The following is a 57671-nucleotide window of genomic DNA, read 5'->3' as shown; positions in this document are numbered from 1 at the left end:
TATACCCATCGTTCTTTTCTTCGCTCAGCTTCACTTTTATCATCAAGAATACGTTTAAGTTCATTAATTTCTTCTTGTGAAAGCTTTTCTTCCTTTAAAAAATTTACAAGCAATGGTTTCAATGCTGCACCATAAAAACGTTTAAGAAATGACTTTGTTTCTACTTGCAAATAATGATTTTGAGAAACTAAAGGAGTATATGTATACATTTTTCCGATTTCTTGATGGGCCAATATCGCTTCTTTTTGCACCAACCTGTTAATTAACGTTCGGATTGTTTTTGGACTCCAGTCCATTTTCCCTTCAAGATCTTTAATAATTTCATTTGCTGTTTGAGGCGCTTTTGACCAAAGAACTTTCATTATTTCCAACTCAGCTTCAGATATTTTAGGAATTTCTTTCATATTTATGCTTTCTCCTTTCCGATATTACAAATGTAGTCTAATAAAGATATTACATTCGTAGTCTTATATTGTCAACCATATTTTGGGCATGAAAACAAGTGCAATTTTCATCTTAAAATTGCACTTGTTTAACATAAATAAAGCTTTTTCAACAACGAAAAAATAATTAATTATAATTAACTACGTTTTTGCCTCTTATTTGATGAAGGAACTTTAGCGGAACCTGTTTCGCTCGTAGTCGTTCCTTGACCTTCAACTTGAGAAGAGCCAAGACCTGCTCTTGAAGGATCCTGTTTAATTTTTCGACCCATTTTGCTCACCTCCAACGTTACTTTTTGCTTTGAGACGTGAAACTATACAGGGCAAAGGAAAAGATCCCCCTTTTCTCTTAATAAACCGCTTTTTCATAGTTTCTAACAGGAAAGTCATAAACGTTGGTTGTATATTTAAAGTAAGCTATTTCTTTATAATTTGAATTCAACTGAAACTGGAGGAATTTTTAATGAAGCATTCTGTCTTACAAACTTATAATTATCACGTTTGGGCTAACAAAAGGCTTTTTGAACACTTAAAGACATTACCAGGTGACGTTTGGTCTACAAAAATACAAAGTGTATTCCCTACTATTTCACAAACGTTTATACATATGTATATTGCTGATACAATCTGGCTAGGTACTTTATTAGGAAAACCTTTTGATGAGATGAAGACATCTGCCGTACAGCTTACAGAAAAAATAAAAGATACAACTCTTCAAGAAATGGAACAATTATTTTTTACTTTATCCGAAGATTATCAAGGTTTTTTCGCCCGTGAAGAAAACTTTGAGAAAGTCATTTCACCTGAACATCCTCACTTTGGACGATTAGACACGAATGCCTTTGAATTGATTCAACATGTTGTGAATCATGGGACATATCATCGCGGGAATATAACGGCTATGTTAAGACAGCTAGGTTATACAGGAACTTCGACTGATTATATTTTTTATTTGTATGCAATGAATGGAGAAAATAAATAATTTTTATTTTTTATAAACAAAAATATATAATAAGCAATTGTAACTGAATATCTAAACATTTATATTTATTAGAGGAAGTATGAATTCTAAATACAGACAAAATAAGGCAGATAATCATTCATCTATTTTGAATGATTATCTGCCTTATTTTGTTGAAGTAAAAATTTTTAGTACTCTAGTTAAATACAATCTTCCTAAAGAAGTTGTATATCTTCACTGAAAGTATATGTAAATCCTTCTAACAAGAACGTTCAATACTTGGTTGCTTTCCAACAGGTTCAGTCAATTTGTTTGTGTAGTATGCAATTAACCAATATAAGCTCACAATCACACAAAGCAAACCAAATAATAGCCCGACACATTGAGGACTAATGTAGCTTAGCAAAATACCAGTGAAAAAAGTAGACAGTTGCATAAAAGAGGAATACGTAACAGTATGAAAAGTAAAAACCCGCCCTAACATTTCATTAGGTGTATATTTTTGAAGTAGTGTACTATCTATAGGAGAGATTAATCCTCCAGCTGCTCGCATAATAAATAATAAAATTACACCTAACCATAATTGGCTCGAAATGATAAAAAATACGAAAAATAACCCTTGAATGAGATAGGCCCATCCAAACACTTTTTTCATTTTGTTTGTATTTGTACTATAATATTTAGCAACAATCCAACTCCCAACTAATGTACCTAACCCTTGAGTTGAATAAAGTATCCCAATACCAATATCTTCTGCATGAAAAATTTTAGTAGCATATATGATGATTAGTACTTGATAGGCCCCTGCTACAATTCCCCAAGACATACCAACAAACACTAAAGCTGATACAATCTTATTTTGTAAAATAAATCTAAATCCTTCTACTATACTTTGCATGTAAGTCGTCTGCTGTGATTGAGTGCTGTTTTTTATTAAAGGAATTGCAGTAAATGATACGATTAAAGCACAAAGAAAAAAGGATAAAGAATCAATTAAAAAAGCAAATTTATAAGAAATCAATGCCGTTAATGCCCCGCCTAATGAAGCACCCAAAATTCCCATGGCTCCATAAATCACATTAGAAAGAGAATTAGCTATAGCAAGATCATTCTTATGGACTATGGCAGGTATAATTGTTTGCCTTGCTGGGGTGAAAAATATACTTATTACTGAGTTCAAAATAGTCAGTATAAACAAAGCTGGTAGATAATTTGAAAAAGGAATCGCCAATATAATTAAGCATCCCCTAAAAAGATCTGTTATTATCATTATTTTTTTCTTATTAAAGCGGTCAATAAAGACTCCTACAAAAGGGCTGAACAAAAGCCTCGGCAAGGCTCCTGCTAACAATATCATGCTAACTACTTGAGGTGAATTAGTAGTTATATATATGAATCCTATAAGGGCTACAGAGTAAAACCAATCACCCAATGTACTGATAGATAATGCAAAAAATAAATTTCTAAATGGAATGTTATTTTTTAATAAATCTTTATATGTTAAAGGAGAATTTTTCGTCATTCTTTACACCTTCTTATTCATTAACACCAATCATTATTCAACCAGTGAATTTAGCAAACCCTAGGACAAGTAAGGGATTTTCCATTATCATTTGATGTAATGCTAAGCATATACGGAACAGCAACATGTGACCAAGCCTCGGCAGTTGGAGAACTTGATACATACTCTGGTGCACATGATTGTAGCATCGAAGTATGAATGCCTCCACCTGGATCTAGTGCAACTACTGCCAGTTCTTTCGGCAATTCTAGTGCCATTGATTGAGTTAAACCCTCTATAGCAAACTTGGAAGCGCAATACGGTGCAAGTTCTGCCTCACCGAAACGTCCCCAACTTGAACTAATATTTATTATGATCCCTCGTTTATTATGAATCATAGCTGGTACAAATGCCCGTATCACATTGACTACACCATTCACATTGATGTTCATAACATTTGCAAATTCTTCCGAAGAAATAGTCCAAAGCGTTGCATTTTTATTTACAATAGAGGCATTATTAATAAGTAAATTTGGTGCACCGTATCGCTGAAGAATATATTCTCCCCAAGCTTTAACAGCCTTATCGTCTGAAACATCAATGGATTGAAAATCATGTTTGTTGTCAAATTGTCTCTTGATTTGTTCTATCTTACTTTTGGAACGCCCACATCCAACAATCAACCAACCTAGTTCATAAAAACGGTCAATTAATGCCCGACCTAATCCTTGCGTTATCCCAGTGATTACCACAAGTTTTTTATTATTTTCTCTATCCAATTGTTTTCTCTCTCCCTTCCAACATTTTGATTCTTAAATTTATTTTACATTTTTTCAATTAATAATACTTGCTACATATTGACTAGATTTTTTACAACTTTAGTAGTGGGTTACATATTTTCATAAACATGATAATTCTTTTAAAACTCGACACCTTTAAGATAACCAAAAGAAGGTCTCTCAAAATTCCCTTTTAAAAAAGAACACCCACAAAGAAAATACATTTCTCTGTGGGTGTTCTTTTTTTGTATATTTTTTTCTTGAAACAAGCGGTTTTTTTCCACTTGTTTCAAGAAGGTATAAACGATAACTATCAGTTCGAGCTCAATTTTCGTTGAATGTGCATACAAATAATTTACTTTACTCCCATATGTCACATCCCTTTTTTGCTTAAAGTTATTAGTTCAAATAACTATTTTTAATAATTAGGCTGAATATATCCTAATTTTATTCCCTTTGTTACAGCTTCTAACGAAGATGAAACATCCAGCTTATCAAATATGTGTTGAATATGGTTTGAAATGGTGCGTTCACTAGCATATAAGATAGAAGCAATTTCTTTACGCTTACATCCATCACATAGTAATTGTAAAATTTGTTTTTCACTATCGGTTAATTCCTCAACATGATCCGTAGACATTGGAAAATAATAAGTACCTTTATTAACCTCAATTAAAATTTGCAACAACTTATCTGGCATAATGTTTTTATTAATAAAACCACTTACACCGATTTTTTGAGCTTCATACCGATAAACAGGTAAATCATAGCCTGTTAATATAACTATTTTCGTGTCACATTTGCTATCTAAAATATTTTTTGCTACGCCTAAACCATCTTCATTACTAATATTACTTAAATTAATATCGATTAATGTAATATCTGGCTTACACTCATTGATGAATGCAGTAACCTGTTCAATACTTTGTAATGAGTAAAAATGATCTATTTCAGGATAATCTTCCAAGGCTATCTCTAAACTTTTTGCAAATAAAGCGTGATCATCTATTAATAAAATATTCATAGGAATCATCTCCTTTCATTGGGATAAGAATCGTAATGCACAAACCAGAAGGATTACATTCTGAAATGGTCATTTTACCGTTTAATAAAAACAGTTGTTCTTTAATAGAATTCAATCCTCTGTGATCATTACGAACGTACTTTTCATTAACCATTAAGCCTATACCATTATCTTTTACTATAAGTTCTATTTCGTCATTTTCTTGTTTTAAACTCACAACTAGCTTTGAACATTTAGAATGCTTGAATGCATTTGTTACCAATTCCTTTAAAATTCTGTATATAACAAGCTGATAGGGTTCAACTAAAAATAAATTTTCACTACAATTAAAAGATATATCAATATTTTTCATTCCATATTTTTGCTGTATCATTTCAAGCAAACTACTATAATTTTCTTGAAATGTAAGTGTTTTTAATAGTGTTGGATAGTACTCTTCCATTTGTACTCGTATAGACAAATTTAAGTGATCCAACGTTTTTACTATGATTTCATGAATCTCCTCTTTGTTAGATTTATTCATCATATTTTTAACAGCTAAAATATCTTGCAAAATTTCATCATGCAAATAATTAGAAAAATCACGTTTCAACTTTTCCTCTTTCGCTATCTCTACGAGATTATAAGCATAAGAGCTGTCTGACATAATTTTTGGTTCTTCTGTATCTGAATTAACAATCGTTTTTTTTATGTCTTTATATAATAACGTGAAATGAAGCAAAACAAACCAAAAAAGCGTATGTATAATGATGAAATAGGCAATCATATTAAACCTAAACAATATCCCAAGGGAAATCATACAAACAAGAATAAAGAAAAGTATCAGTCCCCTTTTACCTTCCTTTAAAAGAAAATACTTCTTCATAAATATATGGTTTTTAAAAGCAACAGCATGAATACTAAATAAAGGGAAAAGAATCATGATATACCACCCTAGATTGCTTAAATATTCGGGGTTTTCTGCAAAGAAGGCAGCATATCCAATAAAGAAAAAAATAAGAACAGCAACAGATCTAAGTAGATGCTTTTTTTCACTTTTTAAGATAAACATGATTCGTCTTCGATGTTTCAAAAATAAGAAAACAATACAAATAAAACTTAAAACGAATTGACATAAAAATAGAATGGCAAACATTTTATCGTTTATCAATTTCGCAACCAATGTTAATAAACATATAATCTGTAAAATCCAGTCTTTTTCTTTTTTATACATATAAGTAGAATCTTGAAAAAAGAAAAAGAGAAAAAACTGTGCTGTCTGATATAAAATCACTACACTAAGCAGCGTACTTAATGTATAAAAAATTTGTATTTCACTAAGTGTGAATAAAAACTGCCATGAAGCAAGCATTAGCAAATTAGAAAACTTCCATAAAGTAATATTTTCTTTCATGTTTACAAAACCAATGTAGGCTCCGTAAATAACCATAATCGTTATAATTGCTAATGGAAGCAACTTTGCTGTTCCTACAATATTATGTTGCAAAAATTCATAGCAAAAAAAAATAATCATACAAAGTTGGTTAATTAAAAGGATAATTTGTTTTTGCTCATAGTACTTTTTCATAAACTCACTTACCTTTACTAGCTTAAATACATATAAAGCTAATGCTTGTTTACTATCATTAGCCTTATATATATCCATTTTAATTTTTCGACATATAAGTTGCTGCTGCGTAGAATACAACATAACCGCTACTTGCATGTCTAAAATGCCATTTTTTAAATTTGTATTTATATAAGAATTTTTATTTTTTATTGTCAAAGATAATTTTATAGCATGCTCGCTTTGTTAACAAATAATAAATCATATATACCAAAGTGAAAATAATTACCGCAAAAAGAATAGGGAATATAAAGGCACTGTTTTTTCCTAATAAGTCATCCATTAAAGCCGTTTTGTAAGCTATCAGTGCAAAAATACTATGCGCTAACCCTAATACGTATGGGATGCTAAATAACGTAAGAATCTCTTTATTTATTATTCTTTTTATCTTTTTCTTGTTATACCCCATTCTTTTTAAAATGATAAATTCATTTTTGTTTGACATCATGCTCGAAAGGTTATGGAAGTAGAGAATACTCCCCGTTGCAATAAAGGAAATGATAGTAACAAAACTAATGAGCAAGAATGTTGAACTATTCTGCTGAATAATGTAATCATTTTTTTGATAACTACTTGTAAAATAAATATCATTTTTAAATAGTGGAGCTAGATTCTCATAAACTGGCTTATTATCTCTCATATCAACTCCATTAAAACTCATCATCGTTGTTTCTTTATGCCCTAAGGTTTTTATCTCTTTATATAGTTGATCTGAAATGACAAGGGTTCCTACACTATTTGCAAAACCAATTGGATTGAGTAATGTAGTGTCTTTTACTTTTATATCCATGTTATTTGTAGTTGTTAAGTTCAAAGTATATAATTTCCCTTTATCTAGCTTTTCTTTTTCAGGGCGATATTTTACTAAGATACTTTCATTTTTAGCTAAATTCTCAAAGTCTATATTTTTGCCTTGCATATTTATTAATTCTTTGTAATCTGACTCGGACATAAGATCAAATCCATGTTCTTTCTTTGCACTATATTCTTTAGGTAAATTTTCAGAAGAGGATGTTACATGAATAATAGTTGTTTCTTTATATTTCATATTTTCTTTACCAACAGTATCTTGTACAATTTTAATTGCTTTAGCGGCCAATTGTTTATCTTCTACTGGAAACTCGATAGCTGACGGTATGATTCGTTCCGTAGCAGCAACAGGATAGTAGAGAGTTAGTAAAGTAGAGCCGAATATAGCCAAAGTTCCTGCAACTAATAAAGTTAACAAAATTAAAGTTTTTGCCTTCGAACGGATTTTAAATATAAAATTTGGAATAACAATAATATTGGCTTCCTTATAAAACCAGCTTTTCTTTTTCTTCAATTTTTGAATAGCATATGGTAAAAAAGAGTGAATAAAGAAAATTGTGCCTAGTATTACACTTAACATTGTTAAAAGTGCAATTGGTGAAAACCCTATTGTTTTCCAGAATGATTTCATTCCTCTTGTAATATCGATAGCAAAGAAATAACCAATTAAAATCAAGAATAATCCAAGGAATGAGAAAGCTGTATTGATTCTCACCTTCTTTTCTTCCTTTTTTTCCATACGTACCAAAGCCAGTAAGGAACTTTTCCGAAGAATTATCCAGTTGGATAAAAATAAAGCAAGCAAAACAGCAAATATAAAAACAAAAGTGAATAGTACCGCACCAGAATTAATAAGTGGCACTTCAGAAGTATCAATTTGTAATTTTAGTACTCTGACTATCACTTCGACAATTCCTTTATGAGCAATCGCACCAAAAGCAATTCCTACAATTAGAGCAGCAAAACAAATTATACTATTTTCAAAAGTTAATAATTTTAGCATTGTTGATTTTCGATACCCTAAGAGCGAATAAATCCCAAGTTCTTTCATTCTTTTTTTCATAAAGAAAGTATTGGAGTATGACATATAGAATAGTACAAATGTCATAACAAAGATTGCCACCGTTCTCGACATGATTTCTACTCTACCATCAGACGAAATCTTTTCCATGATCATATCGTTCATGGAAAAAGAAATAAAGGAGAAAAACACTATCAGCACAAAAGCTACTGAAACGAAATAGAACGAATAGAAGGAAAAGTTATTCTTTAGATTCTTTTTTGCTATTGTTAATAATCCCACAATCATGCCTTCCTTTCATACTCTTAGTTATATCGATTTTCATCAATTTTAGCGATTTCCTTTACTATCTCTTCAAAAAATTCTTTTCTCCCCTGTCCATTTCTTCTCAATTCTTTTATGATATTTCCATCTTTAAATATTAGAATTCTACTTGAAAAACTTGCTGCATAAGCATCATGGGTTACCATTAAAATCGTTGTATGAAGTTCCTCATTTACTTCTCTTAATTTTTGAAGTAGCTCCGTTGCAGAGTTTGAGTCTAATGCTCCTGTCGGTTCATCTGCAAATAAAATACTAGGCTGTTTCGCAATTGCTCTTGCTGCTGCAACCCTTTGTTTTTGTCCCCCTGAAAGTTGACTAGGGTACTTAGATAATTGTTCGAATATCCCAAAACGCTTTGCTAAACTATTTATAGATGATTCAATTTCTTCTGGGGATTTATGTAATAAAGTAAGTGGTACAGCAATATTTTCCTGTACTGTTAAACTATCGAGTAAGAAATACTCTTGAAAAATAAAGCCTAAATGCTCTTTCCGAAAATCTGCAGATTTATTATCATTAAGTTTTTTAATATCGATGCCCTTTATCAAAACATCTCCATCTGTAGGCGTATCGATGGTTGATAGGATATTTAATAAAGTTGTCTTTCCAGATCCAGAGGCTCCCATAATACCAACAAATTCCCCCGACTCAATATCAAAAGATACTTTATTAAGTCCAGGTAACTGATTCTTGTTATAAATCTTTGTCACATTTTTTGCAGATAATAGTGCATTCATTATATTTGCTCCTTTCAATTTGTTTACATGTTAAGTTTATTCTTCAATATCCCAAAAAACATGAGTAAAAAGCGCAATTTTCTATTCATACACCTGTATGTTTTTTAAAAGATTGTAAAAGGACGCAATTTAAAAAGTCGAAATACTCCCCTTTTTTAGGCGGACGAGAGCATCTGGCCATGTATAGAAGCGGTCAGGACCTTTTTCTGCCACATGCAAGGTTTAAAACAAAAGGAGAAAGCAAGTAGCGATCATGTTGTATTCTGTATAGCAACGACTTATATATTAAAAAACTAAAATAGTTATATATAGCTAAAATAAAGTGAAACTTCCGTCAGTGGGGGTTTTCTTCATCCCCCACTGACGGTTAGTTGAACCAATCGGGCTTTTACGGTCAGTTGTCCCCCACCTATCTTCTTCGCTTCTCTCTGAATCTTGAGGTGGGGGTCTTACTGCCCCAAAATAGCGGGATAAAATTAGGATCAAAACAAAAATACAGTATTCAACAAATTACAGAAGCTAGCAAAAGTAGTTGAATTGTTACTCATAAAAAAGGGCTGTCCACAAGCCAGTTACACTGACTTATGAGACAACCCTTTTTCATCTCAAACATATTTAAATCAACGACTTCGTTTCCCGCAATACTTCAATAAAATACTCCCAGTTATTCACGACAGAAGGAATGCTTACATGCTCATCTGGTGTGTGAACATGAAACATATCTGGTCCGAGTGAAATCGCATCTAGTCCTGGAATTTTCTCCATAAATACACCGCACTCAATTCCTGCATGAACCGCAAAAACTTCTGCATCTGTGCCATATTTTTCTTTATGCACTTTTTCAAATAAACCGCGAATTGAAGAATTTGGATTGTATGGCCATTCTGGATACTCAGATTCTTTTTCGAACTGTGCTCCCACTACTTCTGCGATATGCTTAATTTCATTTACAATATGTTGTTTTAAGCTTTTCACAGAACTTCTTACTTCATTTCTTAATTTAATTTCATTATGTAACATTTCAACAACACCTAAGTTTGTAGAGCTTTCCACTAGTCCTTTTATTTCCATGCTCATACTTTGAATGCCGTTAGGGATTAAGAATAATGAAGAAATAAGTTGTTTTTGCGTTTCTTTTGCAAATACATTTTCAATTGTTTCTTCTAATTTCGTAAGAGAAACATATACGTCCGGGTCCACAGCGCGTAGTTCTTCTTGTAAAATGCTTGTCCACTCTTTCACTTTCTCTTCTACTTTTTGCTCATCACTTTCAGAAAGTAAAATCGTTGCTGCACTTTCACGCGGGATTGCATTTGTTTTTAATCCACCATGAACACCGCTCATAGAAAACGGAATTTCATTGGATAAATCATAAAGGACTCTGCCTAAAATTTTATTGGCATTTCCTCTTTCTTTATCAATTTCCATGCCAGAATGTCCACCTTTTAATCCACCTACAAAAAGACGATATGGTAATACGTTAGCTGGCGTTTCTTCCCAAACAATAGATATTGTTTCAACTGCTTTTGCACCGCCCGCACTACTTACTAACAATTTATGGTCTTCTTCTGAATCAATGTTAATAAAGATTTTACCGCTAAAATGGCTAGGGTCAACTGCAAAAGCGCCGCCCATCGTTGTCTCTTCTTCTGTCGTAATCACAACTTCAAGAGCAGGATGGGGAATATCAGTTGCATCTAATAAAGATAATGCATATGCAACTGCAATCCCATTATCCGCACCTAACGTTGTATGGTTCGCATACAGCATATCCCCCTCAATTCGTAATTGAATTGGATCTTTCTCAAAATCATGAACAGTTGCTTGGTTCTTTTCACATACCATATCCATATGCCCTTGAATAATAATCGTTGGCACATTCTCATATCCAGCTGTTGCTGGCTTCTTTATAATGACATTTAATGCATGATCTTGTACAACTTCTAAATTTCTCTCTTGTGCAAATTTTACTAAGTAATCACTAATTTCTTTCTCATTTCCCGATCCTCTTGGAATCTTTGAAATTTCTGCAAAATGATAAAATACAGGGTGCTTAACTAATTCCGCTAAACTTGTATACATATGCTTCCCCTCTTTTCATGAAAATAAAATTGAGTTTTAATTTTACCTACTCCTTATTACTATGTAACAAGGGGTAGGTTTATATAAGTATTGTATCATTTTCATATGATATATGACCGGTTTGTACTTCTTACAAATTTCGTAACTTTGTCCATTAAAATTCATACCCGTTTAAAAATAAACTGCCTAACTGAATTCACATTGCATATAAAATGAAAAAGCCTTTAAGGCGATGTTATTTTTTCAATATACGATAAGAAACACCCACAATATAACTCATCTATTTTGAATTTCCTATTCATTTCACATTAAAGTTGAATATGCTTCGGAATCTCGCCTTCTGGTACTTCTCCATCCATGCTCAAATAATAATGCCGAATTGGTTTTAAGTTATCATCTAATTCATAAACAAGCGGAATACTCGTAGGAATATTTAATGTAACAACGCCATCATCGGATAAATGATCTAAATATTTTACAAGCGAACGGATTGTATTCCCATGCGATGAAATAATTACTTTCTCGCCCTTTTGTAATACTGGCGCAATTTCTTCATGCCAATACGTCAGAACTCGTTTTGTTGTATCTTCTAGACACTCGGTAAGAGGAAATTCTCCTTCTTTTAAATGTTTATATCTAGGGTCTGAAATTTCATAACGCGGATCGTCTTTCGTAAGTGCTGGCGGTCTTACATTTGTACTTCTGCGCCATATATGTACTTGTTCTTCTCCGTACTTCTTCGTCGTTTCATCCTTATTTAAGCCTTGCAGTGCACCGTAATGACGTTCATTTAAATGCCATGATTTATAGACAGGTACCCAGGCAAGATCCATCTCATGAAGAATAATCCAAAGCGTTCGAATTGCTCGTTTTAATACAGAAGTGTATGCTACGTCAAACGTATAGCCATTCGCCTTTAAAATTTGTCCTGCTTCTCTCGCTTCCTGTAATCCATTTTTAGACATATCAACATCGGTCCATCCAGTAAACCTATTTTCCACATTCCATACACTTTGACCGTGACGAAGAAGCACAAGCTTAATCATAACAATATCTCCTCCAAGCAATAAAATGTTTACATCTATCATGTACGACTCTTATATTGTTCTTAGTTTCAATTTAGATAATTCAGTTTCAGAAATGTCGCGATGTTTGTATTTCATGAGTTGAACCTCGCCTCCACCTTTTACTCGAAATGTCATCGTCTCTTCTCCATACGGTGGATTATGGGCACCTTTAAATGTAATAACTTGAACGATAACATAAAATTCAAATTCTGCCTCATCTTTCTCAATACTTAATATCTTTTCGCTTCCTCTGTACCATAGCCTACCTTCACCATAATAATCTTGTACAGCACCTCCGATATATTCGACAAGCCGTTCCAAAAGAACTTCCTTTAGCAGTTCTTTTGGAACAGGTACTCTATTTATAACTTTCTTTTCTTCTCGCAAAATCGTCCAATTCTCATGTATTTTCTTTATATGATAAAGAACATTCACACCATTTTGTTTTACAATATGAACATACCCCAAATTCCCTTTTACATACACTCTCGGTTCTAATACCCATTGTTGTTCTCTCCGCAAAGTTTCAAAAAATATTTTTGTTAGGGAAGTAACTTTTCCCTCATTTATCAATTCGACAAAATCGTCTAAAACGTACACACGATATCCGTTTATATTCACATCAAAATAATCTTGTATGTTTTTCTTTTCTTCACCATGTACGAGGCTAGTTAAAGAAAACATAAATAAAGCGAAAACAATGATTGTAACAAACTTCTTCATCAAATCACCTCGCCTGTAGTATGTCCTAAAGTTTTTACACACATAAAAAAACATGAGTCCTCTTTTCAGAAGGTACTCATGTTCAATCATTACTATATTTCTATCGTCCGCGCTTTTTCTGTCCCGGCTTTGCGCTGCGCTTCTTTTTGCTCGGTTGACCAAAATGAGATTTCTCTGTTTTCGGTCCTTCTTTTCTATCACGACGTCCAGATTGACCAAATTGTTTCTTCTCTTTAAATGGTTTCTTTTCTCTTGGTTTTTGCGACCTTTGTTCTTTTTTCTCAGGCTCTTGTTTGTTAGGTTGCTCTACTACTTGTCGTTGCAATGATGCGTTAATTCCTTTTTCAATTTGCTGTAAATACATTTTATCTTTTGGCGCAACTAATGTAATTGCCAGCCCGCTTCCACCAGCACGGCCTGTCCGCCCGATGCGGTGAATGTAACTTTCGACATCCTCTGGGATGTCGTAGTTAAATACATGCGTAACACCTTCTACATCAAGTCCTCTTGCTGCTACGTCTGTTGCGATTAAATATTGAATTTCAGCATCACGAAAACGCTTCATAACACGCTCGCGTTTTGCTTGTGATAAATCACCGTGAAGTTCATCACAGTTATAGCCGTATCCTTTCAGCGCTTCATACAATTTTGTAACTCTGCGTTTCGTGCGGCAGAAGATAACTGCTAAAAACGGTTGATCTCGTTCCATAAGTTGACGCAGCGTATCTTGTTTTGCCCTGTCTGTTGTTTCAACGACGCGCTGTGTAATATTATTTACTGTAACCTCAGCACTTTGAATTTTTATAATTTCAGGTTTTCTCATATAACGCTTTGCAAGAGATTGAATTTGCTTAGCCATCGTTGCAGAAAACAACATCGTTTGTCTCTCCGCAGGTGTTTGTTCAATAATTTCTTCTACCTCTGGTAAAAAACCAAAATGCAGCATTTGATCCGCTTCATCTAAAACGAGCATAGATACATGCGATAATTCAATTGTCCCGCGGCGTAAATGATCTAATAATCGGCCAGGTGTCGCGACAACGATATGTGTATTTCCTTGTAATTTCTTCATTTGCTGTGAAACATCTTGCCCGCCATAAATAGCAAGCACATGAATATCCTTTACATGCACAGTCATTTTTTGAATTTCGTTTGTGATTTGCAATGCTAACTCTCGCGTCGGTGCTACAATTAACGCCTGTACATGACTAGACTTCGGATTTACTTTTTCTAATATCGGCAAAATAAATGCTAATGTTTTTCCTGTTCCTGTTTTCGCTTGTCCAATAATATCTTTTCCTGCTAGAACTACTGGGATTGCTTTTTCTTGAATCGGAGTCGATTCTGCAATTCCATTTTCTCTTAATGTATCATTTAACGTTGTACTAATTCCTAATTCTAAAAAACCTTTCAAATCCATCACTTCTTTTCACTATTTTTCATATCAAATATTGATTGTACCATTTATTTTGCTAAATATGAAAAATAAGATTACATTTATTCTTATTTTAAATATGTAAAACAAACCCTCTCTTCAAAACGTGCTAACGTTTAAATGAGGGCTTGCTGGCAATTGAATTATCTTTTCGGTTGTCCCGCTTTAACGGGCAGTAAGACCCTCACCTCAAGATGCAAAGAAAAACTAGGGGCCTAAGTGGGGGATAACTGCCCATAAAAGCCCGATTGGGCGGGCCTTCCATCAGCGGGGGATGCCCCCCACTGATGGAAATTTCACTTTATTTTTTTCTCATTTCTTTTTGTATTTTTCTTAATGCTTTTTTAGAGCCTCGATCTATATCATGTTGCAGCTTTCTCTCTTTATAACTTACAAACAAAGTATTTAAATCATAGCCTTCTGGATACAACTCTGCTGCTTTCAATTCCAAAATAACGCGCTTACAATTCACTTCCATAAACTCTTCTTTGTATAATACTACAATATTATTGAAACTATCTTTTTTCTTGTATACAATACCAGAATCATTGTGATCTAATAATTTTACTTTGTCTCCAACTTCATACTCATAAATTTCTTTCGTTTTTACTGCATTCGCTTCAGGCTTCTTTATTTTATTTTCTTTTACTAGCTCTAAGCTATAATCTTTATTTTCCATATAACACTGTGCTCGCTCCAAAACATGTTCCCGTAAATTCATCTTTCTAGAAATCCAAAGTGCATTACTGTCTCCAGATTCCCCAATCATTAACTTATACATCGGCTCTAATGTTTCATTATTAAATTGCATAGCCGCATTCATGAAGTCACTGTGAATTTCTGAGAATCGTTTAATTTCACCATAATGAGTCGTCGCAACTGTTATACACCCCGTATGATAAAACTCTTCTAAAATGGCGATCGCAAGGGCAGCACCTTCATTCGGTTCTGTACCACTACCAATTTCATCAAATAACAACAACGTATTATTGTTAGATATCCTCATAATTTCTGAAATATTTTTCATATGTGAAGAAAAAGTACTTAAAGCATTTTCAATACTTTGATTATCACCTATATCTACAAAAATAGAATCAAAAAGGGCAATTTCAGTCTCTTCATCACCATGAATATGAAACCCTGACATTGTTGCTAAAGTTAATAATCCAATTGTTTTCAAAACAATTGTCTTTCCTCCAGCATTTGGTCCCGTAATGACTAAACTACGATATTCTTTTCCAATCTCAAAATTTAATGGAACAATCTCACCTTGTAAAAGAGGATGTTTACATTCAACTAGTTTTATATATCCATGACTATTTAATTTCGGTGCGATACCATCAATACTCTTACTAAATTTAGCTTTCGCGAAAATCATATCATATTGACTGATAAGCTCAATATTAATGTTTATATCACTAACATTCTCAAGAATCATTCCTGATAAAGTCGCTAATACTTGATACTCCTCTATCGCCTCTTCCGCTTTTAAGCTTGCTAACTCTCTGCTTAATTTTGAAATAACAGCAGGTTCCATAAATACTGTTGAACCTTTAGAAGACATCTCTACAATTGTTCCTGCAACTTGATTTTTATAAGAAGCCTTAATAGGAACAGTATATCGATCATCTTTTTTACTAATAAAGAATTCTTGAATATACTCCTTATTTGCACTGCTTTTTAAAAATTTATTTAAGCGATCTCCAATCTTTTCTTCTGTTGTTTCGATTTGATTTCGAATTCGCTTTAACTCTTTACTCGCAGCAGAATCAACTCGATTCCCTTTAATAGAAAAATGAATCTCTTCCTCAATATTTTTGAACTCTGACATAGAGTATGCGTAAGAACTTAAAACAGGCGCAAAAAATGCTTTATCTAACATAAATCCCTTAATTTTTCTACACCCTCTTAAAAAATCTGATACGCTCACTAATTCCGCTGGTTCCAAAATCATGCCTTTTTCAAGCTTTCCAATTATGTTTTCTATATTAGAAATCCCAACTAATGGAACGTGACTTTCTGTATTTAATATTGCTTTTGCTTCAGTTGTTTCATGTAAACGATTCTTGACTACTTTTACATTCGAGCTTGGTTGCAGGTTATCTAATAATTGTTTTCCTAATCCACTTACACAATATGATTTTACGATTTCCTTTAATTCGTTATACTGCAACTTTTCAAAAGTCATTGTATTCATTTTTGTTCTCCTCACTATGATTTAATAATTGAATCATGTATGAAGATACCTAATAATAAGATTTCAATAAGTTTATAAAAAGTAAAAATTCTCTCAGTGAGGATTGCTCTCCATCCATATCGAAGAGCTCTCCCTATCCAAAAGTATTGAGATAAAAATAAAAAAGCTGCGGGGATACCACAGCTTTACATACATTTACAAGACAAGTGTAGACAAATATCTATTATTAAACAAACCTTCTCAAAATAAAGGTCTTGGTCTTTAATAACAAATACCGCTACATGCTTTATAAAGTGTTGTAGGTATCTTCATAGGTAACTTAAATAAACCCATGACCAAATACAGGGTATATATTGATATAAAAATACCCTTTGTCATCAGATTTATTTCATTAAATTTTTTCCTATTTGGATACTACTCCACTCACAAAAAGCACCTCGTTTAATTTATTTTTTATTCTTATTGAAATCTAAATTATGGAATTATTATACTATATGTACAAAATCAAGTAAAGGTACATCACATTACTTATAAAATTGTTCCGATGAAAATTTTTATAAAAGTAATTTCCCTATTTTGTTGTTAGCGGTACTTCAAACTCTATAATAGATTCCCCGTTTTCCCCTATACTTTCTACCGTAATTTTATCAATAGTAAACCCCATTGTATCTCGAAGTGGCGGCAGGCCTTTTATAACACGTATAGCCATTTCTTTATCATTTTTTCTGCCAACTGTAACGTGTGGAAGATACGGGATTTCTTTATGAAGAAACGGTTGAAGGAAATCTGTGTACAGCTTATTATGTAGCTCAATTACCTTTTCTTTTCCTTCTTCTATGAGTAGAAATAAGTACTCATCTGTATTGGTTACAATTGGATTTAAGGTAATATAAAAAGGATTCATGTTGCCTATATTTATTTCTATATGTTTTTTTAAACCCTCATTTGACACTTGACTCACAAAAGGAAATACTAACGTAATATGAGGTGAAATCAAACCAAATAAAGGGTCATGTTTTCTTCTTATCGCTTCAATTTCTTCTAAATCATTATCATCACTCAAGAAAAGTAAAATCGTTCTCTCCATCGTCATTACACTTTCTTTCTAAAAAGAGCTGTCCAAAGAAATGGCTCCCCAAATACATCATTCGGTTGCTTCATTTCTTTCATTTTACGTAGTTCAATAACTTCAAAATCCTGAAAAACATCGCGTAGTTTTTCTTCTGAATACGCAATTCCTCCCTGTAAACTCCAGCTTCTATAAACGTCCCAGTCCGATATTTCAGAACCGTTTTTCTCATCAGACTCCCCAGCCGCAAAGCATGTTAATCCGAAATATCCATTCGGTTTTAATGCGCGTTTAACTAGCTCTACATAATGCATTCTTCGGTGAGGCGGGATATGGTGCAAACAACCCGAATCATATACGAAATCATATTGGTTATCGACTTGTAAATCGAAAATAGACTTACAGATAAAATGAACTGATATATTTTGTTTAGCCGCTCTTTCTTTCGCCCATTTTATCCCTTCTTCTGATAAATCAACTGCATCTACTTCACATCCTGTTTTTGCTAAATACAAAGCATTTCGGCCAGGACCACAGCCTAACTCTAATACTTTTCCTTTCTGAATCATCTTTCTATCAAAATAAGAAACTAAATTTTCATCCGGTACATTCGCAAAGAAAGGTACTTCTTTATCACGATTAGAATAGAACTGATTCCAAAATGGTTCAGGAGATCTTAATAGAGAGTCTAACATTGTAATCACATCATCCATACTATGTAAAGTTTCATTTTTCATGAGTGAATCTCCCCTCTTATAAATTATAGCTACCATATCATTATACCAAATATTAACTCCATTCCACCTGAACATTCCAAATTATTCTGATACTTAAAATATTTTTAAACATTCAGTTCTATAACAGTAAGAATAGATACAAGCGAATTGTTTAGAAATATAAATCACCCTAACTTTTCATCTCTATTTTTCATTGATGCAACCCTTCATCAACATAATTCTCTTTGTTTAAGAAAATAGTACAAGCCTTTTTTTATTCTCTTACATAATCTATCAAAGGAATGTGTTCTCATAGCTCACTTTATCAATGAAATACATAATAATCATTAGGAAAGGTAGGTGAAATTACAAGTGATTCGTTTTTTGATTAGTGCTGAATTTTGGATAACAACAGCTATAATCATTATTCTTTCTTTTTGCTTAGGTAAAGGAAATTTTATGGACGGGTTTAACGAGTTAGCAAATATAAAGCAAAATTTAGACTGGTATGTTTGGGCATATGTGATTTATAGATTGCATCATCATCACGCTCTATTAGAAGTAATGAAGAATGGTAACGATGAAGAAGATACAAGCTAAGCCATTTCTGCATACTGTAATTATATCTATTAATATAATTATAGTTATTATTACGATATATGAAATTTTCATTATTTTCACTTCTAAACTAAACAAGCGAGCATTGATCTATCAATGCTCGCTTGTTTAGTTCTTAAATTTTTCTTTGGCTGCACGCATCTTCACTTGTAAATCGTGATCGACAGCGTTGCGAATGTTACGTTCTACTGTTTCCATCTCTTTTTGAAATCCTTTTAGATAAATCGTAAGTTCTTCTTCTTTCTCTGAACGCTGTGCCGGTGGAATTTGTGCAATGAGTGATAACATATCTACTAAGTCTTTCATTAAGAAAGTCTCGAGTTTATGTTGCTGCTCAAACATACGATTTTCTTGATAGTACGGAATAGCTTGCAGTACAGAGATTGTCACATCATCAATACTTCTTTGCAATGATGGATTTACTGAACGTTTATACATTTCAATATGTTTTAATGCGTCTGGATACCGGTCATAAAAGTACAGCTTGTAAAACGAGAAATCTGTTGGCTTGGATGGTTGTTGTAATTCTCGCTTCAAGAATTCTTTTACTTTCATCGTTGTCATTTCCATATCTTCACTTGTAACTTGCTTTGTTGTTTTTACAGTGTAGTGAAGTTTTTTCTGTTTTTCCTTCGGCAACATGGAAAAAACTTGTTCTTTTGTGCGCTCGTTAGTTGTACAAAAAAGAACGGTGAACGCTTTTTGACTACCGCTTCCTTCCGTACGAATCCAGCGGTAAAACAACGGATGCTGTGTGAATTCTTGTAAGAAAGGTACTGTGCTGTGCGATAAACGCTCCATTGAGTCTGTCGCTCGTTTATACGGTTTTTTCCATGATACATAAAATTTTCGGCCAAAATAAGCAAGTAAAATTACTGCTGTAAGTCCTATCAAAAGGACTATGCCGATAAGTAACAAAATAAATTCAAAGAAACCCATGTTTTCACCTCCTCTATTGCCGTCTATTTATTTGGACGCTGAATGAGCTTCTTTTTCATTTCATCGTTGAACGTGTCTAGTTCTTTTACAAACATTTTACTTGATTCAATAATACGTTCTGTTGATTTTTCAGATGCTTCAATCGCCGCAAATACGTTTTGGAATGATTCGCGAAGTTTCTCCATACCGATTGCTGGATTTTCTAATAACTTAGTCGTTTCTTCTGTATTTTGTTTTAACGCCTGTGAATTACTCAATATCATAGATTCAATTGCTTCGTTTGTTGCATTCACAGCATCAATTGTTTTCCTTTGATTCGTTAACGCCAATTGAATCGCTGCTGATACTGTAACAACATTTTGCGTCATTGTAATTGCATTTCGAATCGCTTCTGTTAACTTTTCATTATTTTTCTTAATGATATCAACAGAGGCAATAGATTGTAGTAACACACTCTTTGCTTGCTGCATATTACGCGTACGTACAAGAATCTTTTCTAGCGCATCGTTAATTAATGGAATATCTTTTTGCCGTTCTGGGTTTTGTTTTTCTACTTCCAACATATCCGCAAGCTTCTTACCTAAATACACTTGTTTATCAAGCGCATGAATCTTTTGCTCGGATTGTTCTTTTAACATTTCTAAACCAACGCTGTCTTCTCGTAAATTATCACGACCAACTAATAGCGCCTTTATAATCTCTTCAATTTGTTTATCAATGGATTGATATTTATGAACATACGTTTCCATTGGGTTTTTCTTAAATACTTTGAACATAATTCGTTTCATACCAGATGCATGTAGTGAATTCGGATCTAATTCTGAAACAACTTTACGTAAATCAAGCAATGTTTTAGGAATGTCTTCATTTTTCCCATTCATCATCGCCGTTACTGGACGTTTTAATGCCGTTAATGTTTGTCCTGCGTCACGTTGTTCTTTATCTCCTAAATCAGCAAGTTGTGCCAGTACTTTTGAAAGATCTGCATTATGCTCACTATTTAACTTTTGTACATACAAATCTGCTTCTTTATTTAGTTCAGCTAATTCCTCATCTTTAATAACTGAATCTACGACTACTTCTATCTTTTCTTCTACTGATAAGGTTTCCTTCTTTTGCAATTCCGTCAACAAAATCGCTCCTTTATATGCATACACTTATAATTATGGTTAGGTGACCATATCTTTAAACGGTCTATATATTGCATTCATTCCCCGTTTTATATTATAAGTATACCTATTGTATTTTTAATTGTCCTCAGACTTAAGGCTGAGAAACATCCATTCTTAAGGCGGATTCTTTAGTTTAAAAGGCTTACAATTCTTTTTAATTGAGTTTCCGCATGACATAAGCACCCATCTTAAAAGGCAATAACACTGTTTCAAAGTTCTTCTCTTCTTCAACTAAATCAAAAAAATTCTGTAATTCCTCCGCATGCGAAGTTGCATTATCAACGACAATAATTCCTTTAGGTATTAAAATGCGTTTTATGTCTTCCCACCACCATATATACTGCGTTCGTTCTGCATCTAAAAAAATAAAATCATACGACTTGTCTAGCTGTTCTGATAAAAACGCCCCAGCTTCTTGATTATGGATATGAATATAGTTTGTGAGGTTTGCTTTTTGGAAGTTTTCATTTGCCTCTGCCACTCGTTTCGATGAAAGTTCAACTGTTGTAACAGTTCCCTTTGTTTCCTCTGCAGCATTAGCAAGCCATAATGTAGAGAATCCATTCGATGTGCCAATTTCTAATATGTGTTTCGCTTCACGCATTTTCACCAAAATAGATAAAAACTGTCCCATTTCTTTAGACACGTTTCGCAATCTTTCTTCTCTCGTTTCTTTTGTGTAATCATGTTCTAATCCGAATACTTCAAGATCTTGGAGTAACTTTTCTACTTCTAGTCTCATACCTAATCCCCCTTACATATATCTTTCATTGCTAAACACAAAAAAATAGTATATGGGTGATGTCAAAAATAATATGTAGGTCTACCTACAATTATATGCTATTAGAAAGGCTTTTTCCTGTATGAAGGCGAACTATTATTCCTTAGTTAAAAAAATTAATAAATGAAGGTGAATTGATGAAAGAACAACTTATTCATAAAGCTACTTATTTAACCCAAAATGAATTCGAGCAGTTTCAGTTTGCCATCTTGTTTGCTGAACAAGCACATGAAGGACAGTTTCGCATATCCGGAGAACCTTATATTTTACATCCCTTTGCAGTAACAGACATATTACTTGACTGCGAAGCCGACTGTGTAACATTAATTGCAGCATTGTTACATGATGTCGTAGAAGATACAAATTATAGGCTGGAAGATATACAAAAACACTTCGGAAAGGAAGTTTCTTATATTGTCGATGGACTAACGAAAGTAGATAAGAAATCTGTACAAAATAAAGAAGAATATGAAGCAATTAATTTCAAAAAGTTACTCGTAGCAGCACAAAAAGATATTCGAGTGATAATTATAAAAGTGACAGACCGACTTCACAACATGAGAACGCTGCAAGTAAAAAATAAGCATAAACAAGTTCCTTACGCAAACGAAACGTTAAAGATATTCGCTCCACTTTGCCATAAACTACATTTTAAAACGATACAATATGAATTAGAAGATCTTGCATTTTTTTATCTCCATAATCAAAAGTACGAAGGAATGAAACAACTTTTACAAAATTATAATCAGATATTACACCATCTAATAGATACGATTTCTACAGACATGCAAAGCTTTCAAGATGAAGTATTAACATGGCACCTGGATTATGAGATAAGCCCTATTAATACTGCTTATTCTAGTCTGCAAGTCATTCAAGATGTAACTATGATTTCCAAAATTCATATTACAACTTCATCCATTTTAGATTGTTATAAAATTCTCGGAATGGTACATCAATTATACGAACCAATCCCACACCAATTTGAAGACACAATTGCCATCAATAGCAATTTATTTGATAAATGTTTGAAAACAAAGGTCAAAATTAAAAATCACGAGATGGCTATATGTATTCAAACTGAAGATGGTAAACGAAGGCATGATGGAGGTATTTTTTCTTTACTTTCAAGCGATATGCCGCATTCTGAAGTACAACAGCTATCTGCACAGCTTATGGATGATACAATTATGAACAACATAGAATTAACAAAAGATACGCTCACTTTTTATGATTTAGTTTCCTACGAACTCTTTCAAGATACAATCGTTGTTTTCACACCACAATTACAGCCAATTCATTTACCTGAAGGAGCAACGATTATCGATTTTGCATTTGCAGTAAACAGAGAACTAGCAATACATATGTCTTCAGCAAAAATAAACGGCGATAAAACGTCAATTATGACAACTCTTTCACACCTAGATATTGTTGAAATGATAATTGATTCTCATACCATTCAGCTTGAAGCAAAATGGTTAAATTTTGCTAATACTTCTAAAGCACAGTTGGCCATTCATAAAGCATTGCATAAGGAATAACCTTTTTTCATACAGTTAAGCCAACATCAGATTATCAATTTTACACAACCACACGTTCCCTCTAATAAACTGCGAAAATTATAGAATGAGATAAAGGGTGATACAATTTCTTTAAATTTGTATCACCCTTTATCTAACGCTCATATTAATCTCTCATATGTTTCCTAATATCTGCTGCTACCTTAGTAGGATTATCAACTTCAAAAACAACATACTTATATTTTTCGTGACCTTCTAATTCAATCATTACGAGAGGTACCCTGTTTTCATAGGAAAGAAAATACCACTCATCAGCATATTTAAAACTTCCCTCAAAAATATTAAGGGCAGGAAATGATGTTCCAGGCATGCGAAGCATCCAGTGCGGAGCATCAAAATAGTCTACAAATACACTTTTAATTGTATGAAATGGGATTTTTAATGATAGTTTTAACGCAAAAAAAACAGTTACCCCATTCAATTTCAAAACTACACCTTCATCTTCAAATTGTACTTCTCTCCCCATGTTCTCCCTCCTAGCTTTTTTATCCCGCTATTCGTGGGCAGTAATACCCCCACTGATTAAAGTTTCACTTTATACCGCGTCCATTCCAAGAATGTTCAAAGATACCGTCCGGAATCCAAAGTTAATTTTTTACTTAATACACTTAATAAGGAAGTACCGTCAGTAAAATTGCTTTTTACACATTCATTTGTCATGCTGATGTAATTTGTATAACATCATAAAAATATACCCTTTCCGCCTTTTACAAATCTATATCTCATCTTCCCTGCTAATGATAAAGCGCAATAAATCTTCTTCTTCATCAAATTCGCCTGCTTCAACAAAACCAAAACTTTTATATAATTGACGAGCAGCATCATTTTCTTTATGAACTGTTAAGCGAACTTCTTTGCACTGCGAATATTGATTTATAATCCAATTCACCATCTTACGTAGAGCCGCTCTACCATATCCTTTACCTTGATGCTTTTCATCAATGATAAATCCATTAATCCAATACATATCATCCGTATCTTCTACATAAGCATGCATCACAAAACCAATCATTCCCTGCTCTTCTTCATAAATGGCAAAGGGCAAATAATTCACATTATCACCGTCTGGTTTCACATACACTTTAGCAAGTGATACTGCTACAGTTGGAACGAAATGATTTTGAACATCTTTTACTTTTAATTGTAAAGCCTCTTGCCAATTCTCTCTCGTTACCGCTTCTAATTGCACTTTCATCTTATTCTCCCCTGCTTGGTCAAGATTGTGTTACCTCTTATTCTAAAAGTTCAATTACATTCCCAAATGGATCATTACATGCACTAAAATAACCTGGAGGACATTTTTGTGGTGTATCATATATCATTTCGATGCCTTTTTCTTTATAAAAAGCTATTGTTTCGATTCAACTATCTGTTTCAATGCCTAAAACGACTTGAGCTTGCTTTATATTTGTTACGTTTATAGAAATCACGCAAATGTTTGGCATCCCCAATGCTTCCTCACCTTTCATTTCATTCTATATTTCTCTATTTTCCAAAGTTCTCCTTCTTCTCTAAGTACTTCTCGTCACTCAATGAGCTACAGTAAATTATTCACCTTGTATCTTACATGTATTACTAAATAAACCACATACTAAGTTTGAATTTATTTACAATAAAGTGAGGCTTATTACATGATGAAACCCCCTAAAACTATTATTGTCATTTTTGGTGCAACAGGTGATTTAGCAAAACGTAAATTGTTTCCTTCCATTTATAGACTGTATCGAAGTGGGAAAATCTCTGAAGATTTCGTTGTTGTTGGTGTTGCAAGAAGACCTTGGTCTAACGAAATATTTCGTAAAAATGTCAAACAATCTATTCATCACTTTCCAGATAATGACGGAAACCAAGATACATTCATTTCCCATTTTTACTACCATCCTTTTGATGTAACAAACATATCTTCTTATCAAGAGCTTAAAAGTTTGTTAAGCACTCTTGATGATAGATATAACACGGCTGGAAACCGCATTTTTTATTTAGCGATGGCTCCTGATTTTTTGGGGACAATTGCCACAAATTTAAAATCAGAAGGATTAACTTCTACAGAAGGATGGATTCGATTAATTATTGAAAAGCCGTTTGGGCATGACTATGACTCAGCTCAAGAACTAAACGATCAGCTGCGTCAAGCGTTTACAGAAGAACAAATTTACCGGATTGACCATTATTTAGGAAAAGAAATGGTCCAAAATATTAAAGTCATTCGCTTTGCCAACGCTATTTTTGAGCCTCTTTGGAACAATCAATATATTGCCAACGTACAAATTACTTCAAGTGAAATATTAGGAGTTGAAGATCGAGGACGTTATTATGAGTCTTCCGGTGCTCTCCGCGATATGGTACAAAATCATATACTACAAATGGTTGCTCTTCTTGCGATGGATCCGCCTATTAAGTTAACAGCAGATGAGATTCGCAGTGAAAAAATAAAAATTTTTCGTGCTTTAAAACCGCTCTCAAAAGACGAAGTCGAACAATACTTCGTCCGCGGACAGTATGGCCCTGGCATTATAAACGAAAAAAAGGTAATTGGCTACAAAGAAGAAAACGAGGTAGATCCAGCATCAAATACAGAAACATTTGTTGCAGGTAAGCTAATGATTGAAAATTTTAGATGGACGGGAGTTCCTTTTTATATTCGAACAGGTAAACGTATGCAAGAAAAATCTACTGAAATTGTTATACAGTTTAAAGATTTGCCAATGAATTTATATTTGAGTCAGGAAAGAAAGGTCCATCCTAATTTACTCATTATTCATATTCAACCAGATGAGGGAATTACACTGCACTTAAATGTACAAAAAACAAATAGTAGTGTAACATCAACCCCTATTAGATTAAGCTATTGTAATAACTGTGCAGATAAAATGAATACACCCGAGGCCTATGAAATACTCCTATATGATTGCATGCGCGGCGATTCAACCAATTTTACGCATTGGGAGGAAGTGGCCCTTTCATGGAAATTTGTTGATGTTATCTCAAATGTTTGGGCAAATCATAAAGCTGAAAACTTTCCTAACTATGAATCTGGATCAATGGGTCCTAAGGAATCTGATGCCTTATTAGAAAAAGATGATTTTCATTGGTGGCCAACTATAACAACTCGTTTCAAAGGAGAAAGCGACAATGAAAATATATGATATAACAGCACCTATTTTTGAAGGAATGACTGTTTACAAAAATAAACCTGAAAAACAACCGAAATTTTCCAAAGTAACAAATGCTCACGTAACCGAATCACGCATTGAATTAGATGTTCATACGGGTACACATATTGATGCACCTCTTCATATGATCAATGAAGGAAAAACATTTGAAACCATTCCATTAGAAAAATTAGTGGGAACTGCTAAAGTTTTCGATTTAACAGAAGTTAAAGATGGAATTACAAAAGCTGATTTAGAAAATCTTGATATTGAAGAGAATGATTTTGTTCTTTTTAAAACACAAAATTCATTTGAAAATGAATTTAACTTTGAATTTATTTTTTTAAAAGAGGACGGTGCGAATTATTTAGCATCACGAAATATTAGAGGAATTGGGATCGATGCTCTTGGTGTTGAACGTAGTCAACCAGGACATCCTACTCATAAAATATTATTTGGTGCAGATATTATCGTTATTGAAGGATTATGCTTAAAAGAAGTCTCACCTGACAGCTATTTTATGATGGCGGCGCCATTAAAATTAGTTGGAACAGATGCTTCCCCAGCACGTGTTCTTCTTTTAAAAGACATACAAGTTTAAATTAGTTTCACGATCAATAAATAGCCCTATTCTCGCCTGAACAGGGCTATTTAAATTACTTGCATACCGAATGAACTTTCCGTTATTGTACATATTATAGTGTTCAATAACACCAACTATTCGTTCTTCTCATTTTTTTCCACAGCATGACCACCAAATTCATTGCGAAGTGCTGCTACCACTTTCCCAGTAAATGAATCATTTTCTAGCGAACGATAACGCATTAGTAATGACATAGCGATAACAGGCGTTGCCGCTTGTAGATCAAGAGCCGTTTCAACTGTCCATTTCCCTTCACCTGACGAATGCATAATCCCTTTAATTTCATTTAATTTTGCATCTTTAGAAAATGCACGTTCTGTCAATTCCATAAGCCATGAACGAATAACTGAACCATGATTCCACACTTTTGCTACTTTTTCATAATTATAATCGAATTCACTTTTCTCTAATACTTCAAATCCTTCGCCAATGGCAGCCATCATTCCATATTCAATGCCATTATGAACCATCTTTAAAAAATGACCGCTCCCGGCTTTCCCTGCATATATATAGCCATTTTCTACCGCTGTATCCCGAAAAATAGGTTCTACAATAGCCCAAGCTTCCGGATCTCCACCAATCATATAGCAAGCTCCGTGACGAGCGCCTTCTGTGCCGCCAGATGTTCCTGCATCCATAAAATGCACGCCAACTTCTTTGAACTCATTATAACGTCGAATTGATTCCTTATAGTGGGAATTCCCCGCTTCAATTACAATATCTCCTTGACTTAAAAATGGCGTAATGTCACTCATCACAGAATCAACAACAGCATGCGGAACCATAATCCAAATGACTCTCGGTTTTTCTAATGATTGAATGAGTTCCGCTAATGTACTTGTACCAATAGCCCCATATCCTTCTATTTCCTTTACCGCATTTGCATTTAAATCAAAAGCGACTACTTCATGCTTTTTATCAATTAAATTTTGTCCTAAGTTAAGTCCCATTTTCCCTAAACCAATTAAACCAATTTTCATGTTCATTTCCTCCTAAAATTCCTATGTACTTATCTTTCTCCATATTGACAACATATAGTTACTCGAAAAATCTCATTTTCGGAAAAGTCTTGGATTTATATTTCTCTGTATATATGAACTCACGCTATCATTTCCCCCTCACAAATCACAAAAAACAATACTTTCCAAATATATTTTGCACAAATTCGTTTTAGCAGATACACTATAACTAATTCTTGAAATTAAAATTTTCAAACAATTAAAGAGGTGTTAACATGTATAAGAAACAACTCATGAATTCTAATAACATCAATCAAACCACTCTATTAGCTTACCGATGTTAGAAAACATCGTAAATTGGATAGAAGAAAGATTTGTTATAACAAAAAACACTCATCAATCATAAGAAGATGAGTGTTTTTTACTTCATTATGCAAAGTGTGAAAAGAAGCATAAGATAGCCGTTTCGGTCAACTTATGCTTCTAATATGCATACAATAAAAAATATAATAAGCCGCCCATATGGACGGCTTATTTACATGATTCTCGTTAGCGGAAGTCATTTTAAAATCTTACATGTGGACTTTTTCCTTATTCCAACGATAAACCACCAAACTAAAGCTAGAAGTAGTATGAGAAGCGGTATTCCCTGAATAAAGAGAAATCCTTTCCAAAAATCAAGTTCAGTACTGTCTGGGGGATCTGTTGCCATTCCACCTATAAAAAAAGCCATTGGAATTGCGAGTATATTTATCCCTAAACAGATCATTACGAATGACAGATTTTTTCCCCTGATTTTTGGTGAATCAGCCTTGATAATTACAAATATTCCAGTGCCGAATATAAGAAACAGTATTCCATAAAATTTAATATAACCCATAATATCCCTCCATGACTTTAATTGTACCATCAGCAAGGACAATCTTGTGCAAATTCGGATGAATATCGTATTCATGCTCGGTTAACATAACGTAACATTCTAGGAATAAAAATAAATTCTCAAAAAAATTACCCTTTTCTTACCTTTTAATGTAAAATTATTCTTATGTTTTGATTTTTTGGATATAGGAAGGGAGCCCTATGAAATCTTTAATAAAAATAACATGTACAGCATTTATACTTACAAGCTTAATGGCAGCTTGTAGTGAAGAAACTACTCAACCAAAGAAATCGAAAGAAATATCTGAAGAAAAGGAAAAAAATATACTACTATATGAAGAATTTGCAAAAGGCGGATCTTACAGAGCGACAGTTGAAAATGCAAAATATAAAATAGTAGATAAAATGGGGAACATTACAACTCGTGTTACGATTAATAATGTTCGAAACGATGAAAAAACAATTGATCTTTCAGAAATAAAGTATTTCGTTAAAGATGAAAAGACGGGAAAAAAATATGAAGGTCAACCTATGCCTATACACGAAGATAAATTTAAAAATGTTCCGGTTGGCTACGCTTTAACTTTTGAAATTTCATTTACGATGAAAAATCCCCCAAAAGATTTGAATAACATGTATTTATATATGGACAGTAAGATTGATCCATTAGATACCTATTGGAAACTTGATAATCTAGTATCTAAATAAAAATATGTCTAATTTAGACATCTTTTCTTGTTTAGAGAATTGTATATACTATTCATTTTTAATTTACATAACGCATCATTATCAGAAGTTCTCCTCACCAATAATCCCCAGCTTATCAACATTCTGTGAAGCATCCTCTTCACCTACGTATGCAGTTTCTTATTCATCCCGTTATATCAGTGTTTATAAGCAAGCATTATCTTTATTTCCTTTACTCCATATGTATAAAATTCCGTATAAACTAACGGCCAGCTGATGGATTAATCATTAACTCAAGGCCAATTTATGCTTCCAATTCCGTTAGATAATTAGATAATCACCTATAAAAGTAAGTGTTTTCTGGTCAACTTATGGGTAAAGTGACACAAAGTACTGTTCTAGTGAAACCATAAGATTTAGCATACCAATTATGAAAATTGAAATTAGCAGAGAATAAAATATCCATTATTCTAGAAGGAATGTTATAATATATATTTTCTGGTAATTACGACCATGAAAATTAAGATTCTGCTAAGATTGGGAACTTAATCTCATTATATTCATCAGGAAAGTTCTCCTCTTACCATTACATGTTTATTTTGTTCATACTCTTTTTCTATACAAACAAAAACACCGGAATAATTTAATTTTTCGCAATTTTCATTTACCTTGTGGTAATATTAATTTAAAATAATCCATACAATATTTTATTTAGAAAGGGAATATACATATGTATCACTATGTAACAGACATATAGTAACTGTAATATGTACCGTGGACCTCCTCTTATATTTGAGCTATAAAAATATAACTTAGGAGGAATAACTATGAAGGATACTTTTTATCATTTTGTTAAACAAGCTAATAAACCTTTTCAAGGATGGAATTTCTCGTTTCTAACAGATACCGGGAGACTAAGTATAGAACCACTTCCGTGGAGCTATTCATCAATCGTATTACAGTATATGCATAGCGTAGATCACATGCTAGATATGGGAACTGGTGGCGGTGAGTTTTTATCTTTACTAACCCCGCTTCCTGCTAGAACTGCAGCAACAGAAGGATATGCTCCCAATATCGCTTTGGCAAAAGCAAAGCTAGAACCTTTAGGTGTTTTTGTTCATGAAATCGAGGATGATGCAAAATTGCCATTTGCAAACGAACAATTTGATTTAATTATTAACAAACATGAATCATATTGCGAGGCAGAAGTAAAAAGAATTCTAAAGCCAAACGGAGTTTTTATTACTCAACAAGTTGGCGGATTGGACACTTTAGAATTAAATCATCTTCTTCATGCACATACTGAAAATGAGTACAGCTATTGGGATATGCAGTATGCCACTTCACAACTAAAACAATCTGGATTTCAAATTCTTAAGCAACAAGAATACTTTCCATATCAACGCTTTTACGACATCGGAAGCATTATATACTATTTAAAAGCAATTCCATGGCAAATTCCTGATTTTTCGGTATCAAAATATGAAGAGCAATTGCTTCGTATCCATAACCACATTCAACAAAACGGATATATTGAAGTAAAAGCACATCGCTTTTACTTTATAGCTTCTTTTTAATTCATCGCCTCTCCAAGCTAATTAGTCCCGCACGGAGAGGCGGTTTGCTAATAAAATCAAAAATGTTACCATCACTTGCAATATTTCTCATTTCATTGTAAAATGAAACCATAGAATACGATATGAAAACAAATCCACTTCACATATTATCAAGCATCAATAGGGATGATATGCGTTCCTTATGGGTTTTTGATAATATGTGAATTTTTATTTTCCTTAGAAATAAGACGGATCATATTACATTTATTTTCTTTATTTTTAGGAGGCATTTACCATGACATTAACAGGTAAAGTAAAATGGTTTAACAGCGAAAAAGGTTTCGGATTCATCGAAGTTGCAGACGGAAATGACGTATTCGTTCACTTCTCAGCTATTACTGGCGACGGTTTCAAAACTCTTGACGAAGGTCAAGAAGTGAGCTTCGAAGTTGAAGAAGGTAACCGCGGACCTCAAGCTAAAAACGTTGTAAAGCTATAATTTAGACAATAAAAAGGTTGTTAACACGAACGGTTAACAACCTTTTTAATTATATAAACACATATTTCACATAAAAGGAGTGGTCTCATGTATCGTAACAAAAAGAATGACGTTGCAGAAGTAGCACCGGAAGAAATCCCAGTTTGGGAATGTGAGTCAGAGGAGTGCTTAGGGTGGATGCGAAAAAACTTTGCATTTGAAAAACACCCAAAATGTCCTTTATGTGGAAGTGAAATGAAAAGCGGAGAACGTTTATTGCCTCGATTGGGATAAAATATTTGTAAGCACCTTGCAGAATATTCTCTGCAAGGTTTTTTTATACTCTCCTATAATCATTCAGATTTTACTCCAAATCTATAAAAAAACTCCCCTTTCCAATTAATTGGGACTAACCTCTTATTGATTATAATAAGTTGTTATAAAGTGAAAATTTTCATCATTAAGCTTTTCTTCTCATCGCTAATTATTGATTGAAACAATCAAGTACTGTGCCAACAACTAGATCTCACCTATTTTCTTTTTTATAATCTTCAGATAAGAATCTTACTGTTTAAAATTGCGAGATAAAAATGGAGTGTGATTTTATGGAACAACTTTTGCTCCCCATAATTGTTACGTTTTATTCATTTAGCGGGTTGTTATTAGGCGGAATTGTTGGTCTTGCAACTAGACGTATAATGGAAAAACAAACATTTCGCTTATATGCACTTTGCGGAGGTATTCTACTTGGATTGTTACTAATAGAAATCATTCCAGAAACATTTTCAAGTTATGAAATAATCGGTCCCCTTCTCGGCATTGCCTCTGGAATTTTAATAATGCGTTTAATGGACCACTACTGTCATCATGTTATGTTACATAATAACAATCAGCCAGCACAGCAAACTTTTTTATTTCTTTCCTTTGCAATTTTTATTCACAATCTACCTAGCGGCTTTGCATTAGGTACTGCTTTTACAGCGCAACATGAAGCTACTCTTTCTTTCTTACTAGCTATTATTATTCATCACATTCCTGAAGGCCTCACCTTAATTATCTCTTTCTTATTTACACGGCATCAATATCTATCTTTTATCTTAATAATTTTCTTACTATCAATTATTCTTGGTTTAAGCACTGCCTTTGGTATGGTAATTAACAGCAAAGCTATTCATTTACCAGGATTAATAATGGGAAGTGCTATCGGTTCTTTAGGATATGTAACAGTCCATGAAATGCTTTGGAAAGCCAAAAAGAACTTATCACTGCTCTCTTTTCTTTCTTGGACTTTTGTTGGATGTTTACTTATTATCATTTTTATCCCCTTTATAAGTCATCATTAAAAAAGAACTTCCCTTACCATTTGTATATTTCACCTTTTTCTCCAAAACATAATAATATCTCAGTATGTAAGGAGGAAATTCCATGTTTCAAAAAACTGCTGGTGAGGTACTGATTGATTTATTGATCGAATGGGGCGTCGATCACATATATGGCATGCCTGGTGATTCCATTAATTCTATTATCGAGCCGCTTCGTAAAGCGCAAGATAAAATTAAATTTATTCAAGTTCGCCACGAAGAAGCTGGCGCTTTAGCAGCTGCTTCTTATGCAAAATTAACTGGAAAACTCGGCGTATGTATGGCAATCGCCGGGCCAGGTGCCATACATTTACTCAATGGATTGTACGATGCCAAATTAGATCAAGCACCTGTCCTTGCTATTACTGGTCAAATTGAGTCAGATTTAATTGGAACTGGTTTTTTTCAAGAAATAAATTTAGAAAGAATGTTTGATGATGTCGCTGTTTATAACCAGCGAATCATGTCAGCGGAACAACTTCCCGCTGTTGTAAATCAAGCAATTCGCATGGCTTATACCAAAAAAGGAGTATCCGTTCTTACCATTCCAGATGATATTCAAAAATTTGAAGTAGATGCAAAAGCACGAATTACAACACCTGCTTTTACAATGCCGGAGTTATTCCCTAGGCAGCATGATTTAGAAAAAGCAACATCTGCATTAAATGAAGCAAAAAAACCCGTTATTCTAGCAGGAAAAGGCGCAAGAGATGCGAAAGAACCTTTACTTGCTTTTGCCGAGCATATTGGAGCACCTATTGTATTAACACTTCCGGCTAAAGGAGTGATTCCAGATGAGCATCCTCTTTGCATTGGAGGATTAGGTTTAATTGGGACAAAACCTGCATATGAAGCAATGCATAATGCGGATACGTTAATTATGGTAGGTACCTCTTACCCATTCACAGGTTTCTTACCCGAAAAGGCCAAAACGCTTCATATCGACACAGATCCAGCACAAATTGGCAAACGTTATCCAACAGATATCGGACTTGCTGGCGATGCCGCAAAAACTTTAAAATGGCTCACGCAAAATATTGAAAAACATACGGATCACTCATTTTTACAACACCATCAAGAACTAATGAGGAAATGGGAAGAAAGACTGCATAGTCAAGAAAACGACACTTCTGTTCCAATTAAACCTCAAAGAGTCATGCACGCACTGCAGCAAGTTGCGCATGATGATGCTATTTTATCAGTAGATGTAGGTAATGTAACGGTTTGGACAGCACGTCATTTTCGTATGACAAATCAACGGTTTATTTTATCAAGCTGGTTAGCAACACTTGGCTGCGGTCTTCCCGGAGCAATTGCTGGACAGATTGCTTACCCGAATAAACAAGTTTTCGCAATTTGCGGAGATGGTGGATTTGGAATGACGATGAACGACTTTATAACAGCTGTAAAATATAAACTCCCCATTATTGTAGTCGTATTAAATAACCATAAAATCGCCATGATTAAATTTGAACAAGAAGTAATGGGGAATATCGAGTTTGGTACAGAACTTACCAATCCAAATTTCGCGAAATACGCTGAAATTTGCGGCGGAGTCGGTTACCGCGTTGAAAAGCTCGAAGAATTGATGCCTGCTTTTGAACAAGCTGTAAAACAAAACAGACCATGTATTATCGACGTTCTCGTTGATGTCAACGAAGCTCCAATGCCTGCAAAAATTACGTTTGCCCAAGCAGCCGGCTATACAAGGCACATGCTGAAAGTACTATTTGAAGAAGGGAAAATTGATTTACCCCCTCTATAAGAACAAAAGGATAAGACAGTAGGTATACTTTAATAACCCCTGTCTTATCCTTGATTATCTTAAAAAGTCACCATAAATGGCTGACTGCTTTCATCTAAACAATGTAAAATGCGCTCTTTGAAATTTTCCCACGTTACCATTTGCAGCGCTTCTTCAATTGAAAAATACCCAACTTCTAAGCTTTCACTACTTGTTGTGAACTGTCCTCCGATTGGCTTACCGACGAACAAATGATTACAAATACACTGTGAAACATTTTGATATACTCCGCAATATTTCACAATTTCAATATCAATTCCTGTTTCTTCTTTCGCTTCTCGAATAGCACCTACAGGAATTCCCTCACCTTCTTCCACTTGACCATCAGGAATTTCCCAGCCCCGCTTTGGACTTTTTAAAAGTAAAATTTCATTTTTATCATTTAACACGACTGTGGCAGCACTTACAATATGTTTCGGATAAGGCATGCCTACTCCTCCTTTAGACAAATTGCTAACATTCTACTTACAATGAACAGGTAATACAGACCAAGAACTAACAAAGGTTGTCTGTTTCCCTTCCATATGTAACACTTGCTGAGATGGGTTTGCTGTATGTAGTAATTGCGGAAATATTTCTTTCACATACTGATTGTGAGCTGCTGCATCTTTCCATAGTGACAAAACAATGTAACGATTAGAAGAAAGCGATCTTCCAACAACGCCGCCCATCATTCCTTCTGCTCTCGCTATTCCTGGGTTCCAAACCGTTTCTTGCATATGTAAAAATTGCTTTTCACTCTCTTGTTTCACATCACAAATTGCTATTCGTAAAAAGGAACTGTGTGCTAATGCGTCTAAAAATGAAGTCTCCGTTATGTCAAATAAAGATTGATATAATTCTGTTTTACACGATGTATACGTGTTTTGTTGATCGCTATCATAAAAAATCTTATCGTGTGTATCATTCATAAAGCTTTGATACATTTTCATATTTTTCCATAAACTCACTATACAAGCCTCTGATTCATCCCATCCCCCGATTTGTCCGTAAAAACCGTCTAATGCCTTCAACTCGCTCCATTGTTCTTGAGCAGCTGAAAATAATCCCTTTTTTTCGTCGCTAACTTTACAAATAATAGATTTAATTAGCATACATATTTCCCCCTTATTTCCCGCTAAAACTTCAATATAACTATATACTTTTATTTTAAAAGGGTTTGATAGAAATATCAAAATTTTAGGAAAAATAACATTACAAAAGGAAATACATTTTACTCGTTACATTATCTTTTAATAAAACTAATACTAAACAATAAGGCATTACTTAAAATACTTACTACCCCTATCCAAAATAGCCAATTTGTTGCGGTCAACCAAGAAGCTGCCATAATAAGTAGTGCAATAGCAATCGATACACAATTACCTATTTGGTTTCGTTTCTTGTTACGGTGAAACTTGGCTTTTGCTTGAGAAATAGATTGCTGGACTGTATTCTTTACATCATAGATTTTTTCTTTCATCTTATTTTCAGTCTCTTTTGCTTTCTCATAAAAGACATTACTCAAATAAACTTTACTCATCATTCCATCCCCCCATATCGACGTCTTGAAAACTCAGCCAATATTTTTTCTTGATCATTTATCAGTACATGCTCATCCACTTCGAGATTTGCCTTTTCTTCAAAACCATCTTGTTCTTCCCCATCGAAGCGATACAGTTTCTGTAATAATCTCCAAAACATTTCAATTTCATCAGTTGTAAAATTATGAAACATATCTGCTAAAAAATAAGTCGATTTTTCTGAACAAGCAATTAACGCTTTTTTTCCTTCAGGAGTAATTTCCATATTGATCGAACGTTTATCTATTTTACTCGGCACAGTTTTAACATACCCTTTTTTCACAAGACTGGTAATCAACTTATTAGCGGTTTGCTTTGTTGTACCTAGCTTTTTCGCAATATTAATAAGGGTGGTGCTTTCAATTGGCAAATGCGCAATAGCAATTAAAGCCATATGTTGCCGGGAAGTTAATATCTCTAAATACTCATCCCCACGAGTTTGCACCTTATTGACAACCGAAAATAAAGTTGCGTAACTTTGCTGCATCGCATGCAGTTCTTTCATTATGAGATTAATATCCATATGTAGCTCCTTTCTATATTAGTCACCATGTTGACTAATATAGAATACCACGTTTCCAAAAAACATGTCAACATGGTGACTACTCTAAATTACTTTACTTAATAAATAAAAAAGCAGCAAAGGTATCTCCCCCTTGCTACTTAATCAAATGTAAGTTCTATTTCAATTATCTCTGACCGGCTGCCAAGTCTTAACGGCGGTCCCCAAAAACCAAATCCAGAAGAAACAATCGCATGAAATAAATCTCTCTGTACATATCCCCAATCTAATTCATACATTCTTCTAGTAATGATATGATTCGGTGCCATTTGTCCTCTATGTGTATGTCCAGACAATAATACATCAACACCTGATTCTGCAGCTTGCTTTAACTCAAATGGCTGATGATCCATTGCAATGACAGGAAGACTCTTATCCACAGTGCTCATTAATTCCTCGAAACTTTTACGATCTCGGTCCGTCTTATCTTTTCTCCCTACAATATAAAACCAATCTTCAATTTTCACTACTTCATCTAATAATATATTTACATCAATTTTATTCATCTCTTGTAAAAATTCAGGAATCGCTCCGCCGTAATATTCATGATTTCCTAACACACCATATACACCAAGAGGAGCATGCATTTGTTTCATCACTTGTCCCATATTCTTTTTTATAAAATATTCTGGATGATCGTCAATAATATCTCCGGGTAAAAGTATAATATCCGGTTTCATATTATGTACATGATGAACCAATCTTTTAAGATGAGACATGCCAGATAGCTTACCAAAATGCATATCTGAAGCCATCGCAATTCGAAGTGTCTTACGGTTACTAACTCTTTTAGGTACATGAATCTCATATTTCTGAACGATTGGACTATACGCATTAAATGTTCCATAAACAAAAATAAAAACAAAAGTAATGAGAACAATCGTTCCAATCCAAAAAATAGATTGCTCTTTTGGAAACGATAACCAATTTAAAATAAACACTGTTACATCCGCTATCGGTAAGAGTATGACTGCATATTGTATAACCGCAAACCAATAAGAACCAATTGTTCTAAGTGGTGAAGTAAATTTCATCAATCGATCTAGAATATATGCGTATGATAATAGTCCAACTAGCATCGCATAATATCCCCAAGATTGAATATGAAAAGTCGTATGAATCCAAACCCAGCCGTTCCAGCCAATGTAAATCATTAACAGCGTATATAGAGTAAATAAAATAAAAATATTTACTACACTTTTCGTTTTCAAAGTATGCCCCCTCTTTTATATGTTTTATTTACGAATGTTTACATCATACACGAAATGAAATAAATATCCATTCAAACCATTGACAATTTTATTTTGACACAAAAATTTTTATAATTCCACTCATACGCCGTAAAACAAAAAGAGACTGATTCATAATTTTTTTACGAATCAATCTCTTTTTCATTTCATATTTCAACTAGATAAATAAGCAGCAGAACTCAAATAACGTTCTTTTATAATTTGACGATGATGGAGTTCATGACCAGCAGTAATGCATGCCAATGCTCGAACAGTAACTTCAGAGTTATTCGCAACCCCTCTTTGTAACCAAGCTTCTTCATTTAAACTTTTAAGTAAATGCATAGTAGATTGGCGAACAATGGTTAAGTTCGTCAGAAGGTTTTGCATAGATTGCTTATCAAATGCTGCTCTAAGAACATACATATCATCATTGTATCCAGGAAGCGGTGCCGTTTCGCCTCTCGCTATAGAAAGAAGTCGATATGCCATAATACGTTCAGTATCCGCAATATGACCGATTACCTCTTTTATACTCCATTTATTAGGAGCGTATCGAAAATCTCCTTCACTATCAGAAATATCCTTCAATACGAGGTTCGTCTCTTTCATTTGCTCTTCTAAAATATGTATGATATCTCCCTCTGGTACTAAGTTTATGTATGTTGAATAGTACGGGTTATATTCATTTACTTCTGGTCTCTTTTGCATGTTTACCATCCTTTTTATTTTATCTTTATCATAAAATATTATCATATTAATCCGAAAAATTACAATTCTAAAACAATGATGTTAAAATCCTTTTCTTTTTAGGCGGGCGAGAGCATCTGGTCATGCATAGAAACGGTCAGGGCCTTTTTTTGCCACATGCAAAGTTTAAAACAAAAGGAGCAAATAGCGATCATGTTTTATTCTGCATAGCAGCGACTTATATGTGGAAAAATTAAAATAGATTTATAGAGAACATTTTACTTTCTTCTCTTCTAATCTTGAAAATCAGCCATCCTACGAAAAAACTTTCTCAACCCTTAACCTATAGACTGCTCGATTATTAGCTCCTATCATAATAAGTGAGCTCCTAATGAGTTTCATTATCTAGCGAAAGGACCTGTTTCGGACACAGGTCCTTTTGCTTTTTATTTCATCTACTGGATGATGCTTTCAATAAAGTAAAGCGATTAGAATTTAGTAACATTTATGAAAGGCATATCCCCCCTATTCTTACTCTTTCGACAGAAAAACAAATAATTTCTCAAACAAAAAAATTTAACAATTTGTGTTTAATATACAAAAAAAACTACACTAATGTTATAATTTTACTTAATAATATAACTAGAAAGAGATGAAGATAATGAAAGTATCCTATTGGAGCGGTAAAAAGGTACGGCTAAGGGCACCTCAAAAAGAAGACATTCATTTATTCGAAGACTTAGATGATGAAATACTTAAAAACCTCGATTCCATTGCTTTCCCACGAACGAAAGAACAAATCGAAGAGTGGATGGCCGACATATCAAAGGGTTCTTCTACTGACTGTGATGATTTTTATTGGATTGCTGAAGATCACAATAAGAACATAATCGGTACAATTGACGTTGCGAATTGCGATTCTAAAAATGGAACATTTGATTACGGTATATCTGTATTCCCTTCTCATAGAGGGAAAGGATACGCGCAAGATATGATTATAACTATACTAAAACATTACTTCTTCGAGCTTAGATATCAAAAAGCAACCATTCAAATATATTCATTTAATACCGCTTCTATCAACCTTCATCGAAAACTTCAGTTTGTAGAGGAAGGCCGCTTAAGAAATATGATGTATACAAATGGCGCATTCTATGATGAAATCTATTTCGGAATTACGAAAGACGAATTCCAAGCGTTATATTTTCCTAAGTAAATTTTACTTAATCCTATTATTTTTTATAGAAAAATTGACCTTTAATTACATTTAATCGAAATATTGCGAATAAAAAAATAAAATCATAAAGATTATTGTTTTAACGACCCATCTATTCAATAACTCTATAGGGATAGATAGTTCACCTAATGTAATATTTTTGAGTTTATTCATATCTTGTTTTTTTAGTAATTCTTTTAGTGTTTGTAATTTTAATTTATATAATTTGATAAAGAGTTATCCGCAAAAAAGACAGCAAGGGCACTATTCCTGCTGTCTTAAAAAGTATTTATAAATTTTCTGCAACGGCTAGTAAATAATATGATAATCCGATTTGCTGTTCTTCTAACATCTCTCTATGAAAATCATCTTGAAGGAAAAACTTTGTTTGATTCACGTAATCTTCTTTGCTAATTGTATGACCGTTTTTATTTAAAAACTTGAGATGCTGTTTAACGACATCATGTACACTTGAATCGTCATACTTAACTCCATTTCTTAAAAATTCAGCCATTCTATCTGTGAAATTTTTTGCTTCAATAGCCATCTTATTCATATCATTCACATTGATGGAATCAGTATTAAGGTCAAAATTATATTTTTCTTTTAAATGTGTTTTTTGCTTTTCAAGAGCATTTTTCCATTCTTCCTCTGTTTCAAACCCTTTAAACATTAGTTTATTGTCCATATTCTCACCTTTCTTTGTATATTCTAAAGATACTTTTATTGTTTCAATTAGCTGATGATACTTCTCAATTTTCTTTTCAAAAAGCATCATCTGTTTGTCTAAAGTACCGACCCTATTTGATTCTTTGTCTAACAAATTTTTAATTTCTAACAACGGGATATCCAACTCTTTATAAAAAAGAATTTCCTGTAATCTATTTAATTCTTCTACACCATAATACCGATAGCCTGTTTCACCAATCTCATTAGGAATAAGCAAACCAACTTTATGATAGTGGTAAAGAGTCTTGATGGAAACGCCTGCTATATCTGATAAATCTTTAACTGTAAATTTCATTATTTCCTCCTTTCAAAATTAACTATGAAGTATTACCTAAGGTTAGAGTCAAGATTTTTTTAGAAATTTATTTGTTCAACAATCGGGCCAGATTGTTGAGGAAACAGAAAGAGTAAGAATACTGATAAAAAGTTCATTATTTGTGAAGTGTTTCACTTAAACTAACGTGGCAAGGTTAGTTTAAGTTTTGTCACAATTTTTTTCTAGGTTTTTCTTAAAAGTGAACAGTTCTTTTTTAATGTGAAATCGCTCTTTTAAAAAGCCCCTTAAACTTCTCCCTATCTTCTGATGTAAATGGTTTTGGCCCCTTTGTACGCTTTCCGCTTTTTCGAGCCATTGCACTCAAATAACGTGTTTGTAATAATTGGTCAATGTTTTCATTTGTATAGCTAGACCCATTATGGTGAAGTACCGCACACCCTTTTGCTAAACCTAGCGAAGCAAGACCATAATCTTGCGTAACGATTATATCTCCTTTTTCTGCTAACTTCATAATCCGATAATCCGCAGCATCTGCTCCAGAATCAACATAAATGGTTTCCACTCCTGATGGTTGTTCCGCATTAGAAAAATGAGAAAAACTAGTAACAAGGATAACAGGAATTTCAGCATTCGTACCTTCAGAGATAATAATATCTTTTACCGGACAAGCATCTGCATCAACATAAATTTTCATCTTAACCTCTCCCCGTAAATAAGTTTGAGTTGATGATAATGGCAAATTTAGCCTTTGTCAAACGATAAAGATGGTTTACCTAAAATCATTAAAAAACAGTTGTTCTATTAAAGGGCGCTTTAACTGAACAAGAAACATAAAAAATATCAAACTTTTTATAAAAGGATGATTCAATTGAATATAGAAAAAAGCTGTTGCTTTGTAATAAAGTCACGATGTTTTGAAGAAAGTTGCGACGTTTCTATCAAAGAATTCTAAATGAGTTTTGAATAATCTTTTCCTAAAAATAGTTTCTTTTTATTGGGATTTTAAATGAAAGTTACTTACAAGTATACTTATAAGTGTGTTTATAAATTTTAAACAACACAACAGGTGGGGATCATATCCAAAAAAAGAAAACTGTACATCAATGTGTTGTATAATAAAAGTATGGGTATTTTGAAATATGCGTAGTGTGAAAATAGGAAGTTGAAAGAGGGGATTAATGTGGCATTGATAGTTCCAAAATGCATCTACTGTAAGGAAGATATTAAAAAGGACGAATAAGCATTAGTAATCGTATCCTATCCTAAGAGAAAAGGATTTACAGAAATTAAAGCCTATTTAAATTTAGAGGGAAAATTTATTTGCGAGAACTGTAAAGACAAACTTAGTATATAATCAGGGCTGTTTTTAATGATTTTCTTATTGAAATTATTAATCTTTTTTATAAAAAGTTCATATATAAAAAATAATCCCTCTATATTTTGTTCAATCTTTGTTCAAAAGGTAGAGGGATTTTTTATGATGGAATCAATGTTATAAACTACTTTTTAATCAAACTTTATTCCAAGGCTACACGAAACCCTGGCTCGAGTGTATAATAAGGTCCTTATTTCACCACAAACCTCGTCTTACTACATCCATCTTTCTTTTTCATTACTTCCAGCACCGCCGGCATTGCACTCTTCAGTTCTTGTACGTGCGAGATTACCCCAATGAAACGGCCTGATTTTTGAAGGTCAATTAAAGCATCTACCGCTTTCGTTAATGATTCTTCATCTAATGAACCGAAGCCTTCGTCAATGAACATTGTTTCAATTGAAATACCGCCTTCATATGATTGGATGATATCGGCCATACCGAGTGCTAGGCAAAGCGATGCGTTAAATTTTTCGCCGCCGGATAATGTTTTCACATCACGTGTTTGCCCTGTATAGGCATCATATACATCTAATCCTAAACCGCTTTGACGATTTCGTTTTTCTACGCGTTCACTTCGTTTTAAGTAAAACTGTCCGTTCGATAGTTTACGAAGTCGTTCATTGGCTACTTGAACAATTTGCTCTAAATATTCTATTAAAATGTAACGCTCAAATGAAATGCGGCTTTCATTGTCACCTTTCATCACTTCATATAAATCAATGAGCTCTTGAAATGCCGTTTCTTCTTCATGAATTTGTTCATCAATGCGGCGAATATTTTCATGCAGATCGGAAATATATTCATTGGCACTTTTCGTACGCTGACGTTGTTCTTTTATAATATCAAGTTGAATTTCTAACTCTTTTAACTGTTCTTCTAATTGCGTTAACTCAATCCATTCTTTTCCACGGAGCGCCTCTGTTAATTCTTCAATTTGTTTTGTTAATACTTCGAGCGCTGAGTAATAAGATTGAATGTGTTGTTGTAAGCCCGTTCGCTCTGCGTCTGATAATTTAGCTTCAGTGTATACTTGCTGACTTGCAAAACCACTTGCTTCAAGTTCTGTCAAAAAGCGTGTATATTGTTCTTCTTTGTTCTCAGTTCTTTGTATAAATTGTTGCTGCGCTGCTTTATATGCTTCTTCCACCCGAATTTTTTCACTCGTAGAGCGCTGAAATTCATCTTGTGCTCTTTGCCATGCTTCTTGCAGACGGTGAAGTAAAGAAGCTTTTGCTTCGTATGCTTGTTGCCACGCTTCTAATGTTTGCATCTCTGCTGGAATTTTTTCTTTGTCATTTTCATACGCTGTTCGCAATTGAATCAATTCTATTTCAGAGCGATGCAATTTTTCTTCTACATCACGTTTAGCCCCCTGCAATCTATCTAATTGTTCGTCTAGCTTTTGCAGCTGTGGTGAAAGTTGTTTACGTTCTTCTTCAGTCGCTTTTAAGTCATTTACTTCTGCAGCTAATTGTTTTCCTTGCTGGATTAATGTTTGATACGCATCTCCCAGCTCTAGTGTAGCATATCCACGACTTTGCACTTCTTTACATAATTCTTCATATTGCCCTTTATAAAAATTACATTTTTCTTCTATTTGAACAAACTGCTTTTCAGCTTGTATTTTTTGTTCACGAAGACTATTTAACTGTTCTTCATCAATGGACAGTTCTTGTTCAGTCGCTTTATTCGGATGAGAAGTACTGCCACAAACCGGGCAAGGTTTACCATCATGTAAATGAATCGCTAACTGACCAGCTTGTTCGTTTAACCATGATTTCTCCAAAGCTTCATACGTTTGCTGAGCAGTATTCATCTGCTTTAAGGTACCTTTTCTTTCCTTCTCATATTTTTGCACTTCTTGCCATACTTGGTAAGTATCTTTTAATACTTTTGCATCTTCACGCATACGACTTAACTGCTCTGCTTTTGTTATATATTGCTCAAGCGCTTGTTCCATCTGTTTTAACTTAGCAGAAAGCTGTTGTTTTTGTGCACTACCGAATTCTTGCTGCTCCTCTAATTTGCTCAGCTCAAGCTTAAATTGCTCCTTTTGCTTTTCTGACGCCGCTAATTTTAGTTGTTTATCAGCAAATGTGGCAATAACCTCTTTTAATTCTTCTAACATTTGAATGTTTCGCTTCGTTTCTTCACGGACTGTTTCATTGTTTTTTTCTTGTTCGTACTGCTGCTCTGCACGTTCATAAGCTAATACTAGTTGTTCTTGTTTAGCAGCCGTTTGTTTCATATATTGCTCAGCTTGCTCTGCACTTTGAACTGCTTCATCATACCACTGTTCAAACGGTAATAACCGGTTTGCTTGCTCAGCTTGTTTCAATTGTTGTTCTTTCACTACAATAGAAGGACGTTCTTGTCCTAATGAATCATAACGGTTTTGTTTTGTTTGCAAATCTTGTAATCTATCATTCAAAGCTTTTGCTTCATGATAACCTGTTTCTGCTTCTTTTAATTGCTTTAACTGCATGGATTCTTGTTGTTCTAATTGCTTTGCTTGTTCTCCATAAAAATCCATTTCTTGCCGAAGTGCTTCTACTACTTGATGTGTATTTACATGTTCTTGATTTACTAATATCTCAAGCAATGTACCGCCCCGTATAGGAAGCTTGAAAACGTTACGAAAGTACAATTCGCGTTCTTTTTGCTTTTCTTGCAGAACATCTTTCCATTCTTTACGCTTTTGATCTAATAACTCTCTCATTAATTTATATCGATCTGTTTTAAAAATGCGGCGTAAAATTTCCTCTTTATTTTCTGTTTCAGATGTTAACAGTTTACGAAATTCACCTTGTGGAAGCATCACAATTTGACTAAATTGATGCTTACTAAGACCAATTAAATCTTCCACTTTTTTGTTTACATCCGTCACGTGAAAACGATCTATACATGGAATTTGTTCGTTATCAATAACTTCATAAAATTCAATTGCATGGCCCGTAATCGTTTTATTTCCTTGCTTTTTATGTCCAAGTTGCCTCTTTATACAATAAGTTTTTTCTTTTAATTGGAATAATAATTCAACGCTTGTATATACGCTATCATCAGCAAATTGACTACGAAGCATACTCGTATCATTGCGTTCCTCTCCACTCGCTTCTCCGTACAGTGCATAACAAATCGCATCAAAAATCGTTGTTTTTCCTGCACCTGTATTTCCAGAAATCGCAAAGATTCGATGTTCGCCTAATTCTTCAAAATCAATCGTTTCTTGCTGCTTATATGGACCAAACGCTGTCATAATAAGTTTGATAGGTCTCATGCTCTCTCCCCCTCTCGTTCATGAACTGTCTTTAATACTTCTAAGAAGAGGCGTTCTTTCTCTTCTGATAACTCTGACCCTTTCATTTCTTTATAAAAAGCTTTCACAAGAGAAAGATCATCCATTCTATGACGTGAAGTGACTGCAATATTTTCATTTGCTAATTCTTTTCTTTGTATAACACGCTCTACATGCATTGCATTCGGATAAACAGAACGAATCTTTTCCATCGGCTGCAATACAGGATTTTCATCTAATAATTTTACAAATACATAGTCTTCGCAAACAGATTGTTTCAACAATTCATCAATTTTTGCCTCAACCGTTCTCATTTTACGCTTTGGTGTTAACGATCGTTTCTCAAGTGTTACTTGTCCTGCTTCATTTAATTCAACAATGTAATACCCTTTTTTATGATGCTCTTCCGAAATAGAATAAGCGAGCGGAGAACCTGCATAGCGAATTGTCTCATTTCGTACATAATGCGCCTGATGTAGATGTCCGAGCGCTGTGTAATGAAAAGCATCAAAATAATGACTGTTTACATATTCTGCTCCGCCAATGGATAATGGTCTTTCAGCATCACTTGTATTTTCTTCTGCTTCCCCTGATGATGTTACAAAAGCATGTCCGATAAAGACATGACGCACTTCTTTATCCATACTTTCCGATAACTCATTCATAAAAATACGCATCGCATCGTCATGACTACGAATGTCCTCATTTTTCATAACATGACGAACGATGCTCGGATCAACATATGGGACTAAATGAAAATGTACTTCTCCATATTCATCCTGCATAACAACAGGCTCATATGGATATTGAAATTGTCCGACGATGTGTAAGCCTTGTTTCTTCATTAAACTACTTCCAAAATGAATACGATCTGGACTATCATGATTTCCCGCTATCGCTAGTACTGGTGTTTGTAATTCAATTACAATTTTTTGTAATGTTTCATTTAACAAATCTACCGCTTCTGTCGGCGGGATGGCACGGTCATATAAGTCTCCTGCAATAATGACAGCATCTGGTTTTTCTTCTTTCACTGCTTGTATAAATTGTTCTAAAACATAGCGCTGATCTTCTGTCATATAAACACCATGTACAAGCTTTCCTAAATGCCAATCGGCTGTATGAAAAAATTTCATCTTTCCCTTCCTTTCTTTTCTATTAATTCACAGATTGAAGTGAAATAAGTTGATATAACAGCGTCGTTCTTCCCTCTGCCCATTCCACTTTCTTTACAACGGCACTTCCAACAAGCTCTTGTCTTGTTTTATACACCGGCAATATTTCATCAATAACAAATAAATGATATCCTTCTAACACTAACTGAAATATATTATCTTCTGTATGTAATCGTTTCTCGGTTTCATTTGTAGTAATCTTTGTATGCATTTCAAACTTCATGCAAAAACACCCCTTTTTTATGTCTCTATTTTCATAGTATAGTGGGTATTACTGATTGACAAGAGAATGAGTAAGAATGGTATGACTTCCCTAACGAAAACTCATTTGGCTTCTGCCATTATTCATTTGTAGTATGAGAAAAGTGACAACAGAATATAAAGAAAAACTTTTATCATTATTCTTTCCAGTCCATACCCAACTATTTTATATTTCTAAAGGATTTATTTCTATCGATTTTTTATTTTCTTTTTATTACGGTATGTGAAATTAAACATTACTTTAAAATAAAAGTGCCATTTATGGCACTTTTATTTTTGTAAATAATCCTTCATTACAACGTACAACACAATGAATAATAACACTGTCATAAAAAACCATGAAAGAATTGCAACGTAATTATTTTCAGTTAATGCAAAGCTAATTGCAATTGTTAAAATGAAAATTGGAAATACCAATCGTACTTTATCTCGCACAGTATCTTGCTCTGTATCTTCTTGATGAAAATAAAAAGTTAAACCAACCATAAGAGAAGACAAAATAATGACTGATAATAACAAAAGCCCTGGCATTCCAATCTCCCCTCCCTCTACTTTCTTAGGGTACATTAAGTAAACATTCTATATTTAGTAAAAATAAACTTATCAACAAACCTAAAAACGAAAATAAGACCAAAATATAGAAAACTCATTATATCAATTTATTAAAACCTTTATTATAAAAAATTGCAAATCATATCAATTAATCGTTAGAAGTTTTATTCCCTTTTCTTTTATAAAATCCTTCCAAAATATCTCTCCAAAAAAACGCAAAAAAACGCATTACTATTAAAGATTATATCTATTTTCTACAGTATATTCATTTGCTCTTCATTTTAAAACAAAGAAAGACATGTGGTATTGCAGGATTAAAGAAAAAAAACAAGAAATTTATATATAAAAACGTAATTTCTCTGTTTTTTTACAAAATGTCTATTTGTTTAGACACTGACACAACTTGTGAAAACAAACAGAGAATGATAAAGGAGGATATATTATGACTGATCAAGTTCTATTTTCAGTTAACAAAAATGGAGTAGCTACCATTACGTTAAATCGCCCAAAAGCATTAAACTCCATTTCTTATGAAATGATAGGACCAATAACGCAAAAATTGAAAGAATGGGAAATGGATGATCAAATTCATCTTGTCATTATAAAAGGCGCAGGTACGAAGGGACTTTGTGCCGGCGGTGACATTAAGACTCTTTACGAAGCTCGTTTACATGACTCTGCCCTGCAAAAAGCCGAGCAATTTTTTGAAGATGAATTCCAATTAGATATGCTCGTTTATAAGTTTCCTAAACCAATTGTCGCGTGTTTAGATGGCTTTGTTATGGGCGGAGGAGTTGGACTCACTTACGGAGCTAGTCATAGAATTGTAACTGAGCGAACAAAGTGGGCGATGCCAGAAATGAATATCGGTTTTTTCCCTGATGTCGGATCTGCTTATTTTTTAAATAAAGCGCCGGGCTATATAGGACGTTACTTAGCATTAACAGCTTCTGTCATTAAAGCAGCTGATGTACTATATATAAATGCTGCTGACTTTTACATGACAAGCGAAAAATTGAATGCTCTTCTTACTCATATTGAACAAGTAGATTGGCATGCAAAAGATATCCATACATCATTAACAGAGCTAATCAATGATTATTCAGAACTTCCTGTTACCGAAAGTGAACTTTCAACATTCCAAACAGAGATTGATAAGCACTTTTCTTTTCACACTGTCGAAGAAATTATCCATTCTTTAGGAAAAGATACGAGCCCTTTGACAACTCAAACAAAAGCAACAATATTATCAAAATCACCATTCTCCCTAAAAATAACGTTAAAACAATTTATTGGTGGAGAAGAAAAAACATTAGAAGAGTGCTTTGCTACTGATCTTGTGCTCGCTAAAAACTTTCTGAAACATGAAGACTTTTTCGAAGGAATACGCTCTGTTGTCATTGATAAGGACCAAAATCCGCAATATAAGTATAAGCAATTAGAGGATGTTTCAGACGAGGTTGTGAACAGCTTTTTCAGCCTTCTAAGAAGCTAATTATATCAAGTGAAACTTATACATTTTATTTCAAATAAAAAGTGTCCAATACCATGGACACTTTTTTACATTCTTCTTAAAACCAGCGTTCTGTCACTACCTTTTTACGTGTATAAAATTGCACACCATCTTTTCCATTTGTACCTAAGTCACCGTAGAAAGAAGCTTTATTTCCTGCAAATGCGAAAAATGCCATTGGAGCTGGAACGTTTACATTTACGCCAATCATCCCTGCATCGATATTATCACGGAATGTTTGTGCGTGTTTACCACTTGACGTATAAATGACTGCACCATTTGCAAATTTTGATTGGTTTGTAAGCTTAATTCCTTCTTCTAAATCCTTGACTCTCACAATGCTTAATACTGGAGCAAAAATTTCATCTTGCCAAATTTTCATATCTTGATTCACACCATCAAAGATTGTTGCTCCAACGAAATACCCTTCCCCAGCTTCTTCATTAATTTTACGGCCATCTACTAATAAAGTAGCTCCATCTGCTACACCGCTATTAATATAGCCTAGTACACGCTCTTTATGAGATTCACGAATTAATGGACCTACATAATTCTCTTCATGGAAACCATCACCGACTTTTAATTTACGCGTTTCTGATACAAGAACATCAATGAATTCATCAGCAATTTTATCAACTACCGCTACAACAGAGCATGCCATGCAGCGCTCTCCACTGCTCGCAAATGCAGAACCAATGACACCTTGTACTGTTTTTTCAATATTGCAGTCCGGCATAACAATTGCATGGTTTTTCGCTCCTGCAAGTGCTTGTACTCGTTTTCCATATTTTGTTCCTGTTTCGTATACATAGCGTGCAACTGGCTCAGATCCAACAAATGAAACAGCTTGAATATCTTTATTTTCTAAAATGCTATTTACAACATCTTTTCCACCTTGTACTAAGTTTAAAACCCCTTTGGGGAAGCCCGCTTCATAGAATAATTCTACTAGTTTTTCTGCTAAAAGCGGCGTTCTTTCAGATGTTTTTAATACAAATGTATTACCGCAAGCAATTGCTAATGGGAACATCCATAGTGGAATCATCATCGGGAAGTTGAACGGAGTAATACCAGCAACAACTCCAATTGGGTATCTCCAAATTGAACCATCGATTCCACCTGCAATATTTGGAAGTGCTTGCCCCATCATTAAATTTGGTGTTGATGTTGCCAATTCTACAGCTTCAATTCCTCGCTGCACTTCGCCAGTTGCATCTTTTAATGTTTTACCATTTTCTAATGTAATAATTTTTGCAAGCTCATCTTTGTTTTCTTGTAAAAGTTGTAAATATTTATATAACTGTCTTGAGCGATTTGGAACTGGTACTTTAGACCATGTTTCATATGCTGCTTTTGCAGCTTCAACAGCACGATCCACATCTTCTTTTGGAGAAAGTGGAACATAAGCAATTATTTTCCCCGTCGCAGGATTCGGAACAGCTTCCACTTCTGTGCCAGTAGATTCTACCCATTCACCATTAATATGATTTTTCACGCGTTTAATTTCTGTTGTAATCATTGTATTCGCTCCTTTTTATTTTTTATATTTGCTAGTATTCATTGTTATTTATGACTAGAGGTTAATTGTTCACTTACCTTTTGATATAAAGCAGCCATGTCTTTTTCACCATATCCTGCTTTACCAGCTTCATCATACAAATTCAAAAGCATTTCACTTACTGGTAAGTGAAGCTCACTTTCTTTTGCTAAATCAACTGCAAATCCTAAGTCTTTCTTTAGTAGATTTACAGTAAATCCTGGTTCATAGTTTTCTGGCGCAATAAAGCTTTTATAATTGCGCTCATAAATTCTACTTTGTCCATAACTCACATTTAAAATATCAAACATTTTATCTAAATCCATATTGTTTTTCTTTGCTAATGTCAGAGCTTCACTAACACCCGCTGTATAAAAACCAATTAATAAGTTATTAATCAATTTTACAGTCGTACCACTATCAATTTTCTCACTCACATGAAATATATTTGCTCCCAATACTTCCATCTCTGGTAAACCTTTTTCATATACTTCTTTTGGTCCACCAACCATAAAAGTTAATGTGCGGTTTTCCGCTCCAATCACTCCACCGCTAACCGGTGCAGCCAAGAAATCGACTTTTTTATCCTTCGCAGCATCTGCAAGCTTTTTATTTAGTTGCGGAGCTACTGTGCTTGTATCAATTAAAACAACATTCGAATGACTATTCTCAATTAAACCTTCTTCCCCAAAATAAACAGCTTCAACAGCTCGCGGTGACGGTAAACTTGTAAAAATCAAATCACATGTTTCTGCTAATTTTCTAATTGATAAACCGATGATTCCTCCTTCTTTCTCGAAGGAAGCTTCAGCCTCTTTATTTAAATCGACTCCATATACCGTATAATTTGATTTAACTAAATTTTTAGACATCGGAAGACCCATATTACCTAAGCCGATAAAACCAATCTTTTTCATACTGCTCTCCTCCTATTTAAATAATATATTTCCCGCGATTTATAATCGTCTTTGCGATTTCTCTCTTTTTCGTAAACAAGTTCGTGTATAGAGGTACTGACAGTTGACGAATTTCATCTAGAATGGCGCTTCTAGTTTGCTCTTCTTGCACCGCTGCAGAAAGAAGAACAATTGCTGCTGATTCTACTTTTCGATATCCTTCTTCACAAAGCACATCCGTTATAAACTGTTTTGCACATTCTTTTTCTTCACCATTTTTACTTATCGCTTTCTTTGTACGTAAAAATGCCGATTCCATTACATATACATCTTTCAACATGTCTGCTAACACGCGTGAATATTCTTGTTCTTGTTCGATTTTTAATTCAGGAGTTTGAGATAGCGTTTTCAAAGATTTCTTCAATAATTGTTTCGATAATAAAATATAACGATGATTTCGTTCTACATTTTCAAATTTATCTTTATCTACTTGGTCCCCTAGTTGTTTCGTTTGTTTCATTAACATTTTCGCAACTGTTAAGCGGTTAATTTCATTCGTTCCTTCAAATATACGGCTAATTCTAGCATCACGATATAATCGTTCTACTTCATATTCTTGCATATAACCATAACCACCATGAATTTGTACCGCTTCATCCACAATGTTTCCAAGTGTTTCTGAAGCATTCACTTTGTTGATCGCACACTCCATTGCAAATTGAGACATTTTCTGCATAATACCTTCATCACTCGCATGAATTGCTTCATCAATTACGCCTGCTGTTCGATAAGCTGCGCTCTCTGCACCGTATGTAGCAATAATCATATTTGCAATTTTCTCTTGAATCATCGTGAAATCAACTAATTCTGTTTGAAACTGTTTTCGTTCTTTTCCGTATTGAACAGATAAGCCTATTGCTTGCTTTGCTGTTCCAATATTTCCGAAAGCAAGTTTCAATCTAGCAAAATTGAGAATATTAAGAGCTACGTGATGTCCCTTTCCTACTTCCCCTAGTACATTTTCAGCAGGTATGACAACATCCTCTAAAATCAGTGTCGCAGTTGAAGAACCTTTAATACCCATTTTCTTTTCTTCTAGGCCAATCGAAACGCCTTCACATGTTCTTTCGACAATAAATGCTGTCATTCCTTTATTTGTCTTTGCAAACACAACATATACGTCAGCCATATGAGCATTTGTAATCCACTGTTTTTCACCATTTAATGTCCAAGCTGTTCCTTCTTCGTTTAAGACAGCACTTGTTTTTGCACTTAATGCATCAGATCCAGCATTAGATTCTGTTAAAGCATAAGCTCCAATCCATTCGCCTGATGCAATTTTAGGTAAGTATTTTTCCTTCTGATCTTTTGTTCCGTAGTATATATATGGCAGCGTTCCTACTCCAGCATGAATATTAAAAGAAACACTAAAGGCTCCTGCATATCCCATCTTTTCCGCCACAAGTCCAGAAACTGCTTTCCCTAATTCAAATCCACCATATTCTTCCGGAACCTCTATACTCAACAATCCAAGTTCTCCAGCCTTTTCAAACAACCTGCGGGAAACTTGATAATTGTGCTGCTCGATATTTTCAATTTGAGGAACAATTTCCTGTTTCACAAATTGTTCTGTTGTTTTTGCGATTAAATCTTCATCACCTGAAAAATCCTCAGGTGTAAAAAAGATTGTATTAAGCTCCTGATTCAGCGAAAAAAATTCTTCCCATTGCAACTTTGTTTTCTCCATCTGTATCCCCCTATCATTTCGGTCTTCATTTTATTTATATGCAAAATCTATGCCAATCTAAAAATTGATAGAACAAGGGCAAAATGAAAAGAAAACGTAAAACTGTCTAGACAGTTTTACACTTGATATAACAATTGTTTAGATTTTGAATCTTGACAATTTATTATAAAGGGTCGCCCTAGAAATCCCTAACAATGCCGCTGCTTTTGACTTATTTCCTTTTGCTTCTTTTAAAACGCGTTCAATTAATCCTCTTTCTTCCTCTTCACGCACCACTTTCATTGCTTCTTGTTTTGCTGGTAAAGACTGAATCATAGGTACTAATTTCTTCTGCTCCATATCCCGGTAATAAAATTCTTCTGGTAAATCCTTAGCCCGTATATGTGCATCATCTGATAGTGCAAATAGCCTTTCTAACACATTGATTAATTCCCTGACATTACCCGGCCAATTATAATGGAACATAAGGCGTAATACCTCTTTATCAAGTGTCTTTTCTTCGGCACCATACATTTGACATAACTTTTGTAAATGTTCTTCAACAATGAGTGGTATATCTTGTTTTCGAAAGCGAAGCGGTGGAATATGAATCGGAATAACATGAAGACGATGGTATAAATCCTCCCTAAAGGTTCCTTCTCTAACCATTTGTTTTAAATCTTTATTTGTCGCTGCGATTATCCTGAAATCAACAGGAATTGGATGTGTACCACCTATTCTTTCTATTTCTCTTTCTTGTAAAACACGTAAAATTTTCACTTGCGTTAATAGTGACATATCGCCAATCTCGTCTAAAAATAATGTTCCATGATTTGCAAGTTCAAATTTCCCTGCCTTCCCATTCTTTTTCGCACCTGTAAAAGCACCTTCTACATAACCAAATAATTCAGATTCTAGTAAATTATCAGGAATAGCAGCACAGTTCACACTAATAAACGGACCGTTTTTTGTTATACCGGTATAATGTATCGCGCGTGCGAATTGCTCTTTACCAACACCGCTTTCTCCAGTAATTAATACGGATGCTTTTGATCCAGCTGCTTTTCGAGCCATTTTTTTCGTTTCAGAAATTGTTTGACTTTCTCCAAGAATATCTTCAAATCGAATCTGCTTCTTTTTCGGTTTAGAAAACGTTGGTTTGATTACCCTATCCTTTTGATCAAATCGTTCTAGTATTTTATAAATATCCGAAATCCCTTCATGAATAAGCATCCCTACAGCACCTATCACTCTTCCCTGCTTCCAAATTGGCATCCGGTGCACAACTAGATTCTGTCCTTGCAGACGGTGCACTTGATTTCTTTCTGGTACTCCTGTTTTTAATACAACTGGAAGCCGCGTATTCTCAATTACATTTTCAGCGTGCTGCCCAATTGCTTCTTCCTTCGTAACACCAACAAAACGACTGTACGTATCATTAAACATTTGGATAACTCCATTTTCATCCACAATTGCAATACCTTCGTATGCAGTATCAAAACAAAGTTTAAACCATTCTATCATTTGATGTGCACATTCAATTTCTTGAACCAAATCTTTATGAAAGGCTAATAATTCCTTATTACTGAACACTCCTTTAAGCTCTCTGTTTTCTTCGCAAGTAACGTAAAGTGGAATATTCTCTAACTTGCTTAATGAAAACTCTTCCCTTACGTTATAGAAAAAATGTCTCAGTATAGTGACAATCGGTTCATCCCACTCTGAATGATCCTCTAACCACTTTACACAATCAATTAGTTTCACAACTCCAATCACATGATTATTTTCTAAAACAGGGAGTTCTGTGCTCTCTGATTCAGCTAGTATTCGTAATGCTTCTCGAATTGTATTATCTTTCCTCAAAATGTACGGGTCCTGCTTCATCCAATTTCGAACAGAGTCATATTTTGCAGCCATCATAACTGAATTTCCCTTCCTTTAGAATGTCTATACTCCTCTTTTCCTATCTGCATAACATGCTAATGCTTTTCTACCGTGGAAAAAATATTATGATAAAATGCAACTACACAAACGAGGATTTCGTTTCTTTTTCGTCAAAAAACTTTTATCACTCTCATTCTTACTATCCGTTAATATGACAAAAAAGCGATGATTCATTTCACATCAAGCAGGTGTTTTTGCTAAAAATGTGTATCATCGCTTTCTTATTTTATCTCGCTATTTTGGGGCAGTAAGACCCTCATCCCCACGATTCAGAGTAGAGTGAGGAAGATAGATGAGCGACAACTGCTGGCATGCACCCGATTGGTTCAACTAACTAGCAGTGAGAGGATGCCTCCACTGCTGGAAGTTTCACTTCATCTATTGTCCTTCTGATAAAATTGTTTTTGCAATTCCCTTATCTAACTCCTCAAAGTCATGATAAGAAATTGTTTCATATAATTCACTTCTTGTTTGCATATCAGAAAGCCCTTCTTTTTGCGATCCTTCTTCTTTTATAAGATGAAAAATACGTTCATAAGCTTTTGCTGCTACGCGAAGAGAAGTCACTGGATATATAACCATTTGATAACCGATATTAGCGAATTCTTCGGCAGTATAATACGGTGTTTTCCCAAATTCAGTCATATTAGCAAGTAAAGGTACCGTTACTTTTTTTGTAAATAAACGAAATTCTTCTTCTGACTGCAAAGCTTCTGGGAAAATAGCATCTGCACCCGCTTCTATGTAAGCAATTGCTCGCTCAATCGATGCATCTAATCCTTCAACCGCACGAGCATCCGTACGAGCTACAACAACCATCGATGGTGCTACTTCTTTTATAACTTTAATTTTTTGTTGCATTTCTTCAATAGAAACAAGTTTTTTCCCATTTAAATGTCCACATTTTTTAGGGAGTTGCTGATCTTCGATTTGAACAGCAGCTACATTTGCTTCCATCATTTCTACAGCAGTTCTTGCTACATTTAACACTCCACCAAACCCTGTATCAATATCGACAAGAAGAGGTAAATCCGTTGCTCTAACAAGATCTCTTGCTCTTTCAGCCACTTCAGTAGATGTTACAATACCTAAATCTGGTAAACCCTTACTTGCTGTATAAGCAGCTCCTGATAAATAAAGAGCTGAAAATCCAGCATTTTTTGCAACAAGAGCAGCCATCGCATCATGCGCACCAGGAATTTGCAAGATTTCAGGTGCTTCTACTAAAGTTCGGAATCGATTGGCAAGTTCTTCTTGTGTTGACTGTTTATTTACAACCCAAGCCATTCTTATTCCCCCTATACTTAAATTAAGAAAAGATCTACAAATTCATTTACATTCATATTTTCTAATTTTTCTTCATTCAAACAAGCCTCATGAATTTTTTCTTGTTGTTTATTAGAATAATGAACAGCCATATTTGCAGAGAATTTTTGAACAACCTTTGGAATCGCTTCGTCTCTACGGAAACGGTGACCTAATGGATATTCACATTCTACATTTTCAGTTACTGTACCATCTTTAAAATGAATTTGAACAGCGTTGGCGATTGAGCGCTTGTTCGGATCAAGATAATCTAAACTGTATTGTTTATTTTCAACAACAACCATCTTATTTCGTAATTCATCTACTCGAGGGTCAGAAGCTACTTCATCCTCATAATCATCTGCAACAATGTCACCTTTTAATAAACCGATTGCAGTAATATATTGCAAGCAATGATCTCGGTCAGCTGGGTTATTTAATGGACCCTCTTTATCAATAATACGAACTGCTGATTCATGTGTCGTAATGGTAATACGGTCAATTTCATCTAATCGTTCTTTCACTTCTGGATGTAATTTCACTGCACATTCTGCAGCTGTTTGAGCATGGAATTCTGCTGGATATGATACTTTAAACAATACATTTTCCATTACATAAGAATCTAAAGGTCTTGCTAATTTTAGTTCTTGCTTGTTAAACAATACATCTTGGAATCCCCATCCTGGTGCAGATAATGCTGTTGGGTAACCCATTTCA

54 protein-coding genes and 1 pseudogene (3 of these 55 running past the window's edge) are annotated in these 57671 nt (G+C 34.0%); 14 read left to right on the top strand and 41 right to left on the bottom strand.

Annotated elements, in window-relative coordinates; translation table 11 throughout:
* Positions 1-9, bottom strand: the beginning of a protein-coding gene (locus tag BM350_RS14655; protein WP_090911452.1) for a M56 family metallopeptidase. The gene continues 1665 nt to the left of window position 1, outside the view; only the first 9 of its 1674 coding nucleotides appear in the window; the start codon lies at positions 7-9; its stop codon lies off the left edge, out of view.
* On the bottom strand, positions 1-404 hold the 5' portion of the coding sequence (locus BM350_RS14650) for a BlaI/MecI/CopY family transcriptional regulator (protein WP_090911454.1). It extends 1 nt beyond the left edge of the window; 404 of the gene's 405 nt are visible here — the first part of the coding sequence; it begins with the start codon at positions 402-404; the stop codon is cut by the window's left edge — 2 of its three bases fall inside, at positions 1-2. The genes BM350_RS14655 and BM350_RS14650 overlap by 10 nt, the downstream gene beginning before the upstream one ends.
* 176 nt (positions 405-580) lie before the next feature.
* Positions 581-715 carry a YuzL family protein gene (locus BM350_RS14645; RefSeq protein WP_090911455.1) on the bottom strand — a complete coding sequence of 45 codons (135 nt, stop codon included), beginning with the start codon at positions 713-715 and terminating at the stop codon, positions 581-583.
* 191 nt (positions 716-906) lie between these two features.
* Here BM350_RS14645 and BM350_RS14640 point away from each other — a divergent pair, with 191 nt between their 5' ends.
* The gene (locus BM350_RS14640; RefSeq protein WP_090911457.1) at positions 907-1425 is read left to right on the top strand and encodes a DinB family protein; all 519 of its coding nucleotides are present in this window, start codon (positions 907-909) and stop codon (positions 1423-1425) included.
* A gap of 238 nt (positions 1426-1663) precedes the next feature.
* Here the strand turns inward: BM350_RS14640 and BM350_RS14635 are convergent, their stop codons facing one another.
* The 13 genes from BM350_RS14635 to BM350_RS14565 form a co-directional block, all read right to left on the bottom strand.
* Positions 1664-2926, bottom strand: coding sequence for an MFS transporter (locus BM350_RS14635; protein ID WP_090911459.1), 1263 nt, complete (start codon positions 2924-2926; stop codon positions 1664-1666).
* 50 nt (positions 2927-2976) lie between these two features.
* Positions 2977-3684: an SDR family oxidoreductase gene (locus BM350_RS14630; protein ID WP_090911461.1), complete on the bottom strand. Its 708-nt coding sequence runs from the start codon at positions 3682-3684 to the stop codon at positions 2977-2979.
* 418 nt (positions 3685-4102) lie between these two features.
* Positions 4103-4717, bottom strand: coding sequence for a response regulator transcription factor (locus tag BM350_RS14620; RefSeq protein WP_139207567.1), 615 nt, complete (start codon positions 4715-4717; stop codon positions 4103-4105).
* Positions 4686-6275 carry a sensor histidine kinase gene (locus tag BM350_RS14615; RefSeq protein WP_090912585.1) on the bottom strand — a complete coding sequence of 530 codons (1590 nt, stop codon included), beginning with the start codon at positions 6273-6275 and terminating at the stop codon, positions 4686-4688. The genes BM350_RS14620 and BM350_RS14615 overlap by 32 nt, the downstream gene beginning before the upstream one ends.
* A gap of 181 nt (positions 6276-6456) precedes the next feature.
* Entirely contained in the window at positions 6457-8427 is a 1971-nt protein-coding gene (locus tag BM350_RS14610) for an FtsX-like permease family protein (RefSeq protein ID WP_090911465.1), read from the bottom strand.
* A gap of 23 nt (positions 8428-8450) precedes the next feature.
* Positions 8451-9206 carry an ABC transporter ATP-binding protein gene (locus BM350_RS14605; protein ID WP_090911467.1) on the bottom strand — a complete coding sequence of 252 codons (756 nt, stop codon included), beginning with the start codon at positions 9204-9206 and terminating at the stop codon, positions 8451-8453.
* 615 nt (positions 9207-9821) lie between these two features.
* Positions 9822-11288 carry an aminoacyl-histidine dipeptidase gene (locus BM350_RS14595; protein WP_090911470.1) on the bottom strand — a complete coding sequence of 489 codons (1467 nt, stop codon included), beginning with the start codon at positions 11286-11288 and terminating at the stop codon, positions 9822-9824.
* A gap of 308 nt (positions 11289-11596) precedes the next feature.
* Positions 11597-12334, bottom strand: coding sequence for a 2,3-diphosphoglycerate-dependent phosphoglycerate mutase (gene gpmA, locus BM350_RS14590; RefSeq protein WP_090912587.1), 738 nt, complete (start codon positions 12332-12334; stop codon positions 11597-11599).
* 51 nt (positions 12335-12385) lie between these two features.
* A complete protein-coding gene (locus BM350_RS14585) occupies positions 12386-13078 on the bottom strand; it encodes a DUF3888 domain-containing protein (RefSeq protein WP_090911472.1) in 693 nt (230 codons plus the stop codon).
* A 100-nt stretch (positions 13079-13178) separates the two neighbouring features.
* Entirely contained in the window at positions 13179-14501 is a 1323-nt protein-coding gene (locus BM350_RS14580; RefSeq protein WP_139207568.1) for a DEAD/DEAH box helicase, read from the bottom strand.
* Between the two features lie 313 nt (positions 14502-14814).
* Positions 14815-16710: an endonuclease MutS2 gene (locus BM350_RS14575; RefSeq protein ID WP_090911475.1), complete on the bottom strand. Its 1896-nt coding sequence runs from the start codon at positions 16708-16710 to the stop codon at positions 14815-14817.
* Between the two features lie 571 nt (positions 16711-17281).
* Positions 17282-17797, bottom strand: coding sequence for a 2'-5' RNA ligase family protein (locus BM350_RS14570; protein WP_090912589.1), 516 nt, complete (start codon positions 17795-17797; stop codon positions 17282-17284).
* Positions 17798-17802: 5 nt separating this feature from the next.
* Positions 17803-18516 carry a class I SAM-dependent methyltransferase gene (locus BM350_RS14565; RefSeq protein WP_090911477.1) on the bottom strand — a complete coding sequence of 238 codons (714 nt, stop codon included), beginning with the start codon at positions 18514-18516 and terminating at the stop codon, positions 17803-17805.
* 351 nt (positions 18517-18867) lie between these two features.
* Here BM350_RS14565 and BM350_RS14560 point away from each other — a divergent pair, with 351 nt between their 5' ends.
* A complete protein-coding gene (locus BM350_RS14560) occupies positions 18868-19095 on the top strand; it encodes a hypothetical protein (protein ID WP_090911479.1) in 228 nt (75 codons plus the stop codon).
* A 126-nt stretch (positions 19096-19221) separates the two neighbouring features.
* Here the strand turns inward: BM350_RS14560 and BM350_RS14555 are convergent, their stop codons facing one another.
* The 3 genes from BM350_RS14555 to BM350_RS14545 form a co-directional block, all read right to left on the bottom strand.
* Entirely contained in the window at positions 19222-20052 is an 831-nt protein-coding gene (locus tag BM350_RS14555; RefSeq protein WP_090911481.1) for a DUF3974 domain-containing protein, read from the bottom strand.
* Between the two features lie 23 nt (positions 20053-20075).
* Positions 20076-21182 carry a toxic anion resistance protein gene (locus BM350_RS14550; RefSeq protein ID WP_090911483.1) on the bottom strand — a complete coding sequence of 369 codons (1107 nt, stop codon included), beginning with the start codon at positions 21180-21182 and terminating at the stop codon, positions 20076-20078.
* 196 nt (positions 21183-21378) lie between these two features.
* Positions 21379-21966 (bottom strand): O-methyltransferase, encoded by a 588-nt coding sequence (locus BM350_RS14545; protein WP_090911485.1) that lies wholly within the window; start codon positions 21964-21966, stop codon positions 21379-21381.
* Between the two features lie 176 nt (positions 21967-22142).
* On the opposite strand from BM350_RS14545, the gene BM350_RS14540 reads away from it, so the two are divergent.
* Entirely contained in the window at positions 22143-23546 is a 1404-nt protein-coding gene (locus BM350_RS14540) for an HD domain-containing protein (RefSeq protein ID WP_090911487.1), read from the top strand.
* Between the two features lie 145 nt (positions 23547-23691).
* Here BM350_RS14540 and BM350_RS14535 read toward each other — a convergent pair whose 3' ends face one another.
* Both BM350_RS14535 and BM350_RS14530 read right to left on the bottom strand, forming a co-directional pair.
* Complete coding sequence (locus tag BM350_RS14535) at positions 23692-24051, bottom strand: hypothetical protein (RefSeq protein ID WP_090911489.1); 360 nt, start codon at positions 24049-24051, stop codon at positions 23692-23694.
* Between the two features lie 249 nt (positions 24052-24300).
* Positions 24301-24780, bottom strand: a complete 480-nt coding sequence (locus tag BM350_RS14530; protein ID WP_090911491.1) for a GNAT family N-acetyltransferase — start codon at positions 24778-24780, stop codon at positions 24301-24303.
* 439 nt (positions 24781-25219) lie between these two features.
* Between BM350_RS14530 and zwf the strand changes: the two genes are divergently transcribed.
* Both zwf and BM350_RS14515 read left to right on the top strand, forming a co-directional pair.
* Positions 25220-26731 (top strand): glucose-6-phosphate dehydrogenase, encoded by a 1512-nt coding sequence (gene zwf, locus BM350_RS14520; protein ID WP_090912591.1) that lies wholly within the window; start codon positions 25220-25222, stop codon positions 26729-26731.
* Positions 26718-27338: a cyclase family protein gene (locus tag BM350_RS14515; RefSeq protein ID WP_090911493.1), complete on the top strand. Its 621-nt coding sequence runs from the start codon at positions 26718-26720 to the stop codon at positions 27336-27338. Before zwf ends, BM350_RS14515 begins: the two co-directional genes overlap by 14 nt.
* Positions 27339-27454: 116 nt before the next feature.
* Here the strand turns inward: BM350_RS14515 and gnd are convergent, their stop codons facing one another.
* Together gnd and BM350_RS14505 are read right to left on the bottom strand one after the other, a co-directional pair.
* Complete coding sequence (gene gnd / locus BM350_RS14510; RefSeq protein WP_090911495.1) at positions 27455-28360, bottom strand: phosphogluconate dehydrogenase (NAD(+)-dependent, decarboxylating); 906 nt, start codon at positions 28358-28360, stop codon at positions 27455-27457.
* 538 nt (positions 28361-28898) lie between these two features.
* On the bottom strand, positions 28899-29219 hold the full coding sequence (locus BM350_RS14505; protein WP_244548007.1) for a hypothetical protein: 321 nt from the start codon (positions 29217-29219) through the stop codon (positions 28899-28901).
* A gap of 200 nt (positions 29220-29419) precedes the next feature.
* Here BM350_RS14505 and BM350_RS14500 point away from each other — a divergent pair, with 200 nt between their 5' ends.
* The 6 genes from BM350_RS14500 (at position 29420) to BM350_RS14475 (ending at position 35068) form a co-directional block, all read left to right on the top strand.
* Positions 29420-29926: a hypothetical protein gene (locus tag BM350_RS14500; RefSeq protein ID WP_090911499.1), complete on the top strand. Its 507-nt coding sequence runs from the start codon at positions 29420-29422 to the stop codon at positions 29924-29926.
* Positions 29927-30732: 806 nt separating this feature from the next.
* Positions 30733-31485 carry a class I SAM-dependent methyltransferase gene (locus BM350_RS14495; RefSeq protein ID WP_090911501.1) on the top strand — a complete coding sequence of 251 codons (753 nt, stop codon included), beginning with the start codon at positions 30733-30735 and terminating at the stop codon, positions 31483-31485.
* 274 nt (positions 31486-31759) lie between these two features.
* Positions 31760-31963: a cold-shock protein CspD gene (cspD, locus tag BM350_RS14490; RefSeq protein ID WP_090911503.1), complete on the top strand. Its 204-nt coding sequence runs from the start codon at positions 31760-31762 to the stop codon at positions 31961-31963.
* 87 nt (positions 31964-32050) lie between these two features.
* Positions 32051-32236 carry a cold-shock protein gene (locus tag BM350_RS14485; protein WP_090911505.1) on the top strand — a complete coding sequence of 62 codons (186 nt, stop codon included), beginning with the start codon at positions 32051-32053 and terminating at the stop codon, positions 32234-32236.
* Between the two features lie 311 nt (positions 32237-32547).
* On the top strand, positions 32548-33285 hold the full coding sequence (locus BM350_RS14480; RefSeq protein WP_090911507.1) for a ZIP family metal transporter: 738 nt from the start codon (positions 32548-32550) through the stop codon (positions 33283-33285).
* Between the two features lie 82 nt (positions 33286-33367).
* Positions 33368-35068 carry a pyruvate oxidase gene (locus BM350_RS14475; RefSeq protein ID WP_090911509.1) on the top strand — a complete coding sequence of 567 codons (1701 nt, stop codon included), beginning with the start codon at positions 33368-33370 and terminating at the stop codon, positions 35066-35068.
* A gap of 59 nt (positions 35069-35127) precedes the next feature.
* Here BM350_RS14475 and BM350_RS14470 read toward each other — a convergent pair whose 3' ends face one another.
* From BM350_RS14470 to BM350_RS14445, 6 genes are all read right to left on the bottom strand, one after another.
* The gene (locus BM350_RS14470; RefSeq protein ID WP_090911511.1) at positions 35128-35535 is read right to left on the bottom strand and encodes an NUDIX hydrolase; all 408 of its coding nucleotides are present in this window, start codon (positions 35533-35535) and stop codon (positions 35128-35130) included.
* Between the two features lie 33 nt (positions 35536-35568).
* Positions 35569-36201: a YdbC family protein gene (locus BM350_RS14465; protein WP_090911513.1), complete on the bottom strand. Its 633-nt coding sequence runs from the start codon at positions 36199-36201 to the stop codon at positions 35569-35571.
* A gap of 131 nt (positions 36202-36332) precedes the next feature.
* Positions 36333-36629: a hypothetical protein gene (locus BM350_RS14460; RefSeq protein ID WP_090912593.1), complete on the bottom strand. Its 297-nt coding sequence runs from the start codon at positions 36627-36629 to the stop codon at positions 36333-36335.
* Entirely contained in the window at positions 36629-37192 is a 564-nt protein-coding gene (locus tag BM350_RS14455) for a MarR family winged helix-turn-helix transcriptional regulator (RefSeq protein WP_090911515.1), read from the bottom strand. Before BM350_RS14455 ends, BM350_RS14460 begins: the two co-directional genes overlap by 1 nt.
* A gap of 140 nt (positions 37193-37332) precedes the next feature.
* Positions 37333-38385, bottom strand: a complete 1053-nt coding sequence (locus BM350_RS14450) for a metallophosphoesterase (RefSeq protein ID WP_090912595.1) — start codon at positions 38383-38385, stop codon at positions 37333-37335.
* A 249-nt stretch (positions 38386-38634) separates the two neighbouring features.
* Positions 38635-39171 carry a DinB family protein gene (locus tag BM350_RS14445; protein ID WP_139207569.1) on the bottom strand — a complete coding sequence of 179 codons (537 nt, stop codon included), beginning with the start codon at positions 39169-39171 and terminating at the stop codon, positions 38635-38637.
* A 640-nt stretch (positions 39172-39811) separates the two neighbouring features.
* Here BM350_RS14445 and BM350_RS14440 point away from each other — a divergent pair.
* The gene (locus BM350_RS14440) at positions 39812-40366 is read left to right on the top strand and encodes a GNAT family N-acetyltransferase (RefSeq protein WP_090911520.1); all 555 of its coding nucleotides are present in this window, start codon (positions 39812-39814) and stop codon (positions 40364-40366) included.
* Positions 40367-40655: 289 nt separating this feature from the next.
* Here BM350_RS14440 and BM350_RS14435 read toward each other — a convergent pair whose 3' ends face one another.
* On the bottom strand, positions 40656-41390 hold the full coding sequence (locus tag BM350_RS14435) for a MerR family transcriptional regulator (RefSeq protein ID WP_090911522.1): 735 nt from the start codon (positions 41388-41390) through the stop codon (positions 40656-40658).
* A 235-nt stretch (positions 41391-41625) separates the two neighbouring features.
* Complete coding sequence (locus BM350_RS14430) at positions 41626-42066, bottom strand: YaiI/YqxD family protein (protein ID WP_090911524.1); 441 nt, start codon at positions 42064-42066, stop codon at positions 41626-41628.
* 486 nt (positions 42067-42552) lie between these two features.
* Here BM350_RS14430 and BM350_RS27575 point away from each other — a divergent pair.
* Positions 42553-42726 (top strand): annotated as a pseudogene (locus tag BM350_RS27575) (Fe3+ hydroxamate ABC transporter substrate-binding protein).
* Positions 42727-42937: 211 nt separating this feature from the next.
* On the opposite strand, the gene BM350_RS14420 reads toward BM350_RS27575, so the two are convergent.
* The 4 genes from BM350_RS14420 to BM350_RS14405 all read right to left on the bottom strand — a co-directional run bounded on the left by BM350_RS14420 (position 42938) and on the right by BM350_RS14405 (position 48012).
* Positions 42938-46027, bottom strand: coding sequence for an AAA family ATPase (locus tag BM350_RS14420; RefSeq protein ID WP_090911526.1), 3090 nt, complete (start codon positions 46025-46027; stop codon positions 42938-42940).
* Positions 46024-47181 (bottom strand): exonuclease SbcCD subunit D, encoded by a 1158-nt coding sequence (locus BM350_RS14415; RefSeq protein WP_090911528.1) that lies wholly within the window; start codon positions 47179-47181, stop codon positions 46024-46026. Before BM350_RS14415 ends, BM350_RS14420 begins: the two co-directional genes overlap by 4 nt.
* Positions 47182-47203: 22 nt before the next feature.
* Entirely contained in the window at positions 47204-47443 is a 240-nt protein-coding gene (locus BM350_RS14410) for a DUF2584 family protein (protein WP_090911530.1), read from the bottom strand.
* Positions 47444-47751: 308 nt separating this feature from the next.
* Positions 47752-48012, bottom strand: coding sequence for a hypothetical protein (locus BM350_RS14405; RefSeq protein WP_090911532.1), 261 nt, complete (start codon positions 48010-48012; stop codon positions 47752-47754).
* A gap of 463 nt (positions 48013-48475) precedes the next feature.
* Here BM350_RS14405 and BM350_RS14400 point away from each other — a divergent pair, with 463 nt between their 5' ends.
* Entirely contained in the window at positions 48476-49528 is a 1053-nt protein-coding gene (locus BM350_RS14400; protein WP_090911534.1) for an enoyl-CoA hydratase/isomerase family protein, read from the top strand.
* A 76-nt stretch (positions 49529-49604) separates the two neighbouring features.
* Here the strand turns inward: BM350_RS14400 and BM350_RS14395 are convergent, their stop codons facing one another.
* From BM350_RS14395 to prpD, 6 genes are all read right to left on the bottom strand, one after another.
* Positions 49605-51065, bottom strand: coding sequence for a CoA-acylating methylmalonate-semialdehyde dehydrogenase (locus BM350_RS14395; RefSeq protein WP_090911536.1), 1461 nt, complete (start codon positions 51063-51065; stop codon positions 49605-49607).
* Between the two features lie 44 nt (positions 51066-51109).
* Entirely contained in the window at positions 51110-52000 is an 891-nt protein-coding gene (locus tag BM350_RS14390; protein WP_090911538.1) for an NAD(P)-dependent oxidoreductase, read from the bottom strand.
* A gap of 16 nt (positions 52001-52016) precedes the next feature.
* Entirely contained in the window at positions 52017-53726 is a 1710-nt protein-coding gene (locus BM350_RS14385; protein WP_090911540.1) for an acyl-CoA dehydrogenase family protein, read from the bottom strand.
* Positions 53727-53864: 138 nt separating this feature from the next.
* Positions 53865-55625, bottom strand: a complete 1761-nt coding sequence (locus tag BM350_RS14380; protein WP_090911541.1) for a sigma 54-interacting transcriptional regulator — start codon at positions 55623-55625, stop codon at positions 53865-53867.
* Positions 55626-56027: 402 nt separating this feature from the next.
* Entirely contained in the window at positions 56028-56936 is a 909-nt protein-coding gene (gene prpB / locus BM350_RS14375) for a methylisocitrate lyase (protein WP_090911543.1), read from the bottom strand.
* Positions 56937-56953: 17 nt separating this feature from the next.
* Positions 56954-57671, bottom strand: the 3' portion of a protein-coding gene (gene prpD / locus BM350_RS14370; RefSeq protein WP_090911544.1) for a 2-methylcitrate dehydratase. The gene runs 719 nt beyond the window's last position; only the last 718 of its 1437 coding nucleotides appear in the window; its start codon lies beyond the right edge, outside the window; its stop codon occupies positions 56954-56956.

It is taken from the genome of Bacillus sp. 103mf (genome assembly GCF_900116295.1).
Classification (GTDB): Bacteria; Bacillota; Bacilli; order Bacillales; family Bacillaceae_G; genus Bacillus_A; species Bacillus_A bruguierae.
Note: the sequence above shows the minus strand (reverse complement) of the source record. Positions and strands in the feature narration are given on the sequence as shown.

Excerpts from the sequence above, each read along its gene's own strand:
- BM350_RS14530 (WP_090911491.1), bottom strand. The coding sequence starts at position 24,780 with ATGAAAGTGCAATTAGAAGCGGTAACGAGAGAGAATTGGCAAGAGGCT.
- BM350_RS14415 (WP_090911528.1), bottom strand. The coding sequence starts at position 47,181 with ATGAAATTTTTTCATACAGCCGATTGGCATTTAGGAAAGCTTGTACAT.
- BM350_RS14500 (WP_090911499.1), top strand. The coding sequence starts at position 29,420 with ATGAAATCTTTAATAAAAATAACATGTACAGCATTTATACTTACAAGC.
- BM350_RS14430 (WP_090911524.1), bottom strand. The coding sequence starts at position 42,066 with ATGAAAATTTATGTTGATGCAGATGCTTGTCCGGTAAAAGATATTATT.
- BM350_RS14555 (WP_090911481.1), bottom strand. The coding sequence starts at position 20,052 with ATGGGTTTCTTTGAATTTATTTTGTTACTTATCGGCATAGTCCTTTTG.
- BM350_RS14640 (WP_090911457.1), top strand. The coding sequence starts at position 907 with ATGAAGCATTCTGTCTTACAAACTTATAATTATCACGTTTGGGCTAAC.
- BM350_RS14450 (WP_090912595.1), bottom strand. The coding sequence starts at position 38,385 with ATGATTTACATTGGCTGGAACGGCTGGGTTTGGATTCATACGACTTTT.
- cspD (WP_090911503.1), top strand. The coding sequence starts at position 31,760 with ATGACATTAACAGGTAAAGTAAAATGGTTTAACAGCGAAAAAGGTTTC.
- BM350_RS14470 (WP_090911511.1), bottom strand. The coding sequence starts at position 35,535 with ATGCCTTATCCGAAACATATTGTAAGTGCTGCCACAGTCGTGTTAAAT.
- BM350_RS14445 (WP_139207569.1), bottom strand. The coding sequence starts at position 39,171 with ATGCAAAAGAGACCAGAAGTAAATGAATATAACCCGTACTATTCAACA.
- BM350_RS14390 (WP_090911538.1), bottom strand. The coding sequence starts at position 52,000 with ATGAAAAAGATTGGTTTTATCGGCTTAGGTAATATGGGTCTTCCGATG.
- BM350_RS14460 (WP_090912593.1), bottom strand. The coding sequence starts at position 36,629 with ATGAGTAAAGTTTATTTGAGTAATGTCTTTTATGAGAAAGCAAAAGAG.
- BM350_RS14620 (WP_139207567.1), bottom strand. The coding sequence starts at position 4,717 with ATGATTCCTATGAATATTTTATTAATAGATGATCACGCTTTATTTGCA.
- BM350_RS14410 (WP_090911530.1), bottom strand. The coding sequence starts at position 47,443 with ATGAAGTTTGAAATGCATACAAAGATTACTACAAATGAAACCGAGAAA.
- BM350_RS14615 (WP_090912585.1), bottom strand. The coding sequence starts at position 6,275 with ATGAAAAAGTACTATGAGCAAAAACAAATTATCCTTTTAATTAACCAA.
- BM350_RS14645 (WP_090911455.1), bottom strand. The coding sequence starts at position 715 with ATGGGTCGAAAAATTAAACAGGATCCTTCAAGAGCAGGTCTTGGCTCT.
- BM350_RS14475 (WP_090911509.1), top strand. The coding sequence starts at position 33,368 with ATGTTTCAAAAAACTGCTGGTGAGGTACTGATTGATTTATTGATCGAA.
- BM350_RS14465 (WP_090911513.1), bottom strand. The coding sequence starts at position 36,201 with ATGCTAATTAAATCTATTATTTGTAAAGTTAGCGACGAAAAAAAGGGA.
- BM350_RS14485 (WP_090911505.1), top strand. The coding sequence starts at position 32,051 with ATGTATCGTAACAAAAAGAATGACGTTGCAGAAGTAGCACCGGAAGAA.
- BM350_RS14505 (WP_244548007.1), bottom strand. The coding sequence starts at position 29,219 with ATGGGTTATATTAAATTTTATGGAATACTGTTTCTTATATTCGGCACT.
- BM350_RS14540 (WP_090911487.1), top strand. The coding sequence starts at position 22,143 with ATGAAAGAACAACTTATTCATAAAGCTACTTATTTAACCCAAAATGAA.
- BM350_RS14385 (WP_090911540.1), bottom strand. The coding sequence starts at position 53,726 with ATGGAGAAAACAAAGTTGCAATGGGAAGAATTTTTTTCGCTGAATCAG.
- BM350_RS14535 (WP_090911489.1), bottom strand. The coding sequence starts at position 24,051 with ATGGGGAGAGAAGTACAATTTGAAGATGAAGGTGTAGTTTTGAAATTG.
- BM350_RS14585 (WP_090911472.1), bottom strand. The coding sequence starts at position 13,078 with ATGAAGAAGTTTGTTACAATCATTGTTTTCGCTTTATTTATGTTTTCT.
- BM350_RS14420 (WP_090911526.1), bottom strand. The coding sequence starts at position 46,027 with ATGAGACCTATCAAACTTATTATGACAGCGTTTGGTCCATATAAGCAG.
- BM350_RS14435 (WP_090911522.1), bottom strand. The coding sequence starts at position 41,390 with ATGAAATTTACAGTTAAAGATTTATCAGATATAGCAGGCGTTTCCATC.
- BM350_RS14380 (WP_090911541.1), bottom strand. The coding sequence starts at position 55,625 with ATGATGGCTGCAAAATATGACTCTGTTCGAAATTGGATGAAGCAGGAC.
- BM350_RS14480 (WP_090911507.1), top strand. The coding sequence starts at position 32,548 with ATGGAACAACTTTTGCTCCCCATAATTGTTACGTTTTATTCATTTAGC.
- BM350_RS14495 (WP_090911501.1), top strand. The coding sequence starts at position 30,733 with ATGAAGGATACTTTTTATCATTTTGTTAAACAAGCTAATAAACCTTTT.
- BM350_RS14605 (WP_090911467.1), bottom strand. The coding sequence starts at position 9,206 with ATGAATGCACTATTATCTGCAAAAAATGTGACAAAGATTTATAACAAG.
- zwf (WP_090912591.1), top strand. The coding sequence starts at position 25,220 with ATGAAACCCCCTAAAACTATTATTGTCATTTTTGGTGCAACAGGTGAT.
- BM350_RS14595 (WP_090911470.1), bottom strand. The coding sequence starts at position 11,288 with ATGTATACAAGTTTAGCGGAATTAGTTAAGCACCCTGTATTTTATCAT.
- BM350_RS14515 (WP_090911493.1), top strand. The coding sequence starts at position 26,718 with ATGAAAATATATGATATAACAGCACCTATTTTTGAAGGAATGACTGTT.
- BM350_RS14570 (WP_090912589.1), bottom strand. The coding sequence starts at position 17,797 with ATGGAGAGAACGATTTTACTTTTCTTGAGTGATGATAATGATTTAGAA.
- BM350_RS14635 (WP_090911459.1), bottom strand. The coding sequence starts at position 2,926 with ATGACGAAAAATTCTCCTTTAACATATAAAGATTTATTAAAAAATAAC.
- BM350_RS14400 (WP_090911534.1), top strand. The coding sequence starts at position 48,476 with ATGACTGATCAAGTTCTATTTTCAGTTAACAAAAATGGAGTAGCTACC.
- BM350_RS14565 (WP_090911477.1), bottom strand. The coding sequence starts at position 18,516 with ATGAAAAATGAAACTTTACATAGTATGGATGATGTGATTACAATGTTA.
- BM350_RS14575 (WP_090911475.1), bottom strand. The coding sequence starts at position 16,710 with ATGAATACAATGACTTTTGAAAAGTTGCAGTATAACGAATTAAAGGAA.
- BM350_RS14455 (WP_090911515.1), bottom strand. The coding sequence starts at position 37,192 with ATGGATATTAATCTCATAATGAAAGAACTGCATGCGATGCAGCAAAGT.
- BM350_RS14440 (WP_090911520.1), top strand. The coding sequence starts at position 39,812 with ATGAAAGTATCCTATTGGAGCGGTAAAAAGGTACGGCTAAGGGCACCT.
- BM350_RS14545 (WP_090911485.1), bottom strand. The coding sequence starts at position 21,966 with ATGAGACTAGAAGTAGAAAAGTTACTCCAAGATCTTGAAGTATTCGGA.
- gpmA (WP_090912587.1), bottom strand. The coding sequence starts at position 12,334 with ATGATTAAGCTTGTGCTTCTTCGTCACGGTCAAAGTGTATGGAATGTG.
- gnd (WP_090911495.1), bottom strand. The coding sequence starts at position 28,360 with ATGAAAATTGGTTTAATTGGTTTAGGGAAAATGGGACTTAACTTAGGA.
- BM350_RS14395 (WP_090911536.1), bottom strand. The coding sequence starts at position 51,065 with ATGATTACAACAGAAATTAAACGCGTGAAAAATCATATTAATGGTGAA.
- BM350_RS14405 (WP_090911532.1), bottom strand. The coding sequence starts at position 48,012 with ATGCCAGGGCTTTTGTTATTATCAGTCATTATTTTGTCTTCTCTTATG.
- prpB (WP_090911543.1), bottom strand. The coding sequence starts at position 56,936 with ATGGCTTGGGTTGTAAATAAACAGTCAACACAAGAAGAACTTGCCAAT.